Here is a 56306-nt window from a genome sequence, read left to right as displayed (position 1 = left end):
TTCAACGCCGTCGGGCGCGGCGCCTTTCCGGCAACGCCCTTCACATCGAGTACGTCGAACGGCTGGCTCACCATCAGGACGAGCGCGCTCACCCTGCGCTACCAGGTCGGTTCGGGCCCGTTCACCCCGCAGAACCTCTCGGTCAGCCTGAAGACCACGACCGCCGCCCCATGGCAGCAACTGACCTGCCCCGCCGGAGCCCTCTGCGAGGCCGAGGACCTCTCGTACGGCGGGCTGGCCGTCGCCACCAACCACTCCGGCTTCACCGGCGCGGGCTTCCTGGCGGGCTTCGAAGGCACGGGCAACGAGCTGTCCGCGGACGTGAACGCGACCACGTCAGGGCAGTACCAGTTCGCCATCCGCTACTCCAACGCCGTCGGCGGCGACGGCCAGCACACGCCGCGCACGCTCACCCTGTCGGTGGACGGGGGCACCGGTCAGACGGTGACCCTGCCGGTGACCGCGAACTGGGACACCTGGGCCATCGCCGCCCCGGGAGTGCAGCTCGCCGCGGGACGGCACATGATCACGCTGACCCGTACAGCCGCCGACTCCGGCAACGTCAACATCGACAGCCTCGCGCTGCTGCCACCGGGCACCGGCTATCCGCCGACGTCGGCCAGAGCCACCGTGCCCTGCGCGTACGGCACGAGCTGCGAGGCCGAGTCGGGCGGGCTCGCCGGTACGGCCAAGGTGGTGCAGGACCACGCCGGCTACTCGGGCAGAGGTTTCGTCGCCGAACTCAACCAGGGCGCCGGCCTGGCCACCCGCCTGGTGGGCGTGTCCGCCGACGGCACGTACACGCTGCACATCCGCTACGCCAACGGCGTCGGCGGCGACGGCCAGCACCAGACGCGAACGGCCACCATCACAACAGGCGGCGCCACGCAGCAGATGACCTTCCCGACCACGGCCGACTGGGACACCTGGGCGACGGCCGCCATCCCGATCGCCCTCAAATCCGGCACGAACGACATCACCCTCACCTGCCCCGGCGCCTCCGGCTGCCGCGTCAACGCGGACACGCTCGCCGTGACCCCCACCGGCACGGCCGCCCCGCCGCCCCACCTCCCGCTCGGCGGCTACCGCCGCAGCCTCGACAACGTGAACGGTGACAACGGCACCCCGCCGACCACTCCGGGCCTGCTGCACAAGGACGGCTGGTACCTGCTCGACGACACGCCCTCCGCCCTGTACGACCCCGCCACCGGGAAGGTCACCCAGCGGCCCGGCGGCAGGGCGTACCAGGACGGTTACTTCTTCGGTTACGGTCACGACTACAAGCGCGCCCTGTCGGACCTGTCCACCCTGACCGGGCCGCCGGCGCTGCTACCCCGCTGGGCGTACGGCGTGTGGTACTCCGAGTACATCGACCGCACCGCGGCCGACTACCAGAACACGATCCTGCCCAGGTTCCGCTCCGAGGGCGTCCCGCTGGACGTCCTGGTCACCGACACCGACTTCAAATCGCCCAACACCTGGAGCGGCTGGCAGATCGACCGCGCGAAGTTCCCCGACCCGAAGGCGTTCTTCGACTGGTCGGCCGCCCAGGGCCTGCACAACACGCTCAACGTCCATCCCAGCATCGTCGGCGACGACCCGCAGTTCGCCCAGGCACAGGCCACGGCCAAGGGCAAACTGCGCAAGGGCGGCTGCGCAGGGGCCGCGGGCGCGAACTGCTACACCTTCGACTGGGGCGACCCCGACCAGCTCAAGGCGTACATGGATCTGCACAAGACCATGGATCAGCAGGGCAACGACTTCTGGTGGCTCGACTGGTGCTGCGACGCCTCGCAGTCCTCGCTGCCCGGCGTGACCCCTGACGCCTGGATCCACCAGCAGTACGCCGCGGCCAACGGCGGCTTCGTGCTCTCCCGCGCCTTCGGCTCCCTCCAGACAGGCTCGTACGCCGGCCGCTCGGGCCTGCCCACCGGCCCGTGGGCCGACAAGCGCAGCACTGTCCACTTCACCGGCGACACGTCCTCCACCTGGGGAACCCTCCGGGCGGAGGTCGGCTACACGCCCGGCGAATCCGCCGCCACCGGCATGTCGTCCATCAGCCACGACATCGGCGGCCACAACGACACCACGGGCCTGCAGGGCTCGGAGACCTACCTCGACAACGGGCAGACCAGGCGGACCAGCAAGCTGCCCGACGACCTGTACGCCCGGTGGGTCCAGCTCGGCACCTTCCAGCCCATCGACCGCCTGCACAGCAACCACGGCGACCGGCTGCCCTGGCAGTACGGGACCGCGGCGAAGGACTCGGCGAAGAAGTTCCTCAACCTGAGGGAGAACCTGGTCCCCTACACCTACACGCTGGCCCAGGAGGCCAACGCCACCGGCGTCCCGATCGTCCGCCCGACATACCTGGAATATCCCGAAGAGGAGAACGCGTACGCCACCGCCGCCGGCCAGTACTTCTACGGCCCCGACCTCCTGGTCGCGCCCGTGACCACGCCCGGCGCCACGGCCACGACCTCGGTGTGGTTCCCGCCCGGACAGTGGACCGACTACTTCACCGGCCAGACCTACACCGGCGGCACCACCCGGAGCATCACCACCGGCCTCGACACCATGCCCGTGTTCGTCAAGGCCGGGGGCATCCTGCCGACCAGGACCGCTGACGTCGCCAACGACGTCCAGAACCCCCTGGACAAACTCACCCTGAACATCGCCTCGGGGGCCTCCGGCTCGTACACGCTGTACGACAAGACCACGATCCGATACTCGGAGTCAGGAGGGCGGCGCACCGTGAAGATCAGCGGCAAGGCGCGCCAATGGACGCTCAACTTCCTGAACGCCGCACCTCCCAAGGACTTGCCCGCCGACGCGTACCGCTATGACAGCGCCACCCGCACCCTGACCGTCAAGCTCCCCGAACACACGACGCGGCTCAGCTTCACCTCCGGCTGACACCCGAGGCCCCGTCGGGGCGGGGCCTCACACCTCGGCGACTGAGCGCCTTGACGCGGATCAGTTCGGCCATGGCGGCATAGATCGGCCCCCTGTCCGCGTCCTTGCTTGGCGACATCGCGAGGAGGACAGGTGGATCCAGGATTTGCGGCGGACTTCCGGGAGTTCGTCATCGATCGATCAGGAGCGCTGTTCCGTACCGCGTACCTGCTGACCGGTGACCGGCACGCCGCCGAGGACTTGGTCCAGTCGGCGCTGGCGAAGACCGCCGCGAAGTGGCGCGGCCTGCGCGACCCCGCGGCCATCGAGGGCTACGTCCGCCGCGTCATGTACCACGAGCAGGTGAGCTGGTGGCGGCGCCGTTCCCGCGTCGCGGAAGTGTCCACCGGATGGCTGCCCGAGCAGATCGGCGATGGGCACGCCGAGATGGTTGATCTTCGCCTGGTGATGCGCGCGGCTCTTGCCCGGCTGACACCCCGGCAGCGGACCATGCTCGTGCTGCGCTACTTCGAAGACCTGTCCGAGACCGAGATCGCGCGGCTGCTCGGCGTCAGGGTCGGGTCGGTGCGCAGCCAGATTTACCGATCGTTGGAGCGCCTGAAGAAGGCCGCACCTGAACTGAGCACCGTGAGGGAGTTCGGATGAACATCGAGGATCTGCTGCGAGAGACCCTCTCCGACATGGCCCATGAGGAGCAGCCGCCTCCACCGGGCCGGTTCCTCCAGGTCAACCGAGGTCGACCCCGTCGGCGCGGCCTCGCCCTGGCGGCAGCGGCCGCCGTGACCGTGATGGCGGTCGGATCCACGCTCGTGGTCCAGGGGCTGTCCTCCGTCTCCAAGGACGTCGCCGGGCAGGGCTCTGGAGAGACGCTTGTGGACACCAAACAGGGACAGATCACCCTGACTGTGAGGGAAGGACTACGGCTCTCACAGATCTTGAAGCAGTTGTCGACCGCCACCGGCAGACCGCTGGTGGAGTTCGAGCGGGCCGCCAAGGACGGCAGGGCGCTCGGTCTTCCGGCCTACGCCAAGGGCGAGCTGGAAGGATTCGCCTTCCCCGGAACCTACGAGGTCTCGCCCACGTCGCGCCCCGCCGAGATCCTCGCCGCGATGGTGACACGCTTCGATCGCGCCGCCGAGGAGAGCAACCTGGTGGACGGTGCCAGGCGGGTCGGCCGTACGCCACTGGAGATCCTGACCATCGCCAGCATCGTCCAGGCCGAGTCGCTCGACAAGCGCGCCATGCCCAAGATCGCACGGGTGATCTACAACCGGCTGAAGCACGCACCCGAGATGAAGCTGCGGATGGACAGCACGGTCCTGTACGGCCTGAACAAGTTCGGCGCCACGGCATCGAACGAGGATCTCAAGAGCCGGTCGCCATACAACACCTACGCGCGCCTCGGCCTGCCGCCCGGTCCCATCTGCAACCCGGGGACCGACGCCATCGCGGCTGCCCTGAAGCCGGACTCCGGGCCGTGGCTGTACTTCGTGACGATCGATCCGAAGACGGGCGTCACGAAGTTCGCCGGCTCCCCATCCGAGTACGACAAGCTGGTCGAGGAATACAGAAAGAACACCGGGTGAGGAGCGTCACGTCAGCGGAGACGATGGCGGGCGGCCTCTCCCAGCCAGGCCAGGCCCGGCTTGGGCGGCGGAAGTAGTCGGCAACCAAAGGCCTAGGCCGACGTGTACGCCGTATTCGCCCGGCTCTGCCACCCATCGCCCGTGCCGGGTGCTCCAGTAGCTGAAGGCGCGGGCGTCGAGCTCGATCACCACGCGGGCGCTCTCGCCGGGCGCCAAGCGCACTTTGCGGAAGCCGCGCAGCTCGCGTACGGGACGGTCCACGTCAGAGACGGGGTCGCTGACGTACACCCGGACGACCTCGGCGCCCTCACGCGCGCCGGTGTTGGTGACGGTGACCTCGACGCGCGCCTCGGGCCGGGTCGGGTCGGGTACGTGCACGGACAGTTCGGAGTAGGCGCCCGCTGCATGCGTACGCCGTGCGGACCGTCGGTGAGCACCGCGGCCGGCATGCCCGCGCGGGCCACCTCCGCGGTCGCCCAGAAACCGGCGCCGGACACGAGGCTCGCCTTCTCTTCGAGCGTGAGCCGCTCGACGACGGATCGTCCGTCGGTCATGTCGTGACCTTCCTGGTAGGGATCGCAGGGGGTGCCGCCGCCTCAGGAGGCGACGGCGCCCTTCTAAGCGTCAGTCCGAGAGCGTCTGCCGGCGACGGACGTCGAGCGTCTCGCTGACCCGGCCGACGTCTCGTGGATAGGTGAAGTACAGGACCGAGAGCAGGAGACCGTTGACGATCATCAGCACGACCAGGACCCAGAAGAACACGCCCTGGATGCCGATCGCCGCCGCGAGCGCGCCGGCCAGGAGCGAGAACAGCGCCCACCCGATCGTCTCGAACACCGTCAGCCAGATCGCGAACGCCTGTCCGCGCAGCTCGGGCAGTACGACGGCGGCCACGATGGGCCGGTTGACCGGCGGGTTCAGCCCTTGGCAGGCGCCGAGCAGCGCCCAGAAGACCGCGTAGACGGTGATCGTCTCGTACCGGAACTGAGTGCCGAAGAAGGCGATGACGCCGAACGCGATCTGCGCGAATTGCAGCATCACGACCCGGCCTCTGCTCGGCATGAGCCGGTCGAGGCGGGGGAGGATGAATCCGGCGCCCAGCGTGGCGACGCTGTAGCCGATGCCGAACGGCAGCGCCACCAGGATGGCGGTGGAGTTGGGGATGCCGCGCTCGGTGACGAGGAACTGGACGCCGAAGATGAGAATCAGCAGATGCCCGGACAGGAGCCGGCTCAGCATCATCACGGCGTAGGTGGGGATGCGGAACAGTCCGATGACGGAGACGAAAGTGACCTTCGCCTTCGCTCGGTCCTCACGCGTGAGGTCGGCGAGTTGCTGCTCGGCGGCTCCGATGCCGGGATCCTTGAAGAATGCCAGGACGACGAATCCGGCGACGATGCAGACGCCGCCGAGCGTCCACAGGGCCCAGCGCCAGCCGTCCTGCATCGCGACGAAGGCCGCCATGATGGGGCCGAGGACGATGCCGGCGAGTTGGAGCGAGCTGAAGAAGATGCCGTTGGCCCGGGCGCGCTGCTCGTCGGGGAAGGAGTCGGCGATGACGGCCATGGCGATGGGAGAGCCGCCGATCACGGCGGCGGACATGAGGGTGCAGCAGATCAGGAGCTGGACGAAGTTCTGCGAGAAGCCGGCGGCGATGCCGAACAGGCCGCCGGTCACCGTCGTGGCGGCCAGGGTGGCGCGCCGGCCGATCCGGCCGGACAGCCAGATCCAGAATGGTCCGGCGGGTACGCTTGCGATCTTGCCAAGGGCGGCGATGAGGCCGAGGTGTCCGCTGTTGAGCCGCAGCGCGACCGCCAGCGTGGGGAAGACGGTGTTGATGAGGCCGGCTTCGGTGCCGTCGACGACGCTCACGCCGGAGACGACGGCGAGATTGCGCCAGCGGTGGGGGACATTGGCGGCCTGAGCCGCTCCTGGCTGGACGGACGTGGTGGAGGCGCTGGCATCCATGGGGGGTCCTGTCTGCAGTGGTGCGATAAAGCAAACGCCGTCTCAGGGGGCTGAGACGCCGGGTGGTGCCGTGAGAAGGGCGAATTGCTCGTCGATGCGGCGCAGTACCGCGGCGGGTATGTAGCCGTAACGGGCGAGGTCCAGCAGGGTCATGGAGATGGGGGCTGACAGCAGCTCCGACTGCACCAGCGCGGGCGCCTCCTGCGCGAGGACGTCCTTGGCCCCCGTGATCCGCAGGAGGTCCAGGAGCGGAGCGCGGAGCAAAGCCGGGGCGCGCAGGGTCTCCATCGCGGGAAGGGGCGCGGCGACGGCCGTCGCGCGCTCGCGCTGTTCGCGGACCAGGAGGTGCTTGGGCTCGATGTCACCGACGCGCGGGATGCCCAGGCGCTCGTACTGGCTGGGCGGCGCGTCATTGTCGAGCATGAGGCGGCGCAGCAGCTCGACCATCCGCAGCTCCACGTCGTCGTCGACGATCGGCGTTTCCTGCGCCGGATCCTCCTGGAGGTCGAACAGGAGCGTGCCGTGCTGCCACGGGTTCATCCACGAGGGCGAGGCCGGTATCCGCATGGTGCGTACACCCTTGGTGAAGGTGAACGGCTCGGCCGGTTCCCACTCCTTGAGCTCCTGTGTCGAGAAGCGGGCGCGCATGTGGGTGGGCATGAGGGTGAACTCTTCGAGCGGGCCGTTGGCCTGCTCCTTGGCGGCGCGCATGTAGACGTAGCGGCCGTCGGTGACGTTGACGTGCCCGCCGTGGATGCCGAACAGCGCGCCCTCACGGAGGGGCTCGTCCTGGGCGAGGTCCGCGCCTTGCATGTCAGGGGTCGGCTCGATGCCGAAGTAGCGCAGCACGGTCGGCGCGATGTCGATGGTCTGCGCGAGCGCGCCCCTGCGCTGGTCCCGGCCGCCGGTGCGTGGGTCCCACAGGAACATCGGCAGGTGCACCAGCTCGTTGAACCACGGCATCACCGACTTGGCCCACCAGCCGTGCTCGCCGAGCAGGAAGCCGTGGTCGGTGTTGACCAGCAGGAGCGTGTCGTCCCACATGGCGTGCTCGTCCATGAAGTCCAGGACCCGGCCGAGCGAGCGGTCGCACATCGAGACCAGGGCGGCGTACTCGTTGCGGGCGTGTTCGACCTGGTCACCGGGTTCGAGGACCTTCTGGTACGGCGGCCAGTCGAACTCCGGGCCGTCGTAGTCGTGCGGGTAGAGGTCCTTGTAACGCTGGTGGGTGAAGAACGGCTCGTGCGGATCGAACATCTCGATCTGCAGCAACCACCGGTCGGCGTCCACGTTGGTCTCGAGAAAGTGCAGGCCCGCGTCCACGGTCCGGGTCTGCGAGTGCTTCGCCTCGGTCGGCATGTACGTGCGGTTGACCGCGTCCTGCCGCTTCATCGCGTCGCCCGGGCCCTTCGGGGGGTCACCGACCACGCCCTTCCACGGGTCGCCCTCCTGGCCGCGGAAGAACTCCCAGGTGCTGTAGCGGGTGTGGTAGGTCGCGCCGCCGTCCTCCCAGTAGTGCGGGTGGTCGGAGGCCAGGTGCGTGTGCACCCCTGCCTGCTTGAGCAGCTCCGGCATGGAGTCGTCGAACGGCTCCAGCGGCCCCCAGCTGCGGTGCAGGAAGTTGTACCGTCCGGTGTGCATCTCGCGCCGCGCGGGCATGCACGGCATCGAACCGGCATAGAAGCGGTCGAACGTCACCGCCCGTGCCGCCAGCCGGGCGAAGTTCGGCGCGTCGATGAACGTGTCGGCGTACGGCGAGAGCAGGTGCCGGTTCAGGCTGTCGAACATGACGATGATCGCCCTCATCGCGACGTCTCCTCCGTCCACACGATGGTGGGCGGGGAGTCCTGATTGAGCGGCTCCCCGTCGAGCAGGCGCCGGCGCAGTTCGATGAGGGAGGCGATGTGGTGGTCCATCGCCTCGGCGCCGCGCCGATGCAGCCACTCGTCCATCTGGGCGCCGAGCTGGACGTCGTAGCCGGGCGGAGGCTCGTCGAACCGGGTGCGGTCACGGTGGCGGTAACGCGCCACCTCCGCCACCCGGGTGTTGATCTCGATGTCGAGCAGGGCAATCACCTGCTCGACCGTCATGAAGCCGGCGTAGCCGAGACGTGCGTGCAGGTCGGGATCTCCGAAACGGGTGGGCGGGTTGTACGGGCGCGTCAGCCAGTCGATGAAGACGGTGTAACCCTCTTCGGTCACGTGGTAGCGCTTGGCGTTGCTCGCCCCGGGGCGCTCCTCGATCGTGTGCTCGACCCAGCCGCGCTCCTCCATCGAGGCCAGCGTCCGGTAGGCCTGGCTCATGGTCGTGTTCGAGCGCGCGAACCGGCCGTGCGTGTCGAAGAACTTCTTCAGCTCATAGCCCGTGCTGGGACGGTTGAGCAGCGCTCCGAGGAGAAGGATCTCAAGCTTCATCAAATGTGCCCGTCGTCGTAACGAAGTTAACCGTGCCACAAATGGAATGGTGATACCATGACATAAGTGTCATGCTCTGTCGAGAGTCTTCTTGCGCAAGATTTCGCCTGATCAGGCCAGAGCAGGAGATCTTCTGGACCGAGCTCGGCGGCTCGGCCACGATGAGGACATGACGGGGAGCGGATCAACGCAGCCGCCGACGGCGGGCGGAGGAGCAGGCTCGCGCCTGAACTGGACGGCAGTGAGCGCTCTGGCGGCCGCGATCGCCGCCGTGGTCGCGCTGGCCGCGTACCTGGCGCCGCCGACCCCGCCGCAGCAACCCCAACCCCAGGCCCAGCCCGATACCGTGGCCCCCACCCCGGCCCCGGAGTCATCGTCACCAGGACCGGTCAAAACCCGGCACGCACGACGGACCCCGAAACCATCGCCCGAGTCCAGCACGCCCGACCCACCGAGCCCCACGCGAGAGGCCCCGGTTTCCTCTTCACCGCTGTCAGCGGTCCGGCCCGGCGGCTGCGACGAGGCGGCGGCGGCGCTGACCGCATACCGCCGGAACGCCGGGACCGTCCGCAGCAGTCAGACGGCCGCGGCTCAGCAGACGTACAGCGACCTGATGGGTGCGGCCTTCCACGCGGAAGGAGTGGTGGGGGCGAAGATCACTCTGCTGGCCCGCGAATTCCAGGAACTGAACTTTCGCCTGACCGGCATGACCGGCGGCGATCCCAACCAGGTGATCGCGGATATCAACACAGACGCCGCGGAGCTCAACAGGCTGTGCGAATCCCCCTGAGGCTGCTCGACCGGGTGCTGTGACCTACCTGCGCGATCACCGATTAATTTTTCCGGGTTATTGACGATATATCGCCATCTGGGAAAACTCACCCGCAAGCTGCGCACCGAACGGACCGCGCGCTGATGCGGAGGACGTAACTGATGACTGATTCCACCAACGTATTGACCGTCGGCCGACGCTCCCTGCTGGCGGGAGCCGCCGGCCTTCTGGGAACGGCGGCACTGCCCGCGACCGCCGCGCAGGCGAGCACCTCGATGAAGCGATACCCGTCGAACTGGCCCGACCTCGAGCCCTACGGCCTCGCCGACACCCGGCTCGACCTGTGGCCGCGCGAGGACAACTCCCTCATCCTCCCGCTGGAACTCCGCCCCCGTGACAAGGAGCTCGGCCGGGTCTGGATGCGGGACACGTACGTCAACTGTTTCGTGGTGAAGGGTCGTCCGATCTACGTCGCCACCGGCACCACCCGGGCGCCCGGGATCGAGGCCGCCGCCCCGTGGAACGACGGCATCTTCATGTGGGTGTCCCCGTCCCTGCGCGGGCCGTGGAAGCTGGCCGACACCACCGGCATCCGCCCCGGCGCCGAGAAGGGCAAGGTCTGGTCGCCCGAGTTCGTCGACGAGAACCGGCCAGGACGCATGGTGGTCGCTCCGTGGCAGGAGTACTGGACCGACGACCAGTTCGGCAAGCGCGGCGATGTCTGGGCGCCGGAGGTGCACTACTTCCGCGGCAAGTGGTACATCGTCGCCTGCATGGGTGACCACGCGCACAAGGTCGGCTCGTTCATGCTCGTGAGCGAGGGCGGGCCCGAAGGCCCGTACCGGCTGGTCCAGGGCAACCACGACAAGCCCTTCGGCGACCCCGTCACCGGCGGGCCCGGCTTCATCCTGCCCGGCGCCTACCACCACATCGACGGCAGCCTCTACAGCGAGGGGGATGACGCCTGGCTGGTGCTGCACAACCACCTGTACGCGAAGTTCCGGGACGACATGGAGGACATCGTCCCGACCACCAATCTCCCGCAGTTCCAGCAGACGCCGTACTCGCCCGAGCCGTATCTCGAAGGCGCGTACGTGTTCAAGTACGGGGGCAAGTACTTCCTGCTCCAGGCCGCCTGGAACCGGACCTCGACCAATGCCGACGGCAGCACCCGGTACGCCTACGACCCACCCGGCACCGGTCGCGCGCAGTACCACTACGACGCGGTAGTCGCCGTCTCGGACACCTTCGAGGGACCGTACTCGAAGCGGTGGACCGTGGGTGTCGGCGCCGGCCACAACAACTTCTTCGTGGACCACAACGGCAAGCTGTGGGCGACGTTCTTCCGCAACCCCAGGTTCGGCTACTGGGCCGACCCGTCACGCGTCGGCGACACGGCGGTGCCCGGGATCGTGCGGGTGGAATGGACGGGACCGAAGGGCAACCGCCTGTACGTCCAGCGCCGGAACCACTGACCTGTCCCCCGAGCGAGCTACCGGCGAATGTCCTCCGTGCGGTGACGATTCCGCACCCGTCGACTCCATAACGTTACGGCGTGGCGCGGCACCGCGGCCACTTCCGATTTCGCACTGGAGGACATCATGCCCCGCAAGCTCAAGGCAGCCGTTGTGGCCGCACTGTGCGTCACCGTGATCGGGGCGGGGGTCACCGGCTGCGACGAGGACACGATGGACAACTGGGACCCACTCGCCCCCGTGACCCACAAAGCCGACACCGGCCGGATCTCCGGAACCAAGAAGATCAATGTTGACGGCCGGTCGGTGAACGTGTCCTGTTCGGGCGACCCGGCGAAGGGCAAGCCCGTCATCGTGCTGATGCACGGAGGAGGTGACGGGCTGGACAAGATGGCCGCTCTCCAGAAGACGCTGAGCGAGAAGAACCAGGTCTGCAGCTACGACCGGCTCGGCGCGGGCGCCAGCGACCAGCCGGACGGCCCGCAGGACTTCGCCGGCACCGGGAAGATCCTCACCGGCGTGCTCGACCGGGTCGCCGGTGACGGCCCGGTCGTCCTGGCGGGGCACTCGCTGGGCGGACTGATCGCCGCCAGATACGCCCCCGACCATCAGGACAGAGTCAAAGGGCTGGTCCTGATGGACGCCACGCCACCCACGATGGTGCACGACATCACGAAGGCGATCCCCGAGTCCGCCAAGGGCCCGGCAGCCGAGGTACGCGCGCAGAACCTCGCGATATTCCAGGGACAGAACCCGGAGAAGCTCGTCATCACCGATGGAAAAGCGCGCTCCGCCGGAAACATCCCGGTGGAGGTGATCCAGCACGGCAAGCGGTACCTCGCGGCCATCCCCACATACGGGCCGCGCCTGGAGCAGGCGTGGTCCGCGGGCCAGCGCAAGTGGCTCGCGCTGTCCAGCCGCAGCAAGCTGAGCACGGCCACCGGCAGCGGCCACTACATCTACGTCGACCAGCCTGACGTCGCCGTCCAGGCCATCCAGCGCGTCACCTCGGCCGCAGAAGACAGCGCCTGAGCCCAGATCCACCGGATTCCCGCAACGGTGTCGCGGAACCAGGTTGCTACTCGTCGATCCAGGTGATGTCCGCGCAAGCGATGAAAAACATGACACAAGATGTCGGGTTTTGGGACGAGCATGGTTTCGCCGGTCGGCGCTGATGGAGGACGTGGGCCGCGCCCTACATAGATGAGGACAGCAATGCGCGAAACCCGAGAAGAGCTCAAAGAGCTGCAGGTCCTACTGGATGCTTCTCTCTCCGTTTCCACCTCGCATCTCCGCTCGATCATCAGTACCGAGCGCACGCTGACCGCGGAGCAGCTCACCGGCGTCCTCACCGGGATGTGCACCCTGGCCCTGTCCACCGTGACGGCCAAGGGCGAGCCGCGGATCAGCGGAGTGGACGGGCACTTCCTGCACGGCAAGTGGCACTTCGGCACGGCGCGCAAGGCCGCCAAGGCCCGCCATCTGGCCGCCCGCCCCGCCGTCAGCGCCGCGCACATGCGCGGTGAGGACCTGGGCGTGTTCACGCACGGCACGGTGGAGATCCTCAACCCCTTCGGTGGCGAGCCGGCCGAGGACTGGCCGGACCTGCTCGCCTACTTCAAGGACTTCTATGGCGGCGACTTCTTCGACTGGGACAACGAAGTGGTCTACTACCGGCTGCATCCGCACTGGATGACCGCCTACGCCCCCGACGTCGCCAAGGTCACTGCGCGGGTGAACGAAAGTTGACGGCCTTCGTACGGGGCGTCGAGGGTATGGGGCGCGAGACCATCGACGTGGTGGGGGCTCGTACCAACAACCTGCGGGACGTGTCGGTGAGCATCCCCAAAGGGCGGCTCGTCGCGTTCACGGGAGTGAGCGGCAGTGGCAAGACCTCGTTGGCCATCGACACTCTGCACAATGAGGCCCAGCTGCGGTATCTGGAGGGGCTTTCGCCGTTCGTACGGCAGTACATCACCCAGCGCAATCGACCGAAGGTCGACCGCATCCTGGGACTCGGCGCGACGCTCGCGGTCGATCAGCGTCGCCTGAACCGCAACCCCCGCTCCACGGTCGCGACGATCACTGGCATCGACGGGCACCTGGGGCTGTTGTACTCGCGCCTTCCCGGGATCGGCGCGGACCCGGCGGCGGAGAGTGTGGACGGGCATCTGACGACCGCTCACTTCGACCGCAACACGCCGGAAGGGAGCTGCGCGGACTGCCATGGGGTGGGCGGGCGCTGGCAGGCGCAGGAGGACCTGGTCATCACCCACCCGGAGCTGCCGCTGTTCGAGGGGGCCTCGCCCTGGTACGCGAAGTGGCGGTCGGGAGAGCACGCGTTCGTACCGGCGCTTGCCGACAAGCGGGGCGTGGACCTCGGCCGGCCGTGGCAGTCGCTGCCTGAGGCGTTCCGTCACTGCGTGCTGTACGGCACGGGTGACGAGAAGATCGAGGCGACCGTTGACATGACGAACAAGAATGAGACGGCCCAGGTGACCTACACCTTGAACGAGCCGCTGCGGGGGGCGCTCGCCGAGGTGGAGCGGGTGTTCATGAACGCCCAGACCTCCAGTGCCAAGCAGCGCTACCTGCCGTACATGCGCAAGCGGCCCTGTGGCACCTGCGGTGGCAGCGGGTACGACCAGGTGGCCCTGGCCGTGCGGCTCGGCGGGCTGACCTATCCCGACCTGCTCGAGGTGGAAGTACGGGAGGTTCGCCGGTGGGTGAGGCGCGTGGCGGACGACCTGGGCTCCCGGCAGCGCGAGGTGGGTGAGCCGCTGCTGCAGGACCTGGGCCGCAGGCTTGGCATCCTTGACCGGCTCGGTTTGGCCCATCTCCAGCCGGCCCGGAGCGCGGCGACGCTGTCCGGGGGTGAGTTGCAGCGGACCCGGCTCGCCGCTCAGCTCAGCACTGAGCTGAGCGGCATCATCTTCGTCCTGGACGAGCCCGGGGCCGGGCTGCATCCGGCGGACAAGGCGCACCTGCTCGACATCGCCCTGGAAGTGCGCGCGGCCGGCAACACGGTGCTCCTTGTCGAGCACGACCCTGAGCTGATCGCCCGGGCCGACTGGGTGATCGATATGGGGCCGGGCGCGGGCCGTCTCGGCGGTGAGGTTCTGGTGTCGGGGCCGCCCGCCGACGCGGCCGCCCACCCGAAGTCGCTGACCGGGCGCTATCTGGCCGGTGAAGGGCCGCGGCTGCGCCGGACCCGCCGCCCGGCCGGGGACGACACCGGCTGGGTGGAGCTGCACGGCCTGCGTGTGCACAACGTGACCGCGGACCTGGTGCGTTTCCCCGCCGGTCGGCTCACCTGCCTGACCGGGGTGAGCGGCAGCGGCAAGAGCAGCCTGCTAGGCGTGCTCGGGACGAGCGTGGAGGCCGCCCTCAACGGGGCGGCGACCGACACGGTGCGGGAGGTGGCCGGCTTCGAGGGATTCGGCTGGGTCGCCGTCGTCGATCAGGAACCGCTCGGGCGGACGCCGCGGTCGAACCCTGCTACGTATAGCAAGGCATTCGACATCGTCCGCAAGCTGTTCGCCGAAACCGACATGGCGCGCGAGCACGGGGTCAGTGCCTCCTGGTTCAGCTTCAACACCGCGGGTGGCGGCCGCTGCGAGACCTGCACCGGTTATGGCCGCAAGCTGGTTGACATGCACTTTCTGCCGGATGTGTGGGTCGTCTGCGACGCGTGCGAAGGGCGGCGCTACAAGCCGGAGGCCTTGGACATCAGGTATCAGGGGCTGGCCATCGACCAGGTACTGGAGCTGACCGTCGCCGAGGCCGTGGCGCGGTTCCACGAGCCCCGGCAGCTCACGGAGACCCTGGAATCCTTGAACCAGGTCGGACTCGGCTATCTCCAACTCGGCCAGAGCGCCACCGAGTTGTCCGGCGGCGAGGCACAGCGGCTGAAACTGGCGTCCGCGATCCAGCGCGGTGCCGCGAGCCGCAAAGCCGGCCTCGTCGTTCTCGACGAGCCCGTCTCAGGCCTGCACCCATCCGACATCCAGCGTGTGGTGGATGCGCTCGATGTGTTGCTCGACTCGGGCAACACCGTAGTCGTGGCCGAACATGACATCCCGGTCGCCGCGTCCGCGGACTGGGTGATCGACCTGGGGCCGGGAGCCGGTCCGGACGGGGGTGCGGTGGTCGCGGAGGGCACCCCGGACGCCGTCGCGACGGCGGACACCCCGACAGCCGGCTTCTTCCGCCGGTACGCGGCGGGCCTGCCGCTCCTGGAGATGCGAGAAGTCGTTTCGGCGCCTTGTTCGTGAGCGTGGGGTCGTGGGCCGTGGTAGCGATGGTCGTCGACGCGGGTGCCGAATTTTGGGTCCGGACAAGTTCCGGTTTTTCCTTCACTCTCGGGCTAATGACCTACCCCACGGAGGCTTGCGATGGTGCTTGCCCAGATCGCTCGCTGGACCGCCGCTCTCAGCATGGCGGCGGCCATGACCTTCGCAGCCGCCCCGTCCGCTGCCGCGGCCGCGCCGTCCGACTTCCGGCCAGGTGCGCCCGGTCTCGGTGACCCCTACTTCCCCCTGGAGGGAAACGGCGGGTACGACGCCCAGCACTACTCCCTCAACCTGGGCTACGACCCTGCCACCAAGGTGCTCAGGGGGACGGTGCACATGCTGGCTCGAGCCACCCAGGACCTGTCCAGCTTCGATCTGGACTTCCAGCAGCTCACGGTGAGGTCGGTCACGGTCAACGGCCGCCAGGCCGCGTACGTGCGCGACGGCCAGGAGCTGATCGTTACGCCCGGGTCGGGCCTGCGGCGTCAGAGCGTGTTCGACGTAGGCGTCACCTACGACGGCATCCCGCAGCCGCTCGGCGGCCCGATCGTGTTCGGCCTGCCGTACGGGTGGATTGCCACGGAGGACGGCGTGCTGGTCGCCTGCGAGCCGAACGCGGCCAGCACCTGGTTCCCCTCCAATGACCACCCGAGCGACAAGGCGACCTACTCCATCTCGGTGACCGTCCCGAAGGGGCTCACCGCCGCGGCCAACGGCGTGCTGGCGGCGCAGGTCACTCACGGTGACACGACGACCTTCCTGTGGAACGAGCTGCGTCCGATGGCGTCGTACCTGGTCACAGCCACGATCGGCCGGTTCGACGTGCAGAAGGGCAGGACGCCGGACGGCCTGCGCGAATGGGTCGCCACCGATCCGACCGTGCCTGGTACCGAGGTCGTCTTCCAGCAGACCGCCGACATCACCGACTACTGGAGCGAACTGTTCGGGCGCTACCCGTTCGAGGAGACGGGCGCGATCGTGGACAACGTCCCGATCGTCGGCTTCTCACTGGAGAATCAGACCAAGCCGCTGTACTCCGCCGTCCGCAGCGAGACCACGGTCGCGCACGAGCTGTCCCATCAGTGGTTCGGCGACAGCGTTTCGGTGCGGACCTGGCAGCACATCTGGCTCAACGAGGGCTTTGCCACCTTCGCCCAGCGCTACTGGACCGAGCACACCGGCGGCGAGACCGTCCAGGCGTGGTTCGACCGGCAGTACGCCACCAGGCCGGAGTCGTTCTGGCTGTCGAAGGTGGCCGACCCGCAGCGCGACACCATGTTCGACACCGCCGTCTACAACCGTGGCGGCATGACGCTCCAGGCGCTGCGCGTGAAGATCGGCGACGAACCCTTCTTCCGGCTGCTGCGGACGTGGGCGGCCGATCATCGCTACGGCCTGGTCGACACTGATGAGTTCATCACGCTCGCGGAGAAGATCTCCGGCCGGGACCTGACCGACTTCTTCAACATCTGGCTGTTCACCCCGAGCAAGCCCGTGACGTGGTGACGACGTTCTGCTGAGCCTCTGAACAGTCCTTGCCCTCCGCGATCTCGCTCAGTACCTGCGCTGCGGCCAGCTCGTCTCGCGCGGCGAGCTGGTCGAAACCGTTGACGGCGGGATAGGCGTAGGGGCCCAGGGACCCGATGAGGATCGCGCCGATGACGAGGATGCCCATCAGCACAGGGATGACCGGGTCGTACGAGCCCAGCACGTCGTACCCCAGGCCGAGGAGCCACGGTCCGAAAGCGGTGCTCAGCAGGAACGCGGCCTGGACCGCGCCGAGCGGTTGAACGATACGCCCGCGGAGATCGTCACTGAACTCGGCGAGACCCTGCGGCAGACCCCGATGGGTGTCGCGCTCAGCGGCGACACGACCCAGTACACCGGGCCGGCGCGCAGCGCGGACGGTAACGGAGCGTTAAGCCGCATGCCTGCCCCACCGTACGAGCGGAACGCTCCCGCTGAAGGCCCGTATCGACCTTAATAAGACTTGACTTATATAAGTACTGAGTGAAATTGTTGCTCCCGTTCACGCACTCGACGTGCTCGGCGGCGCGGTCGGCACCCCGGCGCCTGGACGCGCTGGCACCGAACTCGCGAGCGCCGCCACCCGCTTGACGAGACGCCCCCGCTTGACGAGACGCCGCCCGCGGAGGAACGACCAGGCTCGAACGACGAGGAGGAAGAAGAGGAATGATCGACATCGTCAACCAGATCAACGCCACCCACCGGGAGATCGGCAACCAGCCGGTCGCCGCCGGGGACGGCGACAGATGACCCGCCGCGCGGTGAATCGTCCCGTTCTCAGAGAAGTACCGATGACCGACGACCTCACTGGCGGGGCGACGCGGACGCTGCTGGGCTGCGGCATCGTCGCCGGCCCGCTCTACATCGTCGTGGTGCTGCTGCAGATGCTCACCAGGGACGGGTTCGACATCAGCCGGTACCCGGCCAGCATGCTGAGCAACGGTGACCAGGGATGGATTCAGATCGCCAACTTCGCGGTCAGCGGCCTGCTGTTCGTGGCGGGAGCGGTCGGCCTGCACCGGACACGCGGTCCGGCGGGCTGGGGAGGTATCTGGGGGCCTCGGCTGGTCGGTGTCTTCGGCGCCGGGATGGTCGCCGCCGCCTTCTTCTCCGCCGACCCCGCCGATGGCTTCCCGCCTGGGACGCCCCTCGGCCCGCCCACGAGCATGAGCACGCACGGGATGGTGCACTTCCTCGTCTCCGGGGTCGCCTTTGTCGCGCTGATCGCCGCGTGTTTCGCGTTCGGCCGACGGTTCGCGGCGGCCGGCCGCCGCGGCTGGGCCGCCTTCAGTACGGTGACCGGCGCGCTCTTCCTGGCAGCCTGGATCTCGATCTTCGCGTCGCAGGGCTCACGGGTGGCCAATGTCGCCTTCGCCCTCGCCATCGCGCTCGTCCTGGCATGGACATCGCTCCTGGCGGCGCAACGGCTGACTACCGGCTGCTCGGAGTGAAGGCAAGGGTCAGGGCGCGAAGATGCGGGATCCCGTGTCGGTGGCTGCCGCCGAACCAGCATGTACGGTACGAAGCCGCCTCCCGTCTAGGCTGAATCTCGCACGTGACGGACAGGAGGCTGAGGTGGCCGAGACGACGCTGGGCCAGGTGATGGCCGAGCTGGCCGGGTTGGAGGACCCGAAGGCACGCGAGGTGAACGAGAGGCACGGTGACGATCACGGTGCGAACCTCGGCAAGCTGCGCGCGCTCGCCAAGCGGCTGAAGACGCAGCAGGAACTCGCGTGCCGGCTCTGGGAGACGGATGACACCGCGGCGAAACTGCTGGCGATCCTGATCTGCCGCCCGAAAGCATTCGAGCGTGACGAACTGGACGGCATGCTGCGCAAGGCGCGCACACCCAAGGTGCACGACTGGCTCGTGAACTACGTGGTGAAGAAGAACCCGCACGCCGAAGAGCTGCGCCTGGCCTGGTTCGCCGATCCGGACCCGGTGGCCGCGAGCGCCGGCTGGGCGCTGACCGCCGAACGCGTGACGAAGCAACCCGAGGGACTCGACCTCGCGGGACTGCTCGATGTCATCGAGGCGGAGATGAAAGACGCCCCGGATCGCCTGCAGTGGGCGATGAACAACTGCCTGGCTCAGATCGGGATCGAGCACGCCGAGCACCGCACCCGTGCGATCGACATCGGTGCGCGCCTGGAAGTGCTCAAGGACTACCCCACTTCCCCAGGCTGTACGTCTCCGTTCGCGCCCATCTGGATCAACGAGATGGTGGGCCGGCAGCACGACAAGTAGGGAGGGCTTACACGCCTCGTTCACACGCAGCCCCCACGAGAACCTGCAGGTGCTGTCCGTCATCGGAACACAGACGCTTCGCTGACGCCGAGAGCCGCGCGGCAGAGGCGCCCGGCCGGGGGCAGCGGATGTCGTCGCTGCCCCCGGCCGGGTTCGCCCAGGTCAGAGGCGGGCCGCGGTCCAGCAGTCCGGGGCGCCTGCCTTGCCGCACTTCGCCAGTGCGTCGAGGACCTTGGCCAGGTCGGCGGTCCTGGCGTTGTCGGGGTCGTTGGACTCCTGCTTCGGGTCCGACACCGTGTCGTAGTACTCGGGCTTCGACGCGCCCTCGTATTCGACGTACAGGTCCCCGGCAGTACGTACGGCCGCGTAACTGGGGGGCTGGGAGTTGCCCGCCTGGAGGGGTTCGGCGTCGGGGTCCGGCTCCGGCTCTCCGGGTGCGGCCGGGTTGGGTTTGACGTGCTCGATCAGGGCCGACTTACGCCAGTCCTCGACCTTGTCGCCCTGGATGAGCGGCAGCAGGCTGCGGCCGTCACGGCTGTCGCGGGTGGCGGCGCCGATGCCGGCCATGTCGAGGAAGGTCGCGAACAGGTCGACGTTCTGGGCGATGGCGCTGGTCACGAGGTCGCCGTGCCGTCCCGCTGTAGGACGCTTGACCAGCAGCGGCACGCGCACATCGTGGTCGTAGGCGGTGCTCTTGCCGCGTACCAGGCGGTGCTGGCCGAGGTGGAAGCCATTGTCGCTGGTGAACACCACGTACGTGTCGCGCTTCTCGGCGGCCGTCAGCGTGCCCAGGACGCGGGCCACCATGTCGTCCACCGACTGCACCATGCGGATCCGGTCGCGGAAGTCCGTACGCAACTGCTTGACCAGCGCGGGAGCGAGCGGTTCGCGGCGTACCCAGGAGGGCTTGTCGGCGGTGTCCTCGTCGAAGGCGGGCAGCTTGCTCACATCGATGTCGTCGCAGTCGGGCCCGCCGCAGTCGCCGTTCGGGAACTCCCCGGCCGGGAACTGGGTCTTGGGCCGGTCGCGGCGGGCGGGCGGGAAGCGCGGCTCCTTTTCGCCCGGCTTGACGTTGAGCCTGGCGTGCGGCGCGAACGGCGCGACCTGCAGGAAGAACGGCTTGCCCGGGGCGCGCTCGCGGGAACGTGCGATGAAGTCCGTAGCCCGCTTGCCGAGCAGGTCCACCAAGTACGTGCCGTCGGAGGAGTCCAGGCCGGGCGTCTCCCCCTTCACATAGTTGGTGAGCTGGTACTTGAACTCGCCGTAGCCGGAGCCGGCCGCCACGTGCCACTCGTCCCAGCCTGTCGGCACGTGATAGTCGGTGCCCGTCACTGGGTACTCGTTGATGTACTTGCCGAGATAGCCGGTACGGTATCCGGCCTTTTCCAGCGAAGCGGCGTACGTTCTGGGCTCGTGCGGCGCGAACGCCTTGTAGCCGCCGCGGTCGGAGTTCAGGTTGGTGGCCACGCCGGTGTTGTGCGGGAACTGGCCGGTGAACATCGAGGCGCGCGACGGGCAGCACAACGAGTTCGACACGTAGTAGTTGGTGAACGTGGTGCCGCCGTCGGCCAGGCCGCGCACGGTGTCCATGTACGGCAGCAAGTCGGCGGACATGTCGTCCACCAGGAAGAAGATGATGTTCGGCCGCTGGGGCTTGGCGGCCGCGGCCGTCCCCGTACCTGCCTGGGAAACCAGGCTCAGGCTGAGGACGAGCGCTAAGGCCACCGCCAAGGCTCTGCGGGTATGTCGGGTCATCGTCGTGACCGCCTTCTTGACAACTCGGGAAAACTGAGAGTGAAATGCACGTTAATAGCCCTCGATGCGATGGATCAACCGATCGATCCTGAAAACTTCCTGGCAAGCGCGCCGAAGTAAGGCCAGGCAAAGATGGCCCGAATCTGCCCCGCATCGAAAATGCGGTTCTGTGAAACCCCTGGCCAAGAGGGCTTTTGACGGTTAGGGCGTCCGGGACTCGAACCCGGAATCTACGGATTGAAAGTCGTCGGCTTTTATATCGGGCCTTGTCGGACAGAATTCAATGCCAAGACCATGGCGATGCCCCGACGGGGAGTTCCGCAGGCCGAACGGCCCAGCTCATAGATGGCGTCGGCTTCCCAGATCGTAATCCTGGGTGTGCCCGTCACACCGGTGAGCCAATACATGACCAGGTCCTCGGCCCAGCGCCGGTGGACCGACGGAAGCGGTACGCGGTTCGCGACCGCGGAGAGGATCGCGGCGGGCGCGCAGGTGTTGATCGCGCCCTGATCCAGGTGCCGATGATGGCCGACCAGCGGAAGAACTGTGGCCAGTTGCCGCGGGCGTCACTCAGCCGGCTGCGTACGGTGCCGACCGGGATCCCGCACAGCGTGGCGATCTCCGCGTAGGAGTTGCGGACGGTGAAGTAGCGGAGCATCGCCACCGGCAGTGTCGCGGGCGTCAGCTGCCGTAGACCGTGCCAGACCAAGTCACGCAGGGCGCTGCGTTCGATGGCCGCGACCGGGTCGTCGAGGAACGAGGCGATCAGGTCGGCGCCGGCCGACTCGACCAGGCCGGGCAGGCGGTTGCGCAGGATCATCCGGCAGTTGTTGCGGACGATGGCGTGCAGCCATGGGCGGACCTTGGACGGATCACGCAGGTCGCCGATGCGTGAGAGCGCGGTGACCGCGGCGTCCTGGCAGGCGTCGTCGGCATCCGGTCCCGCGCCCAGGACCCCGACCGCCACCGCCCGCATCCCGGGGTACTCATGCTGAAGAAGGCGGGCGAGCCCCTCAGGGTCACCCTGTTGAGCCGCACGGACGAAAGGCTCCATGTCGGCGACCGGTTCTGAGCTGACCAAAATCATGGCGGCGACGGTATCGACGGCCAGTGGAAACTTTCTTCCTCGCGATCCGAACTTCTCGCCCCACCTCTGTCAGCCGAGGCCGGCCAGGAACGTCTCCGCGCGGCGGGCGAACAGGTGGGCTCCACGCGCGGTTGAGAGCTCGCGCGCCTTTTCACCCGCGGACCGGACGGCGGCCGCGGGTTCGCCGCGGGCCAGCCGCATCTCGCCCAGCAGCCCGAACCAGGTGGCGACGCACGAACGCGGCGGGTCGAGGAGGTCCGTGGCGATGATCTGCTCGGCCTCCGCTGTGGTCCCGGCGGGGTCGTCACCGGTCAGCGTCAGCGCCCAGCATTGTGCCAACCGCTGGTAGGTGCCGAGGTAGGCGAAGGACAGCCCGGGATCCGCGGCGGTCCCCAGCTCCGTCACGCGTAGCGCCTCGACCGGGTCGCCGGTCGCGTCTTGGGCGGTGGTCACGTTGAGATCTTCTACGCGGAGGTACCAATCCCCGGCATTGACGTTGACCACGACGGGGGTTTCGTCGGGCAGGCCGGTGAGGTAGTCGAGGAGTTGGCGGACGGTGAGCATAGGCGCAGGGTGGCATGGATTGCGCACCTGCGTACACCCCGCCCGATCATCCCGTCTGCCGTCGACCCTCGCGAAGGGGAAGCGGGCCAGGGCCCCGTGGCCCTGGTCTGCTCGGCTTGTCCCGGGTCGATGGCGGGCGGGATGATCAGGCTTCCACCTCGGCCATCTACGGCCATCCGGTCTACGCGGCGATCATCCCGGAGCCGGAGCGCCCCCGCCGGAGGCGGGCCCTTTACGCTGCTCCTGGTAGAACTCAGTCGCGTCCCGCATGCTGCACTCGAACAGTTGCATGGTGAGCTGAATGCTTCGGATGATCTGCTCATGGGCGATGAGGTCGTCAAGCTGGGCTAGCTGCTCCTCGTCGGTCATGGCGGCATCCTGGCAGGCGGCGGCGTGTCGGCGGTCGGTGAGTTGGCTGGGTGTGGCGCGGTGTGACTACGGCGATGCCCGCGCGGCGCCCGCGCCGTGACCGGCCTCCAGGCCGCAGCGCGGCGTGGCGCATCACGGGCCTGGACCGCGTTGCCGTGCCGACCGGCGTCACGGTGAACATGGGCTCGCTGGACGCGAAAACGGCCCCGGCGTGTTCGCGCCGGGGCCGCCCCTTCCAGGCCGTTGCACATGAGAGTGCACGACCTTCATACAACACTACAGCCGACCGAACCCGATTCCTCGTCAATCGAGTTGCCGATTCCAGGACGGCCGCAAAGGTGCCAGGAGTGGTGTCAATCGCGGGGCCGGCTTCCCCGCTACAGGTACTGCCCCGCCTCAGCGCTGTCTGTCTTCGACACCCGCACCAAAACCACGTTGGCCAGGTTGATGACCACGCCGTTCGTCTCGGTCTCCCGGTCGTACCTAGCGCGGGTCAAAACCAGGCTGCGCTGCTCGTCAAGAGCGCGAGCGATCACCTCGAGCGCTCCCTGCTCTCCGTCGAAATCTCTACTGATCATGGAGATATCTTCACCGCTTAGTGAGTGAAATCGAATGATCAGTACGCAGTTGTCAGGCACTGTTGGCCCCTTTCACCAGAACCGGATTCAGGCAGCTCAAGCCTGGGCTCTGTGCGGTCCTGCGGGCGATCTCCCCAGTGGGACAATGCCCGTCCAAGGGGCCCTCCTGGCCGCGCGCAGGTCCGAGGCTCAGCCGTAGGGCTCGCGTCCCTCCCAGACCTCCGGTTCAAGCATCCGCCGTACGGCTGACCCTCGCAACTGCGCGTGGCCACGTTGGGCCAGTGGACAGGACATCGTGGCTCCGCTCGACCGACGCGGCGGCCGAGCTCCCGGCCCTCATCGCAGCCGTCGACCAGCGCCTCGGGAGATGACCCTCCGAGTCGGGCTCCACGTGGACGCCTGGGACGACATCCCGCACCGGATCGCGGCTCCCGGCCGTGCGGTCAGGGTGGGACGGTTCCGATCCATGGACGGCCGACTGGTCACCCTGAGCCTCAAGGGAAAGCCGGAGGTGATACCGCCACAGGCCACGGCGGCGAGGGCCGCGTTCGCAGCGACCGGCGCGAGCATGAACGGCGGGTGCTCCAAGCCGCCGGTCGACATCGACGGGCAGATAGCGGGCGGTCAGCGGGGGTATACCGGGGTTGATGGGGGCCGACTGGCGCCGGTGGGGGGCGACCGGCCGCATAGGCACCAGGCGCAAGCGGCCAGGGCCGTGATGAGCGTGTCGGCCGTCACGGGTCGGCGCGGCGAGGGGGCGTCATGAATGGGAGTCCGGCCGGGTCGGAACACGAGTTCCTGACGGCACGGCGGTGTTGACGCCGATGGCGACCTACTCGTTCAGGTTGTACGTGGTAGGGCAGACACCGCGGTCGCTGGCCGCGGTGGCGAATCTGCGGGCCCTATGTGACACCTATCTTCCCGGCTGCCATGAGATCGAGGTCATCGATGCCGCCGAACAACCGGATCTCGCGGAGGAGGAGCGGATTCTGGCCATCCCAATCGTGATCAGGACCAAGCCGCTCCCACGTTTCCGGGTTATCGGAGATCTGTCCGATCAGGCTCGGGCTGCAGCTTTGCTCGGCCTTACTGAGGTGGGCAGATCGTCCCCAGAAGGGCAGGCGCAATGATGGGCAGTGCCACTGTCGGGCGGACACCGACCGGTATCAATGGCTTCGACGACATCGCCATCGGGGGGCTTCCTGCCGGTCGGTCCACCCTCGTGGCCGGCACGACCGGCACCGGGAAGACGCTGTTCTGCCTGGAGTTCCTCGCCCGGGGCATCGCCGCTTTCGGTGACCCCGGCGTGTTCGTCGCCTTCGACGAGACACCTGAGAACCTCCGCCGCAACGTCGGCTCCCTGGGCTTCGACATCGCACGCTGGGAGGCCGAGGGAAAGTGGACGTTCGTCGACGCCTCGCCGGAGGCCGGTGAGCAGACGCCCACCGTGGGGACGTACGACCTGGGCGCGCTGATGGCCCGCGTCGATCGCGCCGTGCGTCAGATCGGCGCCAAACGGGTCTCCTTGGATTCGCTCGGCGCGGTCTTCATGCGTTTCGACGATCGGGAACTCATTCGCCGTGAGTTGTATCGGCTCGCCCGGGTCTTGGAGTCGCTCGAGGTCACATCGGTCCTGACCGCCGAACGCGACGCAGAATACAACCACATTACCCGGCAAGGCATAGAGGAGTTCGTATTCGATAACGTCATGATCATGCGGAACGTCATGCGGGACGAAAGACGACACCGGACGATCGAGATTGTCAAGTTCCGCGGCACCACTCACCGCACCGGGGAGTGGTTGTTCACCATCGACCCGAATGACGGGCTGGTCATCATCCCGGTCGCGTTCCTCGTGCCACGTGACCGGGCATCGCAGGAGCGGGTCTCTACCGGGAACATCGAGCTGGACGCCATGGTGGGCGGTGGTGTCTTCCGGGACGCGGTCGTCCTGCTCATCGGGTCGTACGGCGGCGGAAAGACCCTGGCGGCTCTGCAGTTCGCCGATGCCGCGTTCCGGGCGGGCGAACGCTGCCTTTTCCATGCCTTCGACGAGACTCGCGGGCAACTCGGCCGCAACGCCGCTGGCTGGGGTCTGGACTTGGACGTCATGGAGGCGTCGGGACTGCTCCGAGTAACTGCCACGTACCCGGAAGTGGCCTCAGTGGAGGATCATTTCCTGCGTATCAGGAGGGACACCGCGGACTTTGCCCCGGCTCGGCTCATCATCGACGGTCTCTCCGCCCTTGAGCGGAGAGCGACGCCGCGGACACTGCTGGATTTCGTCATCGCACTGGGCGGGGTCGTGCGGCAGCACGAGATCACGACCCTGTTCACCTCCGCACCGACCGGCGGGGGAACGTCGATGTTCACAGCGCCGATCATGGACGTCGCCAGCATCGCCGACGTGACGATCCTACTGCCCTACATCGAAGGAGCGGGTGTGGTCCGGCGTGCCATCGCCGTCCTGCAGACGCGCGGCTCGGCACATGACCACACCATCCGGCAGGTCGCCATCGACGGTGCCGGTATGCACATCGGTGACCCCTATACCGAAGCCTTCCACATGCTCTCCGACGCCGTCGTACTGCCACGCCACCCGGAGTGGCCGACCGACCCAGACCGCGCAACGGCCGGGGACCAGGATGAGAGCTGATGGGTGAGCCCCGCGACAGCGCGGAGAGGCCGAACACCGAACCGATGCGCCTCTCCGATCCCGGGCGTGACGCCGGACGTATGGTCATGGCGGCGCTGGCGGACGGGATCGTCGGGGTCGACGAGGACGGTGTGATCCGGATCTGCAACCCCGCCGCCGAGGAACTGCTCGGCCGGCCGTCGGACGAACTCATCGGCACCCCGTTCGGTTACCCGGTCGTCAACGGCGAATCGACCGAGATCGACCTGATGCTGCCCGGCGGCCAGACGCGAGTGGTCGAGATGCGCGCCACCACCGCGACGGTGGCAGGAGAACACCTGTACGTCGCCGCGTTGCGCGACGTCACTCTCCGGCGCGGGGCCGAACAGCAGCTCGAAGCAGAACTCGAACGCCACAGCAGGGTGATCGCCGTGGTCGCCCATGAAGTCCGCAACCCGCTGGCGGGGATCGGCCTGTTGGTGGACATGCTGCGTGAGCCCGAGGAGAGCTTTTCCGACGAGGAGCGTGCCGACGTCCTCGACCGCATCGCGGTTCGCACGGCGAATCTCCAGGCACTGGTCAAGAAGCTGCTCACCGTGGCGAAGATCGATGCGAACGCCGTGCGGGTCTCTGTGGAGCCGGTGCCGGTGCTGGAGGTGATCCTCGAACGGCTGGCCGAGTTCGCCGATCGGCCCAAGGACGTGTACGTGTCGTGCGATCCCCAAGTCCGGGCTCTGGTGGATCGTAGCGAGTTGTCAGAGATGTTGATCAACTATCTGGAGAACGCCTTCCGATACGGAGCCCCGCCGTTCGAGGTACGGGTAGCCGAGCAGCCCGACGGCGTGGAGATCCGGGTGTGCGACAACGGGCCCGGCGTGTCCGAAGAGTTCCGGCCGAGCCTGTTCGAGCGGTTCAGCCGTGAACCGCGCACCCAGCGGGAGACCGAGGGCTCGGGGTTGGGTCTGTGGATCGTCCAAAGCCTGGCCCAGGCCAACGGTGGCGACACCTACTTCGAACCAGGCGAACAAGGAGGCGCTTGCTTTTGCCTGCGTCTACCCCAGGCACCGCCGTTCTGAGCGTTCGCCTGTGGGTGCCAAGAACTCGGCCACCCTATGCAACCTGCGCGTATTCGTGGATCAGCCCGCCAAGGCGGACACGTCGGATGACCTTGATATCGTCCTCGTTCCCGGCCCTCATGGAGCAGATCCTCACCGACGCCCGATATCCAGATGGTGCTCACCGGCGTTCGCATGTCTCGTATGAACTCGGTCATGGAGCGGTGGGTGCAGCCTGCCTGCTCTGGAATGAATGCCACTTACGGCATGCTCATCTGCATGGATGGCGTTTTCGGCAGGCGCACAGCTCCCGGGCCGCGAGGAGTTCGATACGTCGGCCGCCCGTGTAATGCTGGTATCTGCGGGGAAAGCGCCTTGATCAAGTCTTGATGTGATAGCAGGCGAAACCCGGATCGGGCTGCCCGGCAGGGCTTCCGGCTTGGTGTTCTCTTGGCCTTCCTGTAGGTCTGGCCTGAAAAACGGGCCCCGCCGCGTCACCGTGCGCCTGGACGGCATCACCGCCCGCGTCATGGACGAACAGCGCCTCCTGCTGCGCGCCGTGCCCTGCCCGCTCCCGCTCGCCGAATGCGTCACCCTGCGCAACGCCCGCCCCGCCGGACCACCACCCACCTCGCCGACCGAACCCGTCACCGTCCAGCGAGTGGTCTGCAGCCGCGGCCACTTCCAGATCGTCGGCCAGAAGATCCAGGTCGGCCGGATCCACGCCCGCAAAATCCTGGACGTGACCGTGGACGACACCCACATCACCATCCACGACAACGGCGAACCCATCCGCGTCGTCCCCGAACCACCACCCAGGAGATCGCCCGGATCAAGTCCACAGCGCATACTAAGACACCAGCGGGGTTCCGGCCTCTTGGCTGTAAAAGGTGGCTGTACGACCTCGTCCAACAAGATCGAAGATAAGTGTTTTTCCTGGTAGGGCGCCCGGGGCTCGAACCCGGAACCTACGGATTAAAAGTGGATGTTGCTTTCGTCTGCGGCATGCGTCGTGACCTGTGGTGGAGCACCGACATGTTCAAGCGCTCCCCCTCCCGTTCCGCGCATGTTCCGGATCTTGTGTCAGGAGCATGGTGCGGTTGGGTGGCGTAATGGATCAGTACGATCAGGTCAGTTCCAGTAGGTGAGCGGTGGGGCTGTACTCAATCTTCCAGTCTGCGTAGACGCCTAGACTTCCGTCCTTCAGACAGCGTAAGCCAATGCTGACCCAACGCACTTCACCGTCACTGCGGAAGGCGAATCCCACTACTGCGGCGAACTCCTCGCCTCCACATGGGCAAGCACATTCTTCGAGGTCAGCGTCATTCACACAGTCGGCACTGTCGGCGATATATGAGGCGTCCCCGCATGCGACGCAAATACGTTGTACGCAACCTTCAAGGTCATCGGCCATGACGCTGAAGTACTTGCCAGCGCATCCGACGCACACTGCCTCACTCACTTGCTGGACGGCGTAGCCACCCGGCTGGTACTCGCGGAGAAAGTCGGCGAGATCCTCGAAGTCCTCACCCCGCCAAAGATCGCCCGACGCGTCGATCGCCATGACACACGAGTGTATGGCCGTAGGGTATGGCTTTACAGCGCGTGCCCGTTCCTGCGCTCACACGGCATCTGACCTGTGGCGCTTGGATGTCACAGCGCTTGTGCCGCCATGATCATTGCACGCATATCGCACGGTGCTACGTGCACGTCCCGCCGGGTTGGGTTGCACCACCTCATCGACGACTGACATCTCGAACTGCGCCATCGACGATCGAACCTCATTCTGTCGGTGCACTGGCCTATGGTGTGCTGCCTGACGGTATCCGTGATGATCGGGGAAGAAGACGTGGGCTTGACGACGCCTCCGGCGCCGTTCGACGTGGCGAAGCTCTTTCCCGAACTGGCCGACCAGAGCCAGATCGCTGTCCGGCTGCACCCGCGTCCCGGAACACCTTCGCCTACGGGCAGTTCCATGGGCGGCCCGATGCTGTGGCCCATAGGCGAACCCTGGCCGTTCTGCACGTCTCCGGACCACGAAAACCTCACAGGGGGACAGCCGATCGCGATGGTGCCGATCCTCCAACTCTACGCCCGGGACGTACCTGAGCTGCCGTTCCCACCGGGCACGGATGTGTGCCAGATACTGTGGTGTCCTTTCGTGCACGAGTCCGACTTTCGGCCGGTGGTACGCGTGCTCTGGCGGAAGGCGAGCCTCGTCGTCAAGCTCCTCACCAAGGTTCCGGAGCCGGTGGCCAGCGAGGAAGGACTTCTCCCCCAGCCGTGCGTGCTCTCACCCGAGCGGGTCAAGGAATATCCGGCCTGGGAGACGTCGGCGGAGCTGGCCGAGAAAATCGAGGAATGGGAATCGTCGCTGGACGATGCGGAAGATTGGAGTTACCAGTACCACCTGTCGGCTGCTCCGGGCACGAAGGTCGGCGGATGGATCGACTGGATCCAATCGCCCGAGACCGTCACATGCGGCCAGGGCCATGAGATGGCGCATCTGCTGACGATCGCCAGTTGGGAGCACGATCCCGGATCCGCGACGAGGTGGGTACCGCTTGAGGAGCGGCACCTCCTCAGCTCAGACTTCGACCCAGGGCAGATGGGTCCCTCCGGACTCATGATCGGCGATGCCGGCGCAGCTTATCTCTTCGTCTGCATGGAGTGCCCTGATCGACCCATCGGCAGCGTCACCCAGTGGTCGTGAAGTTGCCTGATGGGGTCTCTGACGGTGAAGCGGCAGGCAATCGAATGCCACGCTGTAGCTTGGGAATTGCAGGGATCTTGGCTTGTAGGAGCGTTGACCTGCGACTGAGGCTGGTCGTGAGTAGCCGTGGTTGACCCCTCGTTACCCCTCTTAATGGCACGCTAATGGCACGACGACCAGCCCGTGACCTGCTGTCTCCCGCGCGACGCGTGGCCCTGGCCCGCTCGGCTTGTCCCGGGTCGATGGCAGACGGGATGATCAGGCTTCCTGCTTAGCCGTTTACGATCTGCGTCTAGCGTGGGCGATCATCCTGGAGCCGGAGCACCCCCGCCGGAGGCGTTGCTCAGGCGGCGCGGCAACCCCCGAGCGGGCCTTTCGGTAAGTACGGCGGAGCTGGCGTGCGGCGCCCGGCCCGGTGTCCCGCCGCCGTCCGGGACCGGCCCCCAGGCCGCACGCCCGGACGGCGGGCGGGCGGAGGGCCGGGGGTGCGGCGGCGCGCCGCGCCGCCGCTTGATGCTGCGTGACAGGACTGCTCACAGAGGACCCCGAGACACCTCGGGGTCCTTCGTTGTTGTCGCGGCGTGGACGCGGAATCTCCGAAGAACGCTTCCAAATTGCCGTCTCGACCTGCGTAAACACGCCAAGATCCATTCCGCGTATATTCCGGGAAGGGTGGCAGACGGCTGCTTTCGGTGGCCTGTGGCTGCCTGTGAGGCTCAAGCCTTGTCGGAGCGAAACCCCAGCTCAGAGCCAAGATTCGAGGTAGAGGATGGTAGGGCGCCCGGGGCTCGAACCCGGAACCTACGGATTAAAAGTCCGCAGCTCTGCCAATTGAGCTAACGCCCCCTAGCAACAGCACAAGGGTACAGAGATTACCGCCCCCCACGCGACGCCCTTAAGCCCCCTCACCGGTAAGCCGGGAGCCCCGTCAGCGCTTCCCCCAGCACCAGCGTGTGGATCTCCTGGGTGCCTTCGTAGGTGAGCACGCTCTCCAGGTTGTTCATGTGCCTGATCACAGGGTACTCCAGCGTGATCCCGTTCCCGCCCAAGATCGTCCTGGCCTGACGGGCGATGTCCAGCGCCGCCCGTACGTTGGCCAGTTTGCCGAAGCTGATCTGCCGGGGCTCCAGCTTCCCCGCGTCCTTCAGCTCGCCCAGGTGCAGGGCCGTCAGGCCCGCCTGTGCCGTTCCGACGTACATCCACGCCAGCTTCTCCTGGGTCAGCTGGAAGGCGCCGATCGGCTTGTCGAACTGCACTCGCGTCTTCGCGTACGAGACCGCCGCCTCCAGGCAGGCGCGGGCGGCGCCCACTACGCCCCAGATGATGCCGAAGCGGGCCTCTGAGAGGCAGGAGAGCGGGCCTTTCAGGCCGGAGACTTCCGGGAGTACGGCCGAGGCGGGCAGGCGTACGTCGTCGAAGTACAGGGACGAGGTGACCGAGGCCCTAAGGGACATCTTCTTGTGGATCTCAGGGGCGGAGAAGCCCGGCGTATCGGTCGGTACGACGAAGCCGCGGATGCCTTCGTCCGTCTGTGCCCACACGACGGCGACGTCGGCGATGGAGCCGTTGGTGATCCACATCTTGGAGCCGTTCAGGATCCAGTCGGAGCCGTCTCGCTTGGCGTACGTGCGCATGTTGGCGGGATCGGAGCCGTGGTCGGGCTCGGTCAGGCCGAAACAGCCGATCGCCTCACCGGCGGCCATCCGGGGCAGCCATTGCTCTTTCTGCTCGGAAGACCCATAACGCCAGATGGGGAACATGGCCAGCGACCCCTGAACCGACACGAAGGACCGCAGACCCGAGTCTCCGGCTTCGAGCTCGCGGCAGGCCACACCGTACGAGATGGCGTCCGTGCCGGCGCAGCCGTAGCCCTCGAGGTGCATGCCGAGCAGGCCGAGCGAGCCGAGTGCGGGCGCGAGCTCGCGTGCGGGGAAGGTGCCCTGCTCGAACCAGTCGCCGACGTACGGCAGGACGCGGTCGTCGACGAAGGACCTGACGGTGTCGCGGATCAGCCGCTGCTCGCCGTTGAGCCGGTCGTCCAGGCGCAGCAGGTCGTCCATCGAGCGTCCTTCCGTCACGTAAGGGCCTACCAGGGTTCTACCAGGGGGAATCCTGATGTGCGAACGCCGGGTCGCCGGGCAGTCTTGAGACATGAGCGAATACAACGTCAAGCAGCTTCGTCGGACCAACAACGGCCGCGTCATCGCGGGTGTCTGCTCGGGCCTCGGGGAGTACCTGGGCATCGACGCCAACCTGATCAGGATCGGCCTGGCGGTGGTCACGCTGTTCGGTGGGCTCGGAGTCGGCGTGTACGCCGTCGGCTGGCTGCTCATGCCGGACGAGGACCGTAACACCTCGATCGCCCAGGACCTCCTCGGCAAGCAGCAGGCCAAGTCCACCTGGCAGGACAGTACCGACTACTACCGCGGCGAGCAGAAGCCGCAGCAGTGATCAGGCGGGGGCGGGGGTCTCGACCCGGGACTCGGACCAGAGTATGGCGAGCACGGCCGCGGCCGTCACACCCGTGACGCCGGCCAGCGCGACCACCGGCTCCGGTCCGAGTTTCTCGGCGGCGAATCCGCCGATCAGGATCCCGATCCCTTGTACGGCCAGAAGCCCCGACTGCACCAGGCCGAACGCCTGGCCGCGTTGGTCGGCCGGTACGCACTGGACGAAGGCGGCATTGGCCGCAAGCTGGTACGCCCCACCCACCCCCGACAGGAACCACGCCCCCAGCACCACGGCCAACGGCGGCTGCAACGCGGTCACGACCAGCGGCAGACAGCTCAAGATGGCCAGCCACCCCATCATGCGCAATCGCCGCGGCGGCGTGACGAACCTACTGAAGAAGAACGCCCCCACCGCGGTCCCCATCGGCATCGCCGCCATCAACAGCCCGGTGACCACCGGGACCGACAGGGTGCCGGTGCTGAGCTTCGCCGCGTAGGGGACGGCCAGGCCCTCCGGCAGGATGTAGAAGCCGCAGAGCCAGGCGAAGAGCACGAGAGTGCGGAGTTCCCGATCGCCGAAGACGAGCCGGGATCCCGCCCTGACCATGGCCCACATCGACGGCCTGCCGCTGTGGTGGGCGGCCCCGGGGCGCCGATGGACGCGCGCGACCAGGATCAGCGCGGAGCCCAGGAACGTGGCCGCGTCGACCGCGAGCGCGCGATAGGGGCCGATGGCGGCGATCATCGCGCCGCCGGCCGCGAAGCCCAGCATTTGGATGCCCTGGTTCGTCATGTTCTGCAGTGCGGACCCGACGAGGTATCGGTCACCTTCGAGCACTTCGGGCAGCAGCGCCGCGCGCGCGGCCGAGAAGGGCGCGCTGAGCAGCACCACGAGGAACACCAGCCCGCACAGCACGGGGAACGGCACCCCCGGCAGTGCCATCACGCTCACCAGCGCCGCGCGGATCAGGTCGCACGTGATCATGACGCCCCTGCGCGCGAACCGGTCGGCGAGGCCGGCCAGCAGCGGGCCGCCGAGGATCGTCGGCAGGTAGGTCAGCGCGTAGACGGCCGCGGTCGCGAGCGGGGATCGCGTGCGGTCGTAGACGAGCACGGCCAGCGCCACCTGGGCGAGTTGGTCACCGAGCAGGGACAGGCTCTGGCCGTACCAGAGCGCGCGGAACTCCCTGATGGCGATGACCTCGCCGTATGTGACTTGGCGCGGGAGGGCACGGCGATGCCGTCCCAGCAGCCGTCGCGTCCGCATGGCCCCCATTGGACTCCGCTGTGCCTGACTCAGAGTGTTCGCTATGTCACCTAAGGTGCCCGATCATTTGACAGGCCGCAACCCAAAGCAGCCAACCCATTGCGAACGGTTACCAGCCTAGTTCATGGAGCCGCGCGTCATCGATGCCGAAGTGGTGCCCGACCTCGTGCACGACTGTTATGCGCACTTCGTCGATCACGTCGGCCTCGGTATCGCAAATCTGACATATCGGATTGCGGTAGATCTCAATGCGGTCGGGCAAGACTGCGGAGTACCAGTCGCCGCGCTCTGTGAGGGGGATTCCGGTGTACAGGCCCAGGAGGTTGGGTTCGGGCGCATCGTCGACCACCGTGACGACGACATTGCTCATCACCCGGGTCAGACCTGGGGGAATCACGTCCAACGCCTCGGCTACGAGCTCCTCGAACCTCTCCCGCGAAACCTCAATCACGCTTGCCATTCTGCCTCGCAGGTTGGGTAAGCAAGAAACTGTATGAAGTTCGCTGACAGATTGAAGACAGTCCTCCAGTCGCGGGTGTCCAGGGTTGTGGCCGTACTCATCGTGGCCGCCGTGGGCGCCTGGCTCGGCATCTTCCTCAGCGGCACCGTCAGGGCTCAGGTCGGTCCGGTAGAGACGGGTATGTCGCTCCGACCAGCCTGGAACGGCGAGACGATCGTGGACGCCAGCCCGCTGGGCACGCTCACGTTCCGCACCCATGACGCGCCGCTCCGGCTCCGCATCTCCCTCGAGAACATCGACCAGGAACGCGCCAAGGCGATCATCGAGGACCCACGGCTGGCGGACCGGCTACCGGAGATCATCGAACGCGACCTGCTCGACGGTGTCCGCGCGCTGCTGATCCGCTCGCTGCTGTGCGCGGGGGCGGGGGCGCTGATCGCGAGCCTGCTGGTGTTCAGGCGCCCCAGAGTGGCGCTGCTGGGCCTGCTGGTCACCTCGGTGGCACTCGCCGGCACCAGCGCGCTGGCGGCGCTCACGTTCCGCCCCAATTCGCTCGTGGAGCCCAGATACTCGGGGTTGGTCGCCGCCGCGCCGTCGCTGGTGGGCAGCGCGGAGTCGATCGTGACGAAGTTCGAGTCGTACCGGTCGCAACTCACCAAGCTGGTCACGAACGTCTCCAAGCTGTACGACACGGTGTCGACGCTGCCGTTGTACGACGCGGACCCCAGATCCATCCGCGTCCTCCACGTCTCGGACATCCACATCAACCCGATCGCCTGGAACGTCATCCGCTCCCTGAAGGACCAGTTCAAGGTCGACATGATCATCGACACCGGCGATATCTCCGACCATGGCACGAAGACCGAGAACAAGTTCGTCGATGAGATCGGCACCCTGGGCGTCCCGTACGTCTACGTCCGCGGCAACCACGACTCGATGATCACCCAGAAAGCGGTCGCCAAGCAGAAGAACGCCGTAGTCCTGGACGACAAGACCCAGAAGGTGGCAGGCCTGAACATCTACGGCCTCGGCGACCCCCGCTTCACCCCCGACAAGACCGTCGCCGTGGACTCGGACCCGGCCGTTCTGGCCCAGTTCGGCCGCTCGCGTGTGCCGCGGATGGGGAAACCGGACGTGGTCGCCGTCCACGACCCGGAGGTCGGCCGTGGCTTCTCCGGCGCCACACCGATCATCCTCGCGGGCCACACCCACGAACGGTCGACGACCGTGCTGCCCTCGGGCACCCGCCTCCTGGTCCAGGGCTCCACGGGCGGCGCCGGCCTGCGCGCCCTCGAACACCCCCAGCCGACCCCCGTACAGGCCTCGGTCATGTACTTCGACAAGGAGACCAGACGCCTGCAGGCCTGGGACGACATCACGCTCGGCGGCCTCGGCGAGCAGTCGGTGTACATCCAGCGTCACGTGGAGCGTGACCCGGGACGTATGATTTCTCCAGAGCCAACGACCGCCCCGTCGCCAACGGGATCGATCACTGGCACGACGTCGCCGGCCGCTGGTCCGCCACTTTGGCATCAAGGGCAATCGTCCCCTATGCTTCAGAGGTCTCCAACGGAAGACGACAGGGAAAGTTCCTGAGCCCCCATCGTCTAGCGGCCTAGGACACCGCCCTTTCAAGGCGGCGGCACGGGTTCGAATCCCGTTGGGGGCACGGCGAAGCGCCTGGCGCACCGCAAAACGGTTGGTCGAAAGCCAACCGGGAGCTGGTAAGCTAAGCGAGTCGCAAAGCAAGGCGCAAGGTCCTGTAGAGCAGTTTGGAGTGCTCGCCACCCTGTCAAGGTGGAGGTCGCGGGTTCAAGTCCCGTCAGGACCGCTCGGGTCAGGTAGCTCAGTTGGTACGAGCGTCCGCCTGAAAAGCGGAAGGTCGGCAGTTCGACCCTGCCCCTGACCACCTTCTTTGGACAGCAAGAACGCCCCGAACGGATTATCGTTCGGGGCTTTTTGATTTCTCCTGACAGCAACGTCGCCATGTGCGGATCCACCGACCTTGATGTACATCATCACGTACACCGATGGCATGAAGGTGATGACCATGTCCGAATCGCGGGCCAACTACGCCGCCACCCTCGACGCCGTCATCAACGACTAGGAAGAAGTCCTCATCACCCGCCCCAGTGGAGAAGGCGTCGTGATGGTGTCGTAGCGCGAATACGAATCGATGCGCGAGACGCTCTACCTCATGGCCTCTCCCGTCAACCGCAGGCGGCTGTCGGAGGTGGTCGCCCGTCTGGAGGCCGGAGGCGGCACCGTCCGCGAGCTGGCCGATGAGGACACCACCTCGTGAAGATCCTTTTCGACGAATTCGCCTGGGAGGACTACTGCTACTGGCAGCGAGAAGATCGACGCGTCCTCAAAAGGATCAACCAGCTGATCGCCGACGTAGCCGGGAACGAGAATGAAGGCATCGGCAAACCAGAGCCGCTGAAGTATGAATGGTCCGGTTACTGGTCCCGGCGCATCACCTCAGAGCACCGGCTCGTCTGCCGCGTCAACGACGACACCATCATGATCGCCGCCTGCCGCTATAACTATGAGAAGTAGCGTCCGTCCGCCAGCAGAATTCTCCTCGGACGCTTCGCTTTACCGCGTCGGCGTGAAGGACGAGACGATCAGCCAGATGCCGGCGATCGCGATCACAGCTGCGACAGCGAGTTGCTTCGCCCGGCCGCCAATCATGCTTCGCGCCACATGGACGGTCCCGGTCCAGGAGATCCTCACCCAGGGGCGCAAAGCGGCCGACGCGACGAGGACGGCCGCGAGAAGCAGCGGCCACCGTATCGACTCGGCGAACGGTATCTCCAAGTCGTCGCTGTACGTCGCGACGTCGAGCAGCGGGAAGAGGAGAAGAGCCGCCGCGGCCGCGATACCGGCAAAGCGTCCCCATCGGGTGGAAACGGTGGCTCTCGCGGCCGCCGCCAATGCGACGAGAACGACCGGCAAGCCGATCCTGTCGGCCTCCCCGGACCACCACGCGAGGCCGTCCCAGGGCGACTCCGGAATCGCGAGGTAGATGACGCTAAGCCCCCGCATGTCGTATGTGACCATGTAGCGGTGGAACATCGCCGCCCATGCCGCCGCGCCGACGGCGCCCGCCCACAGGATGACCCCCTGTTGTCTCCGGGGCAGAGGTGACCGGGCCGCCAGGAGCAGCGCGCAAGCGGCCACCGGATAACAGACGATCAAAGGCCAGGGCAGGACGACCGCACGTTCCTGCCCGGTGCATGGGTCGGGGCCCGGCAGCAGAAGCGCGGTGATGAGCCCGAACGCGAGCACGAAGCCGACCGTGGCGACGGCGGTGAGGGCGGCCCGGCGTGACCCGCGCAAGAGAAGGCTGATCACGATGACCGGCAGCAGGAGAACGCCCCAGAACAGCAGCTCTCCCGGTACGTACTCCAGCGTGTGCGGACCTTCCATCGGAAAGGGAGCCGAGCTCGTCGCGGAACAGAACCAGCCGACGCTCTGCCTGCCGACCCCGAAGGCCGTCAGGATCACCGGGCCGGACGCGGCCAGGACCGCACCTAAGCGCAGCGCCGCCGCCACCAGGGCCGTGGGTTCCCGCATCACGGCACCTCCGTAAGTGATCAACCCGGGTCAGGGTAGCGGACCCGCGGCCCTCCTTGTCGAATAGCGAATTTTGCTGAGCTAAGGCATCTCCGATTTGCGCCACTGTAACTTGTTGGCATCGCCACCCGCGTTTGCTCGTGTCATTGCCGCCTCTCAAGGCGCAAACTTCCGACAATCGATAATTTCATGGCATACCGCAACGGGGTTTCGCCTCAGGGGATGCCGCGCCTTCCAACCAGGTGGCGATCAGATAATCTGATTACATGAAGGTGATGACTGCCACTGAGGCTTCACGAAGCTTCGCAGCGGTTCTCGATGAGGCTGAGCGGGGCGAGACCATCATGGTCACGCGTGGTGGGAAGCGGATCGCGGTGATCGGTCCCGCGCCCACGGCACCTGGTCGTATGGTCAAGGCGTTTCTCGCCAGAAGCGCGGGAACGCTGGACGACGATTTCGAGGCCGATGTCGTGGCGGCTCGGGAGACGGTCGATGACGCGATGAGGGGCATGTGGCCCGACGCCTGATCCTGGACACGGGTGTGCTCATCGCTGCGGAGCGCGGTAAGGCGTCTGTGGACGAAGTCATTGGTGACGCTGACGATGTGGCCATCGCTGCGATCACTGTGGCGGAGTTGCTCGTCGGGGTGGAGTTGGCCGACGACGTGCGCCGTCCCGCCTGGCAGGCGTTCGTGGATGAGGTCCTGGCGTTGGTCCCGGTTGAGGAGTACACCACTGATGTTGCCAGGGTGCATGCTCGGCTTTTGGCGCATGTCCGGCGGGAGGGGAAGGCGAGGGGAGCGTATGACCTGCTGATCGCCGCCACCGCCGCGACCACGGCGAGAACCATCGTCACGATGGACTCGTCGGCCGCTTTCGATGATCTTCCCGGTGTGCGGGCTCAAGTCGTTCCCCGCTGATCGCTGGGGAATGCGCCTTTACCTGCTAGGGATTTTATGCGCCCGGCGACGGCTCAGCACCGCCGCGAGGGGGACCGCCGCCGCCAGGCCGCTCAGCAGCACGGCGGCCAGCGCTCCCAGCGCTGCCCTCGACGGCGGGATGGCTGATGCCGTCGCGGTAGCCGAAGGGTTCGGTCTCGGTGGGCAGTGCGTGGCAGTTCTGGCGCCAGATCGCCGTCACGCCGGGCAGGGCCTCGTAAGCCGGCCGGGTTTGACCTTCGCGATGATGGTGAACCCGTCACACGCCGGGGTCCGCGGGTAGACAGGGCCGTATTTACCCTGCTCCAGGTGGTCGGTCTCCTTCGGGATGACAGCCGCCTGCGGCCTGATCTCCATGCCGATCCCCTCCATTGTTCTACTGCTGGGGGAAGGCTAAAACCGGCTGAATGTCCTAATTGTCCCATAGTGCGGCTTTTCGAGCCAGTCTGGGCGGTGAGATCGAGCTTGATCCACATGGTATCAATGGACGATTCTTACGCTAGGGATCTTTCCTAGGTGTCGCTAGGGATTGGGCACTTCATGGTGTACCACTTCGCCGTTCTGGGCTCCGTTCAGGTCTACCCGGAAGGGACGCCGCAGACCCCGATCCATCTTCGTGGCAAGCCTCGGGCCGTACTGGCCACGCTGCTGCTCAACGCCAACACGGTGATCTCCCGCGACGGGCTGGTGGCCGCTCTGTGGGATGAGCCGCCGGCCACGGCGGTGGCCAATATCCAGACCCACGTATGGCAGCTACGACGGGCGATTCCCGGTGGGGACCAGATCGTCAGGACCGAAGGGTCCGGCTACCTGCTGCGCGTCGAACGCGATCAGCTCGACGCGCTGATCTTCATTGACGCGGCGCGCGAGGGGCGGCTGGCCGTCCAGCGGGGCGAGCTGGCCGTCGCCGAGAGGGCCTTCGGGCGGGCGGTGGCGCTCTGGCGGGGCCGGCCCGCCGAGGACCTCGTGCTCGGTGACGTGGTGACGCCCCGGATCGCCGAGCTGGAGGAGGAGCTGTACCAGGCGCGTTCCGACTGGATCGACGTCCGGCTGGCCCTCGGGCAGCATGACCAGCTGATCGGTGAGCTGCGGAAGATCGCGGACGCGCAGCCGCTGCGCGAGCGTTTCTGGGGCCAGCTCATGCTCGCCCTGCACCGGGCCGGGCGGCGGGGTGAGGCGTTGGACGCCTACCGGCGCGTACGGACGCTCCTGGTGGAGGAGCTGGGCGTCGAGCCGGGCGCCGAGTTACGCCGGCTCCACGCGAGCCTCCTGGAGGACCATGAGGCACCGGCCGCACCTGTTTCGGGGACAAAAGCGGTTCCCGACCTCACAACGTGGCACCACATTTGCCAGCTCCCCGCGGACCTCGCTGATTTCGTGGGCAGGAGCGCAGAGTTGAAAACGATTACCTCGATTGTGCGCGGCAGGAACCCCGCCGCCTCCGCACCCATGATCGTGACTGTGTCCGGCGCTCCCGGGCTCGGTAAGAGCACCCTCGCGATCCGCCTCGCGCATCTGCTCCGGCCCGCCTTCCCCGACGGCCAGCTCTACGTACGCCTCGGCGCGGCCTCGCCCGCTCCACGCGATCCCTGGCGCATCCTCGGGGAGCTGTTGAGAGCGCTCGGAGTGGACGGGAGCGCGCTCCCCGACACGCTCGAAGAGCGCGCCACCCTGTACCGGTCCCGCCTCGCGGACCGCGAGATCCTCATCATCCTCGACGATGCGGCGGACGAGGCGCAGGTGTCGCCCCTGCTGCCGGGCACGGCGCGGGGCGCAGTCCTGGTGACCTCCCGCGCGCAGCTCGCCCTTCCCGGCGCTCAGGCGATCTCCCTGGACGTACCCGGCGAGGACGAAGCGGTGGAGATGCTCGAACGTACGGCAGGACAGGCCCGCGTACGCGCGGAGCCGCAGGCGGCGGCGTCGATTCTGCGCGCCTGCGGCCGCCTGCCACTGGCCATCCGCATCGCGGGGGCGAGGCTGTCCGCCCGTCCCGCCTGGCCGTTGTCCGACTTCGCGGCCCGCCTGGAGGACACTCGCCGGCGCCTCGACGAGCTGGCTCTGGGCCAGCAGACGGTTCGGGCCAACTTCGCCGTGAGTTACGACGCCCTCACCGACGTGGCGCGGCGGACGTTCCGGCTGCTCGGCCTGTGCGGCCTGGAAAGTGTGCCCGAGTGGGCGGCGGCGGCGCTGCTCGGGGAGTCCGGGGATGTGGCGGATCGCGCGCTGGAAGCCCTGGTGGTCGCCGGTCTGGTGAACGGGCCCGAAGCCTGTGCCGCAGGCGGCCTGCGATATCGGTTGCACGATCTGTTGCGGGCGTTCGCGCGGGAACAGGCCGAGGCGGAGGACAGTGAGACGCAGCGGCGCGCGGCCCTGCTCCGGCTTGTCAGGGAGAGCCTCGACCGGGTGACGGCGGCCGTCGGCGACCTTCCCCTGCCCTGCGCGCCCACGCCGAACGCCGGCGAGTCCCGCCCGGCGGCAGGGGAGTGCGACTCCGGGTGGTTGATGGAGGAGCGCGGGAACATGGTGGCGGTGGTCGAGCTCGCCGCCGCGCTGGACAGACCCGCCCTCGCGTGTGAGCTGGCCTACTATCTGACGGCCTACCTACGGATCCACGGCTTCTTCGACCAGGCCACCCGCGTACACGATGCCGTCATCGCCGCCGCGACCCGGCTGGAGCTCACCCCGGCGATCTTGACCACCCGGCTGCTGCGGGCGGACCTCATGGTGGAGCGTGGGATGTTCGGCGACGCGCTGCGGGAGTTCCAGTCCTTGCTGGAGCCGTTCGAGCGCTTGGGCGACCGGCACTCCACCGCGTACGCGCTCAGCGGCCTCGGCATCTGCCGCCACGTGTTCGCGGACTTCGAGGAGGCTCTGGACCGCACCACGCGCGCGGTCGACCTGTTCGAGGAGCTGGGCGATCACGGCGGCCTGCTCAGCGCGTTGATCCACCTGACCTCGATCCACCTTGAGCTCGGCCACCACGACCAGGCCGCCGAGGTCTGCCGTCGTGGGCTGGAGCTGGCGCGCGGCGCCCGCACCGCGTACCCCCGGGCGATCCTTCTCCGGGCCCTGGGCATCACCCACTACAGCAAGGGCGAGGTGACGGAGGCGATCCGGCGCTATGAGGAGAGCCTTGAGCTCAGCCGCAGGCACGGCTATCCGATCATCACCACCTTGACCGAGCGCCGGCTGGGCGAGGCTCTGGGCGCGGTGGGCCGGTTCGACGAGGCGGTGCGGACGCTCACGCACTGCGGGCGCAGCTTCGCCCGCTTCGGCGACACGTACGGTGAGACGCTCACGGCGTACGCCCTCGGGGAGGTCGCCTTCCGGCGCCGTCTTCCGCGAGAGGCGCTGCGGCACCTTACGCACGCGCTCGACGTGCTGGGAGTCCGGGAGATGCCGCTCTGGCGCGCCCGAGTCCTGCGTGAGATCGGCCGCGTCCATGCCGATCTCGGCGAACCGGACGCCGCCATGGCCGTCTGGAACGAGGCGCTGGCCATCTTCCACAGCGTCGACTCCGGGGAAGCGGCGGAGGTGAGCGCCTTCCTCGCCACCTTGCGGCCACGCCCGTGGCAGGTGCCCGCCGGGTGACTCAGACGCCCGTTCCCCGTACGACCGGCACGGCTGTGACGCCTGCCTGCCGCGCCGCCCGCCGGGCCGTACCCGGCGCGCTCCCTGTCGCGACGACGGCTCCTTCGTGCAGCGCGACCCAGGACCGCGCGTCGGCGGGAAGATCCTCCAGCGCCCGGGCGAGCTCGACTCGCCCCGGTCCGGCGCGCAGCGCGCGAGCCCGCTCGCGGCGCCGCCAGAACAGGTGCTGTCCCACGATCAGCGGCCCCAGCGGCAGGAGCAGCGGTACGAACTCCAGCTCGGTGAACAGCACGGCGAGCGTCAGGCCCAGCAGCAACGTCCCCTCGACCACGGCGGCCCACCAGCCGGCGGTCCTGCCGTACGCCTTGGCCGCCACCAGCGGCCACACGGCCAGCATCAGGCAGTCGCCGAGACCGGCCAGGCTCGACACCGGCCCGTAGCCGGTGGCGAGTACCGGGGCGAACGGCAACCCTTCGACCCGGGACACGAAATCAGCCGTCAGAGAGCTCACCCCCGTGGCCAGGGCGTCATAGACGGTCAGGGCGGCGGCCAGCCCCGCCACGTGGGCGGCCCGCATCCCCGTCTGCGCCCACATGTTGGCGACCCCGACCGTGAGGAGGATCATCGTGAGGTCGTTGACGACGAGCACCGCCGTCGGCCATTGCGCGAAGTACGCGGCCACGTCCGCCGCGCACAGCAGGGCGGCCGCCAGCGCGGCGTTCCGGCCGCCCAGGAGCGGCGACAGGACGAGCTGGCACACGGTGAAGACGACCACACCGAAGATCGTGACGATGACCCCGGTCGGCATGTGCATATAGGCGAACGGCATGGCGATGAGCGCCACGACCATGATCCAGATGTCGGTCCAGACGAACCTGCCGACCGGCGGGCGTGGCATCGTCACCCTGGCGAAGTAGCTCGCCGCGACGCCCATGGTCAGCAGGATGAGCAGGTAGAGGACCAGCCCGCGCAGGACCGCCTCGGTCATCAGGGCGCTCATCGGACTCCCATCTCGGCGACCGCCTCCGCGGCCGCCCGCAGGGCCGACTTGCCCGTCCGGGTGGACTCGGTGGCCGTGAAGTGCTCGAACGTGTGCTCCCGCAGGTCCGCGCGGACCCGGCAGAGGCCGGGCAGTGCGGCCGGATCATCGACGAGCTCAATGCCCCGCAGGGGAAGCCCCAGGTCGGCCGCGCGCTCCTCCAGCCGGGACACCAGCGCGCGGCTCACGTTGCCGGTCACGGCGTGCAACACCGGTCCCGACCGGGTCTCCTCCAGCACGTACCGCGTCGGGAGCGGGATCTCGCGCTCCGCCTGGAGGAGGTCCAGCACGTCGCGCGTGGTGACGGACGAGGGCGACAGCCGCCCGAGGACCCGCGAGGTCGCCGGTACGGCGGCCAGTTCGCAGGCCGGCTGTTCGCCCTCGGGCAGCACTTTGACGATGTCGCCGGTGACATAACGGAGCAGCAGGGTCGTGTCGCGGTACGTGGTGTACGGCGTCACCACCAGCACACCGTGCGCCCCTGGAGCCGCCGGCTGGAACGTCTCGGGGTCGAGAACTTCGACGTGCCCCTGGTCGGTGGGGAGATGCAGGTGTCCCTGCCCGCAGACCTGGCCGCCCACGGGGGCGATCTCCGTCATCGAGTAGCTGTCCAGGACGCGAGCCCCGAACATGGCCTCCGCCCGCTCCTTCAGCGCGTCGGTGAGGACCTCGCCACCGGAGTGGATCTCTTCGAGGCCGAAGTCCTTCGCGTCCCAGCCGCCCCGCTCGGCCTCCTGGACCAGGGCCGCGAGGTACGAGGCCGTCGTGTTGAGGTGGGTCACCTGTGGCCGCTTGCCCGGAACGTGCAGCGGGACCGCCAACCGGTCCAGCGTGGCGCGGGGGTCCACGAGACCTACGTGGGCGAAGGCCGCCCCGGTCATGGTCGCCGCCCGCTCGATGAGGATCTGGGCGATGGACCGCGAGGTGATGCAATTGGCCCAGACGTGCTCGGAGCGGAGTCCACCGGCGAGCATCAGCGCCAAGGCCGACATGCCCGACATCAGGTCGATCTCGTAGCGGGAGAACCAGACCATGGTCGGCACACCGGTCGTGCCCGTGGTCTGGGCGAGTACGGCCGGGCTGGCCCCGTCCGCGACGAACGCGGACGGCAGGTCACGCAGCGCGGCCTTCGTCGTCGGCTCGATCGACGCCAGGGACTCCAGGGTGATGGATCCCGGGTCGATGCCGTGCTGCTCGAACCACCGCCGGTAGTAGGGGGTGTCGCGGGCGGTCAACCGTAACGTCCGCCGGAGCCGGCGAGTGGCGAGGTCCCGCTGCATCTCAGGGTCGGGCGCGGTCAGCATCTCGCCCGCGCCTTCACCGGGGGAGCCGAACTCCTCCAGGGTCGCGCGGAGGTCCTCGACCAGCGCGGTCACGTCCTTCACCCGGAACCGGCGGCCCGCCAGCATCGACCAGGCGTACCCCATCTGCCGGGCGGCTGTCCCGAACATCCTGTCCCATCCTTTGCGCGGTGGTCATGGAACACGACGGTCCCTGGGAGCGGCACGAAGCCGCTCCCAGGAGCCGTCAGGAGGGACCGAGCCTCAGCCGTTGAGGCTGAACACGGCGGTGGAGAGGGCGCTGACGACGTAGCGCGCGTAGAACCTGGCCGTCTTGACCATGACTTCTCCCTTCGTTCCTGCCCCGGAAAGGGCCAGGAACGACTGTCGTCGCGGGGCCTACACGATCGCTACACGGCCACTATCAGCGCAGGTCAGCGCTCTCCATTGCGCGCTGGACCGCGTCGAGGAGGGTGGCGGCTCTGCGGTCAGGTGTTCCTTCCTGAATGTGGTTCATGACGTAGCCGAACGCGAGGCCGCTCGCCGGGTCGGCGAAGCCGAGCGATCCGCCCATACCGGGAAACCCGAAGGCGGTCGGGCTGTACCAGAAGGCGTCGGGTGTCGGCAGGCCGAAGCCGGTGCCGATCCGGACGGGTACCCAAAGGATGCGGTCGACACCATTGACCTGCTCCGCGGTCGCCGCCGCCAAGGTCTCGGGGGAGAGGATGCGCTGTCCGTCGACCTCGCCGATCAGCGCGGCGTAGAAGCGGGCCAGCGCGCGGGCCGTGCAGATGCCGTTGGTCGAGGGCATCTCGGCGGACTGCTCGTCGGGGTCGTTGTGGTCCAGTGGAGGCGTGATGATGGTCAACGTGGACCGCACGGTCAACGACGTCGGATCGGTATAGGCCGCCATCACCTCGCGCATGGGTTCGGGAAGGGCGTCCAGGTCGATCCGGGCCAGCGCGTCCAGGTCGAGCGGGGCGGCGATGATCCGGCTGACCCGATGCCGCTCGGTTTTCGGCAGCCCGATCCACAGGTCCAGGCCGAGCGGTCCGGCGATCTCCTCGGCGAGGAACGTGCCGAGGCTGCGGCCGCTCACCCGGCGGACGACCTCGCCGACGAGCCAGCCGTAGGTGTGCCCGTGGTAGCCATGGTCGGTGCCCGGCTCCCAGGATGGGCGCTGGGCCGCCAGCGCGGTCACCATCGGGTCCCAGGCGATGGCTTCCGCCGGGGTGATCGGGTGGTCGATCGTGGGCAGTCCGGCCTGGTGGGTGAGCAGCCAGCGGACGGGGATGCGGTCTTTGCCGTTCGCCGCGAACTCCGGCCAGTAGTCGGCGACGGGTGCGTCGAGGTCCAGTTCGCCGCGCTGGGCCAGCAGGTGCGCGCAGGCGGCGGTGATGCCCTTGGTGGTGGAATAGACGACCTGCAGGGTGTCGCGCTCCCAGGGGCGGCCGGTCTCTGGATCGGCGATTCCGCCCCACAGGTCGACGACTTTCCGGCCGTGCAGGTAGACGGCCACCGCGGCGCCCACCTCCTGGCCGCCGGCCAGATTGGCGGCGAATGCCGTACGCACTTCTTCGAATCCTGGTGCGGTGCTGCCGCCGATCTCGGGCATGTGTCATCGCCTTCCGGTCTTGTGGCGTCGCCGGAAAGTGTCAGTCGCGCCATTTCTCGATGAGCCAGGCGCAGACTTCCGGCTCGGTCATCTCGGGAAACTCTTCGGTGAACGCGAGGAGAGCGCGCAGCGCCTCGCCCCGCTCAAGGCCGCGTGCCGCCGCGTGCCTGAGGTACTCCTGACGTGCGGCGGAAGGACGGCCCCCGCCCGCGCCGCGGCCGGGCAGGCCGTTGCGCCATTGCACTATTTCCGCCAGCCGATCAGCCCGCCAGCCGGGAACCCCGTCGATCTCGACGTCGGGCTCGGGAAACGGATGAGTCGAATCGCTCGGATAGCGGGAGCGCCATTTGTGCACCGCGTGCCGGCTCACCCCCAGCGCCTCGGCGATGCCGATACCGCCGAGGTAGTGCTCGGTCATGATGCACCAACTTCTCTGTCCGGCCTCCTTCGTGGATCTCATGACTACCACGCCCGAGGTGCTGTCCCGGGCGCGGTCGAACCTTGTCTCTGTTGGAGACAAGGATAGGCCCGTACGGGAAACATCGTCAACGGCGGAGACGAGGTTTCTGCACTCCGGGGCCAGGTGATTTGGTATGGATGTCAGGCACCGCGCGTACCCTGGTAGTGAAGGTGAGGGACCGTGATGACCACACAACACCGGGACGCCGCGCTTTCCCCCTCAGAGCAGGCGACCATACGACAACTGCTCGACGCCGACCGTCAAAGGACCGAAACCCGCATCGCCGTGCTGGGCCAGGATCGGGACGAGATGGTCCAGTCGGCGGCGCAGTCGGCCGCCGACGACGAGCACGACCCTGAGGGGACATCCACCGCCTTCGAGCGGGCCCACATAGAGGCCCTGCTCGACCAGGCCCAGACGCACCTCGTCGACCTGGACCTGGCCGTCGAGCGGCTGCACGACGGCACGTACGGGATCTGCGCGAAATGCGGGCAACGCATCGCCATCGAGCGCCTGATGATCCTGCCGGCCGCCAAGATGTGCGTCGGCTGCGCCGCCCACCACCGCCGCTGACCAGCGCCTGGTGGCTCAGGTCTTGCGTCGCCAGAGTTTGCCCGTCGCCAGGTCGAAGTAATAGACGCGTTCGCTGTAGCCGCCGCGGACCAAGAAGGCACCCTCCTTCGACCAGCCGAGGGGGACGTCAAGGAAGTCGTCGCCGGGGAACCTGAGAGGGACGCTGGCCAGCCGCTTGCCGGTCTCTGGGGCGAAGGTGTCGACCCGCGTCCCCTGATCGCCGATGACCACGAAGCGGCTGCCGTCCGCCCGGAGGTGGTAGCTGTCCTGGGGCTTCAGGGGAAGGCTCATTCGCGTCCGTCCGCGGGGATCGAGAACGAGCACCTGCGATTGCGTCGTCACCACGATCCCGCTCTCGTTGAGGTCATGGACCTGCCGGGCGCCAGGGAGTGACACCGTGGTCCAGGTCTTGGTGTCGGTGATCTGGGCGCCGTCCTTGGCCAGGGCGATGTACCTGCTCTGACCGGCGAACGTCGCTGTGGGCACCGCCGTGTCCGGGAGGGCGGCGGTGAGGTAATGAACGCCCTTGGCGTCCTGGTACACCATGCGTCGATCGTTTCTGTCCAGGTAGACGACGGCCTTCTTGTCGGAACTGCGTACGAACGGCGCAGCCTGGGGCGCGCCGCCTTTCCTGATGATGTACGGCGCGGCCTGCGGGAATGGCTGCTTGTTCACCAGCCACGTGCGGCAAGGGCCGTCCGTTTGGTCGGTCCACGGACAGGTGGGTCTCTTGTATTCACTCACCGTCATGAACTCGGCCCGATAATCCGGGAACGACAAGGGCGGCGTGTATTCGGGCAGTTCACGCTGTAGCGGGTGACCAGGAGTGAGCAACGTGGCCGAAAGCACGATTGCCGTTCCCGCCAGATAGAGGCTGCGCGCCGACCATTCGCGGATGGTCCGGTCCGTCTCATCCGGTGCTTCGGGCCGGGCGCTCAGTTTTCCAGCGGCACGGGGTACGGCCGCCGCCACGATAATCACGATGACGGCATGGACCAGCCGCGCCGGAGTGATGTCCTGGCTCGCCAGCAGATAACCGCCCGCCACCACGGCGCCACCCAGGCCGAGCAGCCATGCCGTCCGATAGGTGTTCGCGTCGTCGGGAGTATGGAGCGTTGGGGCCGGCAGCCGTACATCGCGGAATATGGAAACAGCGCACCAGCCCAGCACTAGATAGAGCGGGTCGTTGGTGAAACCGGCCAAGGGAACAGCCGGGACGAGGGCGATCAGCCGCCATCGGCGCAGGCCCGCGAAATGGTCGATGACCTGGCGGGCGTTCGCCGCCGTGACGGAAAGGCCCATCAGCGTGGCGAACCTGGTCAGCCGCTCCGATGTGACCGGTATGGCTGCCATCAGCACGGTGACCATGGCGACTACCCAGGAGATCATCGGAGGTACCGTCACGAAGTGCCACCATATATGGTGCTATATCGTGAGTTCGGATGATATATGGCGGCAATTTGGCATCGCTACGTGGCGTGCTCAGCGTTCGCGATTATCGGCTATGGCGGCCGGCGGCCTGACGCTGGTGATTGTCGCGGCGGCCCTGTGGGGATCCGGGTCGATAACTCCGCAGGTGCAGTGGAGCCTCGAGGCTTTGTTCCTTCGCGCGGAGGTGGACCAGAATGGCGTTCTGTCGACGCCCGTGTATATCGAGCTGGAAAACGAGGGGATGGCCTCGTTCGTTCTCATCGGCATCTCGGCGGAAATACCAGGACTTCGCCTGCTACCTGCTGACCAGGCGAAAGGGGAGAGTTCCGAGGTCGCCGTGGAGAGCGGTAAGAGGCAAATCATGGAGAGGCGCATCGTCATCACTGACTGCGCGGCGGTGCCCCACGAGCCCCAGCCGATCCGCTTCACCTACCGAACCTGGCTGGGTCCGGGATCAGTGGAGGTGATGGGCGACTCATGGGGGCTGCCAGGACTCAAAGGAAGTGTCCCGGTCGCCTGGCAGAGGGGTCTCGCGGCCGAGGTCTGCAATGACGCGGTGAGTCCAGATTGGCCCTGACAGGTAGCCCATTCGTGGGCAACGGCCAGCCGGCAGGGTCGTGGGACATGCCGCCTGCGGCGAGGATCGCCACCGGTTTCGTCTGCACGTTCGGTGCCCTCCGTTTCAACGGGTTCGACCTGCTGTTCGACCCCGCCGGATGGTTATTGTGCGCGTCCGGGCTGTCCAAGCTGCAGCGATCCGTCGACGACCCCTTCAGCCGGGCCAGGTCCTTGGCTGTCGCCATGGCCTGCGTCTCGTTCATCGCCATGATCGCGTCCAGTGAGTACTCAAGTCGTAGCCTGGCGGATTCCCCGATTATGATCACGCAACTGATCGAGATCGCCAACGCGCTCGGTGCGCTGCTCGCGGTCTGGCTGATCACCGAGGCCGTCATCAGACGGATCCGTTCCTGTGGGGACACCTCCAGGGCCGCCCTCCTCGACGTGCTGCGCTGGGCCGTGGCCGTTCTGGGAGTGCTCGGCACGCTGGCCGGGTACGGCTACGCCGACCTGGGACCGATCACGGCCATCGCCTGGTTCGCGACCGTCGTGGCCCTGATCGTCGTGCTCTACCGCTCGGCGCATTCGCCGTACCTCTCCCCGACATGGGAGGACCCTGTCCGTGAGAGCGCGGCGACCGCCGATGAGGGACGACCCCCGGGCGCTGACTAGCGCGACAGGGCCTCAGGCCGCCGCGCCCGTGTCCGACCTGGCCTCGCGCACGCCGCGCAACGCGTCGGCCCAGGCGATCACCTGGTCGAGCATGCCGTGGAGCGCGGCGTCGAGACCCTCGCCGGGGACGAAAGCGCCGGTCGCGAATGAGGGGAGCAGGGGGACGGCGGGCTGCGCGCGGACCGTGGCCACCTGGAGCTCGGCGAGCACGAGCCTGAGGGCCTCGGCGGCTCGGACCCCGGCGGCCCATCCGCCGTAGCTGACGATGCCGGCGGCCTTGTCGTTCCACTCCCGGTACACGTAGTCCAGCGCGTTCTTGAGCGCGCCGGGGAAGGAGTGGTTGTACTCCGGGACAAGGAACACGAAGCCATCGAAACCGTCGATCAGTGCGGACCATTCGCGGGTGTGCGCGTGCTCGTACTGCTGGAGGTTCGGATTGCCGCCCTCGTCGAGGTTGCCGAGGCGGTGGTGCGCGAGATCGATCAGCTCGTAGTCGGCGCCACCGTGAGCGCGCGCCGTGTCGAGCACCCAGGAGGCGATCTGCTCGCCTCGGCGTCCGGGTCGGGTGCTGCCGAGAATGATGCCAATGCGGAGTGCCATGACGCCCTTTCGAGAGAGTTGACGCGTCAACTCTAGAACTCGCGGAGTTGACGCGTCAACTCGCTCGGTCGGTATGATTTCCGCCATGGCGGAGACCCGTACGCTGGAGCCCGAGGAATGGGAGCTCTGGCACACCTGGATGCTCGCGCAACGCCTGCTCGCCCGGGAGTTCGAGCGTGGTCTGCAGCGCGACTGCGGCATCTCGAAGGCCGAGTTCAGCGTGCTGGTGACGCTGTGGAAGGCGCCCGGCCGCGAGATGCGCGTCGGCGAGCTCTCCGAATCGCTCGCCTGGGAGAAGAGCCGTGTCTCGCACCAGTTGACCCGCATGGAGAACCGCGGCCTCGTGGAGCCGACCCAGAGCGGTGCCGGCGGCCGCCGCACCGGGATCGGGCTGACCACCAAGGGCCGCGAGCTCGCGGAGAGCGCCATCCTCGGGCATGCCGGCAACATCCGCCGTTACTTCCTCGACTCGCTCACGCCCGAGCAGGCCGCGGTTATGCGGACCTGGAGCGAGCAGGTAGTCGACCGCATCGAGCCGCGCCGCGGCGAGGCCGCCAACGAACACGTCTTCTAGAGCAGGTCGGACGCTGCCCCTCGGAGGGGGTGTTCCTCCGAGGGTCCCCAGCCGCTACGGGCCGTCTTCTTCCCCACCCCCGGAGGGGGTAACCGTCCAGGACCCCCAGCCACCACAGACCGTCATCTTCCCCACTCCCGGAGGGGGTTTCCCTCCAAGGGACCCTAGCCACCACGGACCGTCACAGGGGTCGAGACGGTCCGTGGGACGAAGCACCTGGGGGACTCTGGAGTCACCGCCCTAGCGGGTAGCGCAGACGGTTCCGTTGAGGGTGAAGACAGCAGGCAGAACGTTCGGCCCGCTGTAGTTGCCGACGAAGCCGATCGTGGTCGATGCCCCGGTCGGTAGCGAGCCGTTTCCGGGTTCGTTGACGGCCTTGACGTCCGGCCCGTTCTGCGTCCAGGTGGCATTCCAGCCGCTGCCCAGGCTCTGCCATGTCCTGGGCCAGGTGAAGGCCAAGGTCCAGCCGTTCATCGGCGCGCCGTTGTTGGTGACTTCGATGGCGCCGACATAGCCGCTGGCCCAGTCGGTCTGGACGGTCAGCCGTACCGTGCAGGAGCTCGAAGCGGGGGTGCCGGTGGTGAAGGTCAGCGGCGGGGAGGCCCACGAGACGCCGCCGCCAGTGTCGCGGGCGATCACGTTGAGCGTGTAGCGGGTGCCCGGCGTGAGGTTGCTCACCGTGAGCGAGGTGCCGGTGCTCTCGCCGAGTTGCTCGCTGATGGCTCCGTTCTGCCGGTGGAGCTCGTACTTGGCGATCGGGCGGGCGCCGGGGGAGGCGGCGGGCCAGGAGATCGTGGCGGCCCGGTCCGTCACGTCGGTGGCGGTCGGCTGCCCCGGCGCGCCTGGGCGGCCGGTCTGGGGCGTGGCGGGGTGCAGCACGACGGTGGTCATCGAGAGCGGCGGCAGCGTCTGGCTGGTCGCGCTGCCCGCGGTCGAACCGGTGATGCTCGTGGCGCCGTTGGTGTGGGTCAGTACGGTCGGCGCCCCCGACGCCGGGCTGAAGCCGGAGTAGCCGATGGTGACGGGGTAGGACGTGTCGGACGACGTATTGATCAACAGGACGGCCAAGTCGCCGTCGGGGCGGCGGGCGGCGTGCGCGGTGACCTTCGCCTGGCCGGTCGCGGCCCGGATGAACTGGTCGCCGGGGCGGGCGAACTTGCCCATCATCTGCAGGGCGTAGTAAGGCGCGAAGGGAGTGTTCAGCTGCGGCTCGCAGACGCTTCCGTCGGAGGTGCACGTACCGCTCGACAACAGGCCGAAGTCACCGTAATCGGTCTGTCCTTCGACCTGAGTGATGTTGCCGATGCCGTTGTGGACGTTCCACCAGTCGACCGTGAACACCCCGTTGGCCAGGAGCGTCGCGTAGGCGTCGGCGGCGGCCAGCGCGCTGGGCTGGGTGGTGCTGCCGACGCTGCTGGACCCCGTGTTGAACTCGGTCATGGCCATGCCGATCCGCTCAGAACCGGGCCCGGCGTACTTCGCGATCTGCTGGCGGGTGAGCTGGATCATGTCGGGGACGTGGGCGGCCTTGTCGAGGGCGCCGGGGTACCAGTGCAGGATCACGAAGTCGATCTTCGGTCCGGCGATCGAGAGGACGGTCTTGTTCCAGGTGCCGTCGTCGCCGTCGGCGACTATGGCGTCGGGCCAGTTGGCGGCCGTGGTCAGCACCGCGCCGATCTTGATGGTGGGGTCGACCGCCTTCATGGCGTCCGCGTACGTCACGACATGGCGGGCGTACTCGGCCGGGCTCTTGTCGGCGTGATCGTCCGCCTCCCAGGCGGAGCCGTAGTGCCCGTTGCCGTAGTTCTCGTTGCCGATCTCCCAGTATTTGACGCCATAGCCCTTGGTGATATTGGCCTGACGTACCCAGGCCGCGGCCTCGTCGGCGGTGCCGGTGCCGTAGTTGGCGGTCACCATCGCCTGCGCCCCGGTGCGGCGCACGCCATTCATGAAGGTGTCGAAGTCGGTGTTGGGCGCCACATAGCCGCCAGGAGCGGTGTGAGTGGCCCAGTGGTAGATATCCGAATAGGAGCCGCCGGGATAGCGCAGCAGCTTCACCCCGGCATCCTTGAGCAGGTCGGCGGTCGCGTTGGTGCCCAGGTTGGTGTCCCAGATGGCATGGTTGGTGCCGATGCCGGTCTCCGGGACGATGGCAAGCGCGGCGCGGGCGTTGACGGTCACCGCGACCGGGGTGACCTCGTCGGCGTGCGCCGCGGGGACGTTCAGGGCGGTCAGCGTCAGCAGGGCGGCGGACGCGGCTCGTAATGCGAATCTCGGCATCGGTGCACCTCGCCATGGGTAGCGGCATTCACTCGACGCCCCCTCCTGCCAGGCGGCAACATGATCATGAGGTGTGGCGTCATGCCCGTCAACCAACCGTGAAACTTTCACGCCGACCGGTCGGCGACCAGCGGATTCATGCTGACCGCCCCCGCCCGGCGAGCCGGGACGCCGCACCTTGGAGGCGGACGCGGCGGCCGGATCGGGCGCTCGCGGCGTCGTACCGCCGGTGCCGGAGACCACGACGGCCACGACAGCCACGGCGGTTACGGCTGCGGCGCCGACGAGGCCGAAGTTCCACAGCGGCCGGGCGGCCCCGCGCCGGGGCAGCCGGGACCACCGGCGCCCATGGCGTCCTGCGCTCGGTGGAGGAAGCGCGCCAGGCTCTTTGACCATGCTACGTTTTACGGACTATAGTCCTCCGCGTGCTGAAGAAAGAGCGTGAAGTCAGAACAGGACTGGTTCGAGCAGGTGGACAAGCTGGTGGAGCAACGAGAGAAGCGTGAGCTCGACGGCGACCCGCGCCTCGTGGAGCTCGCCTCGGCCATGGCCGACTGCATGGCCGCAAAGGGCTACCAGACGGCCGCCAAGAACCCGATCAACATGGAGACCTGGGGTCAGCTGACATTCATGAAGGAGCTGCACGAGCCGGCCCGCAAGGAGGGCGGCCGTGACATTCCCCCCTACACCTCCACCGGGCCGTGGTACCAGCCGACCCACCTGCCGGACGCGGACCCGCGGCGCTATCTGGCCAAGGAGGTCAAGATGGCCCTCGACGACCTTGAGTGCGGCAAGGACTTCTATGCCGCCTACCTGCCCAAATCCGTGCAGGTCGCGGAGGCGGCCCAGGCCGAATTCGGGATGGATCCGGACTGATCACTCACAGATGGCCTAGGCTCAGCCGTCATGGGCGATGAAGCGGGGATGAAGTACGACCGCGTCGGCACGATCGCCGACGGTGTGCTCAAGGCGGTCGACGACGTGGCGGAGGGAAGCAAGAAGCTGAGCGAGGCGCTCTCGCCGGTCACCTACGTCCCGGTTCCTTCCGTGCCGGGGTTCAACGCCTTCGGCAACACCTCCAAAGCCGTCAGCTGCGGCTCCGACTACGCCGACACCCTGACCGCCGCCGCCGACGCCTCCGAGTTGCTCGGCGCCCTGCTCGACAGAGACGAGAAGCGCCTGCGCAAGGTGATCCAGGTCTTCAGGACCACAGATCACGAAGAGGCCGACCGTATCTGCGCCAACTCGGCCAAGTCGCTGGACGTCTACAGCGCCCACGTCCACAGCCACGGTCTGCACGGGAACGACGAGACCGTACGCGCCATGCAGATCGACAAGCTGCACGACTCGATCGACGGCCCCTCCGTGATCGGGGCCGACCTCAACGCGATCACCGAGGACGGCCAGACCGATTCGAAGAAGGCGGGACCGCAGTCCATCGCCGGCTTCGCCCAGGAGGGCTACACCGTCTACTCGGGCGCGAGCACCCCCGACGGCGCCATCGCCGGCACGTCGCCGACGGGCACACGCATCGACCACGTGATCGGCTCACCGAGCGTCGAGTTCGGCGGCCGGCCGCAGTTGGTCGACGGGGGCAGCTCCGACCACGACGGGCAGAAGGTGGACCTGATCATCCCCGACTGGTGACGCGATTTTGCCTACCGGGGCTTGAATCTGATCTCCGTCTTGGCCGCCGACCGCCCCTCGCCGTCCTCGATCTCGACGTTGCCCATGCCGGGCGCGTTCCCCGGCAGTGTGATCGTGCTGCCGGGAGCGTCGAGCTTGATGTTCTCGCCGCCGCCGACGCTCTCGATGGCGTCGCCCTGCCGTACGAGGACCGCGTTGCCGAACGGCTGGTGCCAGCTGTCGCCCAGGATCGGGATGGAGTCGCTCGCCTGGTACTTCCTGCTCGCCTCCTCGAACCGGACCTCCCACTTGACGCCGGTCTCCCGCTCGAGGCTGTGCTTGAGGTCGAAGGCGCTGTTCGCCTTGAAGCCCGCGTCGATGTCCTTCTTGAAGACCTCCTGGAGGGTCACGACGTCGGCGCCCGAGCCGGCGATCAGCTTGGCCATGCCGGGGATGTCTTCGGGGTCCGTGCCGTTCTTGTCGCGCCAGGCGTTGCCCGCGCCCTGACCCACGTTGAGGTTGAGCATGGTCAGCGTGCGCGGCTTCCACTGCTTGGCGTGCGCGTCGAACTGCTCCTTGTAGTAGGTGAGTTCCTGACGCTTGGCGTCGAGCAGGTCGTCGAGCCGCGCGCGCATCTCGGTGGCGGTGGTGATCGCCGTACTGACCAGGGTGGCCTGGTCGGCGTTCTTCGGGCGGAAGGTCAGGCCGTTCAGGTCCTCGGTCACGGGTACGTGCTTGAGCTTGTCCCACTCGTCGTCGAGCAGGCTCTGGTACGTCTGGAGGACGGAGGCCATGCTGTCGAGCACGCCGCCGACGTTCCCCGCCTGGGCGCTGAACAGCTCCATGTCGCTGGTCAGCCTCTTGCGGTACTTGTTGAAGGCGTCGGCGGAGTCGCCGACCCACTCGTCCTTGTTGAAGACGGCCTGTGCCGCGTCATGGACCTTGCCCTCCGCCGAGGACGCCTTGGTCCCCAGCGCCCGCCAGGAGTCGGCGATCGTCTCCAAGGTGGACGGCGACGCTTCCAGCCGCCACAGGTGAGAGCTCCGCACCGAAGCCGTCGAGCTCCCCTGACCGTCGGGTTCCTGTCCCATGGACGACCTTTCCTCAAACGAACGGGCAGCCCACCCCTACACAACCTCGACAATTCGCGCAACTCAGGGTGCGGTCTCCAGTGACCGCCCTCGTGCGCGGCCGGCGGTCACGTGAGCCGCGCCCGCCAGCCGTACGGTCACCGCCAGGCCGCCTTCCGGTCGGCCCACGGCCGTCACCGTGCCGCCGTGCGCGTCGACGATGGCCCGGACGATCGACAGTCCCAGCCCCGCGCCGCGCGCCGACCGCACCCGGTCGCCCTGCAGCCGGCG

Annotated in this window: 56 protein-coding genes and 4 tRNA genes (1 of these 60 running past the window's edge); 34 read left to right on the top strand and 26 right to left on the bottom strand. The window is 67.6% G+C overall.

The window, feature by feature from the left end:
- From AB0B64_RS48095 to mltG, 3 genes are all read left to right on the top strand, one after another.
- Window positions 1-2916, top strand: partial view of a TIM-barrel domain-containing protein gene (locus AB0B64_RS48095; protein WP_358192913.1) — the 3' portion only. It extends 207 nt beyond the left edge of the window; the window shows 2916 of its 3123 coding nt (coding positions 208-3123); its start codon lies off the left edge, out of view; the stop codon is at window positions 2914-2916.
- A 132-nt stretch (window positions 2917-3048) separates the two neighbouring features.
- On the top strand, window positions 3049-3561 hold the full coding sequence (locus AB0B64_RS48090) for a SigE family RNA polymerase sigma factor (protein ID WP_357939510.1): 513 nt from the start codon (window positions 3049-3051) through the stop codon (window positions 3559-3561).
- Window positions 3558-4502: an endolytic transglycosylase MltG gene (gene mltG, locus AB0B64_RS48085; RefSeq protein ID WP_358192891.1), complete on the top strand. Its 945-nt coding sequence runs from the start codon at window positions 3558-3560 to the stop codon at window positions 4500-4502. The genes AB0B64_RS48090 and mltG overlap by 4 nt, the downstream gene beginning before the upstream one ends.
- A gap of 6 nt (window positions 4503-4508) precedes the next feature.
- Here mltG and AB0B64_RS48080 read toward each other — a convergent pair whose 3' ends face one another.
- From AB0B64_RS48080 to AB0B64_RS48065, 4 genes are all read right to left on the bottom strand, one after another.
- Window positions 4509-4880: a fibronectin type III-like domain-contianing protein gene (locus AB0B64_RS48080; protein ID WP_358192884.1), complete on the bottom strand. Its 372-nt coding sequence runs from the start codon at window positions 4878-4880 to the stop codon at window positions 4509-4511.
- Window positions 4881-5126: 246 nt separating this feature from the next.
- Entirely contained in the window at window positions 5127-6470 is a 1344-nt protein-coding gene (locus AB0B64_RS48075) for an MFS transporter (protein WP_358192872.1), read from the bottom strand.
- Window positions 6471-6512: 42 nt separating this feature from the next.
- Window positions 6513-8276: a sulfatase gene (locus AB0B64_RS48070; RefSeq protein ID WP_358192864.1), complete on the bottom strand. Its 1764-nt coding sequence runs from the start codon at window positions 8274-8276 to the stop codon at window positions 6513-6515.
- Entirely contained in the window at window positions 8273-8884 is a 612-nt protein-coding gene (locus tag AB0B64_RS48065) for a PadR family transcriptional regulator (RefSeq protein WP_357939520.1), read from the bottom strand. The genes AB0B64_RS48070 and AB0B64_RS48065 overlap by 4 nt, the downstream gene beginning before the upstream one ends.
- A gap of 241 nt (window positions 8885-9125) precedes the next feature.
- Here AB0B64_RS48065 and AB0B64_RS48060 point away from each other — a divergent pair, with 241 nt between their 5' ends.
- The 6 genes from AB0B64_RS48060 to AB0B64_RS48035 all read left to right on the top strand — a co-directional run bounded on the left by AB0B64_RS48060 (window position 9126) and on the right by AB0B64_RS48035 (window position 16929).
- Window positions 9126-9674, top strand: a complete 549-nt coding sequence (locus tag AB0B64_RS48060) for a hypothetical protein (protein WP_358192849.1) — start codon at window positions 9126-9128, stop codon at window positions 9672-9674.
- 143 nt (window positions 9675-9817) lie between these two features.
- On the top strand, window positions 9818-11131 hold the full coding sequence (locus AB0B64_RS48055) for a family 43 glycosylhydrolase (RefSeq protein ID WP_358192842.1): 1314 nt from the start codon (window positions 9818-9820) through the stop codon (window positions 11129-11131).
- A 126-nt stretch (window positions 11132-11257) separates the two neighbouring features.
- A complete protein-coding gene (locus tag AB0B64_RS48050; RefSeq protein WP_357939526.1) occupies window positions 11258-12163 on the top strand; it encodes an alpha/beta hydrolase in 906 nt (301 codons plus the stop codon).
- 183 nt (window positions 12164-12346) lie between these two features.
- Window positions 12347-12880 (top strand): pyridoxamine 5'-phosphate oxidase family protein, encoded by a 534-nt coding sequence (locus tag AB0B64_RS48045; RefSeq protein ID WP_358192818.1) that lies wholly within the window; start codon window positions 12347-12349, stop codon window positions 12878-12880.
- Window positions 12877-15405: an excinuclease ABC subunit UvrA gene (locus AB0B64_RS48040; protein WP_358192805.1), complete on the top strand. Its 2529-nt coding sequence runs from the start codon at window positions 12877-12879 to the stop codon at window positions 15403-15405. Before AB0B64_RS48045 ends, AB0B64_RS48040 begins: the two co-directional genes overlap by 4 nt.
- A 120-nt stretch (window positions 15406-15525) precedes the next feature.
- Entirely contained in the window at window positions 15526-16929 is a 1404-nt protein-coding gene (locus tag AB0B64_RS48035) for a M1 family metallopeptidase (protein ID WP_358192796.1), read from the top strand.
- Here the strand turns inward: AB0B64_RS48035 and AB0B64_RS48030 are convergent.
- Complete coding sequence (locus AB0B64_RS48030; protein WP_358192782.1) at window positions 16901-17134, bottom strand: hypothetical protein; 234 nt, start codon at window positions 17132-17134, stop codon at window positions 16901-16903. The genes AB0B64_RS48035 and AB0B64_RS48030 overlap by 29 nt on opposite strands.
- A gap of 607 nt (window positions 17135-17741) precedes the next feature.
- On the opposite strand from AB0B64_RS48030, the gene AB0B64_RS48025 reads away from it, so the two are divergent.
- Window positions 17742-18401 carry a DUF998 domain-containing protein gene (locus AB0B64_RS48025; protein ID WP_358192773.1) on the top strand — a complete coding sequence of 220 codons (660 nt, stop codon included), beginning with the start codon at window positions 17742-17744 and terminating at the stop codon, window positions 18399-18401.
- 124 nt (window positions 18402-18525) lie between these two features.
- Window positions 18526-19197, top strand: coding sequence for a DNA alkylation repair protein (locus tag AB0B64_RS48020; protein ID WP_358192766.1), 672 nt, complete (start codon window positions 18526-18528; stop codon window positions 19195-19197).
- 162 nt (window positions 19198-19359) lie between these two features.
- Here the strand turns inward: AB0B64_RS48020 and AB0B64_RS48015 are convergent, their stop codons facing one another.
- The 5 genes from AB0B64_RS48015 to AB0B64_RS47995 all read right to left on the bottom strand — a co-directional run bounded on the left by AB0B64_RS48015 (window position 19360) and on the right by AB0B64_RS47995 (window position 23550).
- Window positions 19360-20952 (bottom strand): sulfatase, encoded by a 1593-nt coding sequence (locus AB0B64_RS48015; protein WP_358192758.1) that lies wholly within the window; start codon window positions 20950-20952, stop codon window positions 19360-19362.
- Window positions 20953-21337: 385 nt separating this feature from the next.
- Window positions 21338-22039: a sigma-70 family RNA polymerase sigma factor gene (locus AB0B64_RS48010; RefSeq protein WP_358192748.1), complete on the bottom strand. Its 702-nt coding sequence runs from the start codon at window positions 22037-22039 to the stop codon at window positions 21338-21340.
- 69 nt (window positions 22040-22108) lie between these two features.
- Entirely contained in the window at window positions 22109-22603 is a 495-nt protein-coding gene (locus tag AB0B64_RS48005) for a hypothetical protein (RefSeq protein ID WP_358192736.1), read from the bottom strand.
- Between the two features lie 192 nt (window positions 22604-22795).
- Complete coding sequence (locus AB0B64_RS48000) at window positions 22796-22972, bottom strand: hypothetical protein (RefSeq protein ID WP_357939546.1); 177 nt, start codon at window positions 22970-22972, stop codon at window positions 22796-22798.
- Between the two features lie 377 nt (window positions 22973-23349).
- A complete protein-coding gene (locus AB0B64_RS47995; protein WP_357653769.1) occupies window positions 23350-23550 on the bottom strand; it encodes a hypothetical protein in 201 nt (66 codons plus the stop codon).
- A gap of 137 nt (window positions 23551-23687) precedes the next feature.
- Between AB0B64_RS47995 and AB0B64_RS47990 the strand changes: the two genes are divergently transcribed.
- The 6 genes from AB0B64_RS47990 (at window position 23688) to AB0B64_RS47965 (ending at window position 28183) form a co-directional block, all read left to right on the top strand.
- Window positions 23688-23921 (top strand): DUF5994 family protein, encoded by a 234-nt coding sequence (locus AB0B64_RS47990; protein WP_358192716.1) that lies wholly within the window; start codon window positions 23688-23690, stop codon window positions 23919-23921.
- Entirely contained in the window at window positions 23918-24316 is a 399-nt protein-coding gene (locus AB0B64_RS47985) for a DUF5994 family protein (RefSeq protein WP_358192706.1), read from the top strand. The genes AB0B64_RS47990 and AB0B64_RS47985 overlap by 4 nt, the downstream gene beginning before the upstream one ends.
- Window positions 24317-24374: 58 nt before the next feature.
- Window positions 24375-24680, top strand: a complete 306-nt coding sequence (locus tag AB0B64_RS47980) for a circadian clock KaiB family protein (RefSeq protein ID WP_358192698.1) — start codon at window positions 24375-24377, stop codon at window positions 24678-24680.
- A complete protein-coding gene (gene kaiC / locus AB0B64_RS47975; RefSeq protein WP_358192687.1) occupies window positions 24677-26206 on the top strand; it encodes a circadian clock protein KaiC in 1530 nt (509 codons plus the stop codon). The genes AB0B64_RS47980 and kaiC overlap by 4 nt, the downstream gene beginning before the upstream one ends.
- Window positions 26206-27261 (top strand): ATP-binding protein, encoded by a 1056-nt coding sequence (locus tag AB0B64_RS47970; RefSeq protein ID WP_358192679.1) that lies wholly within the window; start codon window positions 26206-26208, stop codon window positions 27259-27261. Before kaiC ends, AB0B64_RS47970 begins: the two co-directional genes overlap by 1 nt.
- Before the next feature lie 508 nt (window positions 27262-27769).
- Window positions 27770-28183 carry a hypothetical protein gene (locus AB0B64_RS47965; protein ID WP_358192667.1) on the top strand — a complete coding sequence of 138 codons (414 nt, stop codon included), beginning with the start codon at window positions 27770-27772 and terminating at the stop codon, window positions 28181-28183.
- A gap of 183 nt (window positions 28184-28366) precedes the next feature.
- Here AB0B64_RS47965 and AB0B64_RS47960 read toward each other — a convergent pair whose 3' ends face one another.
- Window positions 28367-28804 carry a hypothetical protein gene (locus tag AB0B64_RS47960; protein ID WP_358192662.1) on the bottom strand — a complete coding sequence of 146 codons (438 nt, stop codon included), beginning with the start codon at window positions 28802-28804 and terminating at the stop codon, window positions 28367-28369.
- Window positions 28805-29071: 267 nt separating this feature from the next.
- On the opposite strand from AB0B64_RS47960, the gene AB0B64_RS47955 reads away from it, so the two are divergent.
- A complete protein-coding gene (locus AB0B64_RS47955) occupies window positions 29072-29953 on the top strand; it encodes a hypothetical protein (protein ID WP_357939560.1) in 882 nt (293 codons plus the stop codon).
- 770 nt (window positions 29954-30723) lie between these two features.
- Here AB0B64_RS47955 and AB0B64_RS47950 read toward each other — a convergent pair.
- Both AB0B64_RS47950 and AB0B64_RS47945 read right to left on the bottom strand, forming a co-directional pair.
- Window positions 30724-30799 (bottom strand) — tRNA-Lys (locus tag AB0B64_RS47950).
- 59 nt (window positions 30800-30858) lie between these two features.
- Window positions 30859-32013 carry an acyl-CoA dehydrogenase family protein gene (locus AB0B64_RS47945; protein WP_358192651.1) on the bottom strand — a complete coding sequence of 385 codons (1155 nt, stop codon included), beginning with the start codon at window positions 32011-32013 and terminating at the stop codon, window positions 30859-30861.
- Between the two features lie 91 nt (window positions 32014-32104).
- Between AB0B64_RS47945 and AB0B64_RS47940 the strand changes: the two genes are divergently transcribed.
- Entirely contained in the window at window positions 32105-32404 is a 300-nt protein-coding gene (locus AB0B64_RS47940) for a PspC domain-containing protein (protein WP_357939564.1), read from the top strand.
- Here AB0B64_RS47940 and AB0B64_RS47935 read toward each other — a convergent pair whose 3' ends face one another.
- Together AB0B64_RS47935 and AB0B64_RS47930 are read right to left on the bottom strand one after the other, a co-directional pair.
- Window positions 32405-33670, bottom strand: coding sequence for an MFS transporter (locus tag AB0B64_RS47935; protein WP_357939566.1), 1266 nt, complete (start codon window positions 33668-33670; stop codon window positions 32405-32407).
- A 109-nt stretch (window positions 33671-33779) separates the two neighbouring features.
- Window positions 33780-34121, bottom strand: coding sequence for a metallopeptidase family protein (locus AB0B64_RS47930; protein ID WP_225301693.1), 342 nt, complete (start codon window positions 34119-34121; stop codon window positions 33780-33782).
- A gap of 84 nt (window positions 34122-34205) precedes the next feature.
- Here AB0B64_RS47930 and AB0B64_RS47925 point away from each other — a divergent pair, with 84 nt between their 5' ends.
- From AB0B64_RS47925 to AB0B64_RS47900, 6 genes are all read left to right on the top strand, one after another.
- Complete coding sequence (locus AB0B64_RS47925) at window positions 34206-35726, top strand: metallophosphoesterase (protein ID WP_358192611.1); 1521 nt, start codon at window positions 34206-34208, stop codon at window positions 35724-35726.
- Window positions 35727-35799 (top strand) — tRNA-Glu (locus AB0B64_RS47920).
- An 87-nt stretch (window positions 35800-35886) separates the two neighbouring features.
- A tRNA-Asp gene (locus AB0B64_RS47915) sits at window positions 35887-35961 on the top strand.
- Window positions 35962-35965: 4 nt separating this feature from the next.
- A tRNA-Phe gene (locus AB0B64_RS47910) sits at window positions 35966-36039 on the top strand.
- Between the two features lie 267 nt (window positions 36040-36306).
- Complete coding sequence (locus AB0B64_RS47905) at window positions 36307-36432, top strand: hypothetical protein (RefSeq protein ID WP_357939570.1); 126 nt, start codon at window positions 36307-36309, stop codon at window positions 36430-36432.
- Window positions 36429-36689: a Txe/YoeB family addiction module toxin gene (locus AB0B64_RS47900; protein WP_357939572.1), complete on the top strand. Its 261-nt coding sequence runs from the start codon at window positions 36429-36431 to the stop codon at window positions 36687-36689. The genes AB0B64_RS47905 and AB0B64_RS47900 overlap by 4 nt, the downstream gene beginning before the upstream one ends.
- 39 nt (window positions 36690-36728) lie before the next feature.
- Here the strand turns inward: AB0B64_RS47900 and AB0B64_RS47895 are convergent, their stop codons facing one another.
- Window positions 36729-37688 carry a hypothetical protein gene (locus AB0B64_RS47895; RefSeq protein ID WP_357939574.1) on the bottom strand — a complete coding sequence of 320 codons (960 nt, stop codon included), beginning with the start codon at window positions 37686-37688 and terminating at the stop codon, window positions 36729-36731.
- 287 nt (window positions 37689-37975) lie between these two features.
- Here AB0B64_RS47895 and AB0B64_RS47890 point away from each other — a divergent pair, with 287 nt between their 5' ends.
- Both AB0B64_RS47890 and AB0B64_RS47885 read left to right on the top strand, forming a co-directional pair.
- Window positions 37976-38236 (top strand): type II toxin-antitoxin system prevent-host-death family antitoxin, encoded by a 261-nt coding sequence (locus AB0B64_RS47890; protein WP_358192583.1) that lies wholly within the window; start codon window positions 37976-37978, stop codon window positions 38234-38236.
- Window positions 38221-38628, top strand: a complete 408-nt coding sequence (locus AB0B64_RS47885) for a PIN domain-containing protein (RefSeq protein WP_358192574.1) — start codon at window positions 38221-38223, stop codon at window positions 38626-38628. The genes AB0B64_RS47890 and AB0B64_RS47885 overlap by 16 nt, the downstream gene beginning before the upstream one ends.
- Before the next feature lie 216 nt (window positions 38629-38844).
- Here AB0B64_RS47885 and AB0B64_RS47880 read toward each other — a convergent pair whose 3' ends face one another.
- The gene (locus AB0B64_RS47880) at window positions 38845-39003 is read right to left on the bottom strand and encodes a hypothetical protein (RefSeq protein ID WP_358192557.1); all 159 of its coding nucleotides are present in this window, start codon (window positions 39001-39003) and stop codon (window positions 38845-38847) included.
- 159 nt (window positions 39004-39162) lie between these two features.
- Here AB0B64_RS47880 and AB0B64_RS47875 point away from each other — a divergent pair, with 159 nt between their 5' ends.
- Entirely contained in the window at window positions 39163-42237 is a 3075-nt protein-coding gene (locus AB0B64_RS47875) for a BTAD domain-containing putative transcriptional regulator (protein ID WP_358192546.1), read from the top strand.
- Window position 42238: 1 nt separating this feature from the next.
- On the opposite strand, the gene AB0B64_RS47870 is transcribed toward AB0B64_RS47875, so the two are convergent.
- The 4 genes from AB0B64_RS47870 to AB0B64_RS47855 form a co-directional block, all read right to left on the bottom strand.
- Window positions 42239-43237: a hypothetical protein gene (locus tag AB0B64_RS47870; RefSeq protein ID WP_358192535.1), complete on the bottom strand. Its 999-nt coding sequence runs from the start codon at window positions 43235-43237 to the stop codon at window positions 42239-42241.
- The gene (locus AB0B64_RS47865) at window positions 43234-44727 is read right to left on the bottom strand and encodes an AMP-binding protein (protein ID WP_358192528.1); all 1494 of its coding nucleotides are present in this window, start codon (window positions 44725-44727) and stop codon (window positions 43234-43236) included. The genes AB0B64_RS47870 and AB0B64_RS47865 overlap by 4 nt, the downstream gene beginning before the upstream one ends.
- 253 nt (window positions 44728-44980) lie before the next feature.
- Window positions 44981-46171: a serine hydrolase domain-containing protein gene (locus tag AB0B64_RS47860; RefSeq protein WP_358192516.1), complete on the bottom strand. Its 1191-nt coding sequence runs from the start codon at window positions 46169-46171 to the stop codon at window positions 44981-44983.
- A gap of 40 nt (window positions 46172-46211) precedes the next feature.
- Window positions 46212-46589: a hypothetical protein gene (locus AB0B64_RS47855; protein ID WP_358192506.1), complete on the bottom strand. Its 378-nt coding sequence runs from the start codon at window positions 46587-46589 to the stop codon at window positions 46212-46214.
- A gap of 225 nt (window positions 46590-46814) precedes the next feature.
- Between AB0B64_RS47855 and AB0B64_RS47850 the strand changes: the two genes are divergently transcribed.
- Window positions 46815-47204, top strand: coding sequence for a TraR/DksA C4-type zinc finger protein (locus AB0B64_RS47850; protein WP_358192497.1), 390 nt, complete (start codon window positions 46815-46817; stop codon window positions 47202-47204).
- Between the two features lie 15 nt (window positions 47205-47219).
- Here the strand turns inward: AB0B64_RS47850 and AB0B64_RS47845 are convergent, their stop codons facing one another.
- Window positions 47220-48407: a hypothetical protein gene (locus AB0B64_RS47845; protein WP_358192489.1), complete on the bottom strand. Its 1188-nt coding sequence runs from the start codon at window positions 48405-48407 to the stop codon at window positions 47220-47222.
- 58 nt (window positions 48408-48465) lie between these two features.
- Here AB0B64_RS47845 and AB0B64_RS47840 point away from each other — a divergent pair, with 58 nt between their 5' ends.
- A complete protein-coding gene (locus AB0B64_RS47840; protein ID WP_358192481.1) occupies window positions 48466-49212 on the top strand; it encodes a hypothetical protein in 747 nt (248 codons plus the stop codon).
- Between the two features lie 47 nt (window positions 49213-49259).
- Window positions 49260-49865, top strand: a complete 606-nt coding sequence (locus tag AB0B64_RS47835) for a hypothetical protein (protein ID WP_358192469.1) — start codon at window positions 49260-49262, stop codon at window positions 49863-49865.
- Window positions 49866-49877: 12 nt separating this feature from the next.
- Here the strand turns inward: AB0B64_RS47835 and AB0B64_RS47830 are convergent, their stop codons facing one another.
- Window positions 49878-50465, bottom strand: coding sequence for an NAD(P)H-dependent oxidoreductase (locus AB0B64_RS47830; protein WP_357939598.1), 588 nt, complete (start codon window positions 50463-50465; stop codon window positions 49878-49880).
- Window positions 50466-50550: 85 nt separating this feature from the next.
- On the opposite strand from AB0B64_RS47830, the gene AB0B64_RS47825 reads away from it, so the two are divergent.
- The gene (locus AB0B64_RS47825; RefSeq protein WP_358192453.1) at window positions 50551-51039 is read left to right on the top strand and encodes a MarR family winged helix-turn-helix transcriptional regulator; all 489 of its coding nucleotides are present in this window, start codon (window positions 50551-50553) and stop codon (window positions 51037-51039) included.
- 240 nt (window positions 51040-51279) lie between these two features.
- Here AB0B64_RS47825 and AB0B64_RS47820 read toward each other — a convergent pair whose 3' ends face one another.
- Window positions 51280-53319 (bottom strand): cellulose binding domain-containing protein, encoded by a 2040-nt coding sequence (locus AB0B64_RS47820; RefSeq protein ID WP_358192443.1) that lies wholly within the window; start codon window positions 53317-53319, stop codon window positions 51280-51282.
- A 441-nt stretch (window positions 53320-53760) separates the two neighbouring features.
- Here AB0B64_RS47820 and AB0B64_RS47815 point away from each other — a divergent pair, with 441 nt between their 5' ends.
- The gene (locus tag AB0B64_RS47815; protein WP_358192432.1) at window positions 53761-54195 is read left to right on the top strand and encodes a hypothetical protein; all 435 of its coding nucleotides are present in this window, start codon (window positions 53761-53763) and stop codon (window positions 54193-54195) included.
- A gap of 30 nt (window positions 54196-54225) precedes the next feature.
- On the top strand, window positions 54226-54966 hold the full coding sequence (locus tag AB0B64_RS47810) for an endonuclease/exonuclease/phosphatase family protein (protein ID WP_358192424.1): 741 nt from the start codon (window positions 54226-54228) through the stop codon (window positions 54964-54966).
- Between the two features lie 11 nt (window positions 54967-54977).
- On the opposite strand, the gene AB0B64_RS47805 is transcribed toward AB0B64_RS47810, so the two are convergent.
- Together AB0B64_RS47805 and AB0B64_RS47800 are read right to left on the bottom strand one after the other, a co-directional pair.
- Entirely contained in the window at window positions 54978-55994 is a 1017-nt protein-coding gene (locus AB0B64_RS47805; RefSeq protein ID WP_357939608.1) for a hypothetical protein, read from the bottom strand.
- A gap of 105 nt (window positions 55995-56099) precedes the next feature.
- A partial coding sequence (locus AB0B64_RS47800; protein WP_358192401.1) for an ATP-binding protein occupies window positions 56100-56306 on the bottom strand: 207 nt, incomplete at its 5' end.

The organism is Nonomuraea sp. NPDC049129 (assembly GCF_040648495.1).
Classification (GTDB): Bacteria; Actinomycetota; Actinomycetes; order Streptosporangiales; family Streptosporangiaceae; genus Nonomuraea.
This window is presented reverse-complemented; position numbering and strand designations above follow the sequence as displayed.

Bases quoted from the DNA above. Each gene is read 5' to 3' on its own strand.
- mltG (WP_358192891.1), top strand. From the start codon at position 3,558: ATGAACATCGAGGATCTGCTGCGAGAGACCCTCTCCGACATGGCCCAT.
- AB0B64_RS48075 (WP_358192872.1), bottom strand. From the start codon at position 6,470: ATGGATGCCAGCGCCTCCACCACGTCCGTCCAGCCAGGAGCGGCTCAG.
- AB0B64_RS48070 (WP_358192864.1), bottom strand. From the start codon at position 8,276: ATGAGGGCGATCATCGTCATGTTCGACAGCCTGAACCGGCACCTGCTC.
- AB0B64_RS48065 (WP_357939520.1), bottom strand. From the start codon at position 8,884: ATGAAGCTTGAGATCCTTCTCCTCGGAGCGCTGCTCAACCGTCCCAGC.
- AB0B64_RS48055 (WP_358192842.1), top strand. From the start codon at position 9,818: ATGACTGATTCCACCAACGTATTGACCGTCGGCCGACGCTCCCTGCTG.
- AB0B64_RS48050 (WP_357939526.1), top strand. From the start codon at position 11,258: ATGCCCCGCAAGCTCAAGGCAGCCGTTGTGGCCGCACTGTGCGTCACC.
- AB0B64_RS48045 (WP_358192818.1), top strand. From the start codon at position 12,347: ATGCGCGAAACCCGAGAAGAGCTCAAAGAGCTGCAGGTCCTACTGGAT.
- AB0B64_RS48035 (WP_358192796.1), top strand. From the start codon at position 15,526: ATGGTGCTTGCCCAGATCGCTCGCTGGACCGCCGCTCTCAGCATGGCG.
- AB0B64_RS48025 (WP_358192773.1), top strand. From the start codon at position 17,742: ATGACCGACGACCTCACTGGCGGGGCGACGCGGACGCTGCTGGGCTGC.
- AB0B64_RS48015 (WP_358192758.1), bottom strand. From the start codon at position 20,952: ATGACCCGACATACCCGCAGAGCCTTGGCGGTGGCCTTAGCGCTCGTC.
- AB0B64_RS48010 (WP_358192748.1), bottom strand. From the start codon at position 22,039: ATGATTTTGGTCAGCTCAGAACCGGTCGCCGACATGGAGCCTTTCGTC.
- AB0B64_RS48005 (WP_358192736.1), bottom strand. From the start codon at position 22,603: ATGCTCACCGTCCGCCAACTCCTCGACTACCTCACCGGCCTGCCCGAC.
- AB0B64_RS48000 (WP_357939546.1), bottom strand. From the start codon at position 22,972: ATGACCGACGAGGAGCAGCTAGCCCAGCTTGACGACCTCATCGCCCAT.
- AB0B64_RS47995 (WP_357653769.1), bottom strand. From the start codon at position 23,550: ATGATCAGTAGAGATTTCGACGGAGAGCAGGGAGCGCTCGAGGTGATC.
- AB0B64_RS47985 (WP_358192706.1), top strand. From the start codon at position 23,918: ATGACCCTCCGAGTCGGGCTCCACGTGGACGCCTGGGACGACATCCCG.
- AB0B64_RS47980 (WP_358192698.1), top strand. From the start codon at position 24,375: ATGGCGACCTACTCGTTCAGGTTGTACGTGGTAGGGCAGACACCGCGG.
- kaiC (WP_358192687.1), top strand. From the start codon at position 24,677: ATGATGGGCAGTGCCACTGTCGGGCGGACACCGACCGGTATCAATGGC.
- AB0B64_RS47970 (WP_358192679.1), top strand. From the start codon at position 26,206: ATGGGTGAGCCCCGCGACAGCGCGGAGAGGCCGAACACCGAACCGATG.
- AB0B64_RS47965 (WP_358192667.1), top strand. From the start codon at position 27,770: ATGGACGAACAGCGCCTCCTGCTGCGCGCCGTGCCCTGCCCGCTCCCG.
- AB0B64_RS47960 (WP_358192662.1), bottom strand. From the start codon at position 28,804: ATGGCGATCGACGCGTCGGGCGATCTTTGGCGGGGTGAGGACTTCGAG.
- AB0B64_RS47955 (WP_357939560.1), top strand. From the start codon at position 29,072: ATGATCGGGGAAGAAGACGTGGGCTTGACGACGCCTCCGGCGCCGTTC.
- AB0B64_RS47945 (WP_358192651.1), bottom strand. From the start codon at position 32,013: ATGGACGACCTGCTGCGCCTGGACGACCGGCTCAACGGCGAGCAGCGG.
- AB0B64_RS47940 (WP_357939564.1), top strand. From the start codon at position 32,105: ATGAGCGAATACAACGTCAAGCAGCTTCGTCGGACCAACAACGGCCGC.
- AB0B64_RS47935 (WP_357939566.1), bottom strand. From the start codon at position 33,670: ATGCGGACGCGACGGCTGCTGGGACGGCATCGCCGTGCCCTCCCGCGC.
- AB0B64_RS47905 (WP_357939570.1), top strand. From the start codon at position 36,307: ATGCGCGAGACGCTCTACCTCATGGCCTCTCCCGTCAACCGCAGGCGG.
- AB0B64_RS47890 (WP_358192583.1), top strand. From the start codon at position 37,976: ATGAAGGTGATGACTGCCACTGAGGCTTCACGAAGCTTCGCAGCGGTT.
- AB0B64_RS47880 (WP_358192557.1), bottom strand. From the start codon at position 39,003: ATGGAGATCAGGCCGCAGGCGGCTGTCATCCCGAAGGAGACCGACCAC.
- AB0B64_RS47870 (WP_358192535.1), bottom strand. From the start codon at position 43,237: ATGAGCGCCCTGATGACCGAGGCGGTCCTGCGCGGGCTGGTCCTCTAC.
- AB0B64_RS47865 (WP_358192528.1), bottom strand. From the start codon at position 44,727: ATGTTCGGGACAGCCGCCCGGCAGATGGGGTACGCCTGGTCGATGCTG.
- AB0B64_RS47860 (WP_358192516.1), bottom strand. From the start codon at position 46,171: ATGCCCGAGATCGGCGGCAGCACCGCACCAGGATTCGAAGAAGTGCGT.
- AB0B64_RS47855 (WP_358192506.1), bottom strand. From the start codon at position 46,589: ATGACCGAGCACTACCTCGGCGGTATCGGCATCGCCGAGGCGCTGGGG.
- AB0B64_RS47850 (WP_358192497.1), top strand. From the start codon at position 46,815: ATGACCACACAACACCGGGACGCCGCGCTTTCCCCCTCAGAGCAGGCG.
- AB0B64_RS47840 (WP_358192481.1), top strand. From the start codon at position 48,466: ATGACCTGGCGGGCGTTCGCCGCCGTGACGGAAAGGCCCATCAGCGTG.
- AB0B64_RS47835 (WP_358192469.1), top strand. From the start codon at position 49,260: ATGCCGCCTGCGGCGAGGATCGCCACCGGTTTCGTCTGCACGTTCGGT.
- AB0B64_RS47830 (WP_357939598.1), bottom strand. From the start codon at position 50,465: ATGGCACTCCGCATTGGCATCATTCTCGGCAGCACCCGACCCGGACGC.
- AB0B64_RS47825 (WP_358192453.1), top strand. From the start codon at position 50,551: ATGGCGGAGACCCGTACGCTGGAGCCCGAGGAATGGGAGCTCTGGCAC.
- AB0B64_RS47820 (WP_358192443.1), bottom strand. From the start codon at position 53,319: ATGCCGAGATTCGCATTACGAGCCGCGTCCGCCGCCCTGCTGACGCTG.
- AB0B64_RS47810 (WP_358192424.1), top strand. From the start codon at position 54,226: ATGGGCGATGAAGCGGGGATGAAGTACGACCGCGTCGGCACGATCGCC.